This is a genomic window from Caballeronia sp. LZ029 (assembly GCF_031451275.1).
Classification (GTDB): domain Bacteria; phylum Pseudomonadota; class Gammaproteobacteria; order Burkholderiales; family Burkholderiaceae; genus Caballeronia; species Caballeronia jiangsuensis.
In genome coordinates this window covers 461,151-510,766 of the sequence record NZ_JARUXO010000093.1, presented here as the reverse complement: position 1 = coordinate 510,766, position 49,616 = coordinate 461,151, and the positions used below count along the sequence as shown (strand labels likewise).

Genomic DNA, 49,616 nt, shown 5'->3' with positions numbered 1-49,616 from the left:
AATTCAATACTACTTCTTCCCAGATTGGTTGCAGGCCCACAGGCCCGCAACAACAAGTCATGCCTGATGACCATAGCGAGTCGGTACCACCCCTTCCCAGCCCGAACAGGACCGTGAAACGACTCCACGCCGATGATAGTGCGGATCACCCGTGTGAAAGTAGGTAATCGTCAGGCTCCTCATGCTGCAAACAAAAACCCCACCCCGCAAAGGTGGGGTTTTTGCGTTGGGAACGCGATACCCGATGAAGATCTAGCCGCGAAGTTGGCTCAAGCGCCTGATCACACGACCTTGTGAATGGCGGATTGCTGGTAATTCTGGATACCGATCTTGTCGATGAGGCCGATCTGAATCTCCAGCCAGTCGATGTGATCCTCGGTGGCGTCGAGAAGCTCGACCAGGATTTCCCTCGACACGAAGTCCCGCACCGACTCGCAATAGACGATGCCTTCCTTGCATTGCGCTTGAGCCGCCATCTCGAGCTTGAGATCGTTCTGGAGTGCTTCGAGCGTGTGACTGCCGATGGTTAGCGGATGAAGATCCTGCAAATTGGGCATTCCGTCGAGCATGAGGATGCGCTCGATCAGCTTGTCGGCGTGCGTCAACTCATCCATCGACTCGTTGTATTCGTGCGCGCCGAGCTCTTCGAAACCCCAGTGCTTATAGAGGCGCCCGTGAAGAAGATACTGGTGCACGGCCGTCAGCTCGTTCTTCAATTCGGCGTTGAGATAGTCAATCACTTTCGGATCGCCTTGCATACCGTCTCCTGCCTGATCACGTGGCCACACAATCAGGATAGACGCTGAGCGACAACAGGCCCACAACGAGACTCATTTTCATTCGCAGGGCAAATCTGTCAGGAATCGCGCGATAAGCGATAAGCGACCGCATCGCCTTCGACCGAAAGATGGACCTGCTCGTCGATACGCGGCGCACGAAACCCCGGCACGCAGGCGACGACCGTACAGTCTTCCGCATTTTTCAGCCTGAGCGTGACGAGCGCATCGCGGCCATTGAAGCCGACGTCGATCACGACCGCCTCACGCGACGCGGACGACGTTTCCGCAGCGAGGCGAATCTGTTCGGGCCGGATCATCACATCGACCGCGCCTTCATCGACAGGACTCGAAAGCGGCAGCCTGCCGAGCGCGCAGCTCGCGAAATTGCCATCGGCGATGCCGCGCAGCAGCACCGCGTCGCCGACGAATGACGCCAGTTCTCGCGTCGCCGGCCGTCGATAGATCTCCTCCGCAGACGCGTTCTGCACGAGCCTGCCGTTCCAGAGGACGGCGACCTGCTGTCCCAGCGAAAGCGCCTCCGCCTGATCGTGCGTGACGAGCACGGCGGTCGTACCGGTTTGCGCCAGCGCGAGCGCGACGGCTTTGCGCGTCTCGATCCGCAAGGCTGCATCGAGCGAGGAAAACGGTTCGTCGAGCAGGATCAGTCCGGGCGATGGCGCGAGCGCCCGCGCCAGTGCGACGCGTTGCTGCTGCCCGCCGGAAAGCTGTTGCGGCGCGCGCCGCGCATAGTCGAGCGGCAAACCGACGAGGGCCAGCAACTCCGCCACCCGATGCTGCACGCGGCGCTCGCCACGCGGCAGCCCGAACACGATGTTTTCCGCCACCGACAGATGCGGAAACAGCGCGCCTTCCTGCGGCACATACCCGATGCGCCGATGCTCCGTCGGCACGAACGAGCCGGGGCCGTCCACACGACGCCCGTCGATGTCGATGATGCCGCCATCCGCGCGCTCGAAGCCGCACAAGAGGCGCAGCAGCGTTGTCTTGCCGCTCCCGGACGGGCCGAGCAGTGCAAAAAGCGTGCCTCGCGACACAGTGAGATCGACGCCATGCAACACGGAATAGTCATCGAAGGCCTTGCGCAGACCCTGCACGCGAAGTTCGCTCATGGATTGGCTGAATGTCGAGGATCGAGCAGCGCGGAGCGTCCGAGCAACACGAAAAGCAGGCCCGACGCGCAGAACGAGATGAGCGTCAGCAAGGCCGCATAGGGCGCGGCGGCGGCGAATGCGAGTGTCGATGTATCGGACCAGACCTGTGTCGCGAGCGTGTGGGTGTCGAGCGGCGCGAGCAGCAGCGTCGCGTTCAGTTCCGTGACGACGGAGATGAAGACCATCGCCGCCGCCGCGCCGAATCCCGGACCGGCGAGCGGCAGCATCACGCGCAGGAAAGTCTGTGTGACGTCGAGGCCGAGCGAGCGCGCGGTGTCTTCGAGACGCGGTTGCGCCTGCATCAGCGCGGCCCGCACGCTGACGAGCGCAAGCGGCAGAAAGAGAATCGCGTAGGCGGCGATCAGCAGCGTCACGCCTTGATACAGCGGCTGCAACGCACGCACTGCGAGCGACACGATCGCCAGTGCGATCACGAGGCCCGGCACGCCCTGTGCAAGAAAGACGACGCGCTCCATCGCGGTCGCGATACGTCCGGGATAGCGCACGAGCAGCAGCGCGAGCGGAAACGACAACAGCACGGTGACGACCGCCGCGAGCAGGCCGAGGCCGACGGAGGACATCGTCGCATCGAACAACAGTTTCGGCGATACCTCCGCGGGCGTGACGGCCGCCGCGCCCTCCTGCGTGAGCCAGAACGCGATCATGCCGAGCGGCACGCCGAGCGTGACGACGACGAGCGCGGCGAAGCCCCCGACGACCGGCCAGCGCCATCGTCCGAGTTCGTAACGCAGCGCCGCGCGGCGCGCGCCGCGATCGACGCGCTCATAACGCGCGCGTCCGCGCAGCCGGAACTCGAGCGCGAGCACGATCAGACACAGCAGCAACAAAACGCATGCGACGAGCGACGCCCCGCCGCCGTCGAAACTCGTGCGGTACTCCGCGTAGATTTCCGTCGTGAACGTGCGATAACGCAGCATCTGGAACGCACCGAATTCCGACAGCACGCCGAGCGCGACGAGCAGCATGCCGCCGAGCAAAGCGGGCCGCAATTGCGGCAACACCACGCGTGCGAACACGGCCCATCGCCCGCAACCGAGCGACCGCGCGCTTTCCTCCAGTGCGGGATCCATGCTGCGCAAGGCCGCGGCGACGGGCAAATACACGAGCGGAAAATACGCCGACGTAATCACGAGCAACGCACCCGCGAAGTCCTGCAAGTCGAGGCTGATCGATACCCACGCATAACTCGATACGAAGGCGGGCATCGCGAGCGGCGCGGCGGCAAGCATCGCCCAGATGCGTCGTCCGGGCAGACGCGTGCGCTCGATGAACCAGGCCGCCGCCGTGCCGATCACCGCCGATGTGATTGTCGCGCCGAGCGTGATCCACATCGTATTGAGCAGCAACTCGCCGACGAGCGGCCGAAACAGCAACTCGATTGCGTCATCGAGCCCGTTCGCGCTCGCGCGCCAGAACGTGAACGCGAGTGGCGCCAGTACGAGCAGCGCGGCGAGCGATGCGCACGCGAGCAAGATACGCGGCGCTCGCTTCGTCGTCCGAAGGGGCGCGCCATCCGCGGACGGCTCCAGTGCCGCGACCGCTTCGCCCGGCTCGATCAATTCGCTCACCGGTTTCAGATCAGTCCGGCCTGACGCAGGAGCTTGCCTGCCTGACTGTCGTCGCCGAGTTGTTCGAGTGTGAGTGTGGGCGGCTGCAACTGGTCGAACGGTTTGAGCAGCGGATCGGGTGCGACGCCCGCGAGCAGCGGATATTCGTAGCTCACGCGGCTTTTCGCCATCAGCGCCTGCGCGCGTTCGCTGACGAGATACTTGAGAAACTGCTGCGCGCCGTCGACGTTATGGGCGCTCTTCATGATCGCCGCCCCCGACACGTTGACGAGACCGCCGACATCGCCGTTGCCGTAGTGATAGATCGCGCTGCGCGTGGCCTTGTCGCCGAGTTCGGCGTGCAGGCGCGCCCAGTAATAGTTGTTGATGATGCCGGTCGTCACGCCGCCGCGATTGACGGCCGCGACCACGCCTTCGTCGTCGTCGAAAATCTGCGCGTTGGTCTTGAGGCCCTTGAGCCATTGCATCGTCTGTTCCTGACCCTTCAACGCGAGCACCGCGCTCACGAGCGGCAGAAAATCCGCGTCGCTCGGCGCGATGCCGACCTTGCCCTTCCATTCGGGCTTCGCGAGATCGAAGAGCGACGGCGGCAGTTGCGACGGCTGGATCTTGCCCGTGTTGTAGGCGAGCACGCTTTCACGCGCCGTGACGCCGACCCATTGCCCGGTCGGCGAGTTGTAGCGCGCGGGGATGATCGAGAGCGTCGCCCCGTTGACCTTGCCGAGCAGGCCTTTTTCTTCGAGCAACATCAGTTCCGGCGAATTCTCGGTGAAGTACACGTCCGCCGGCGTGTTCGCGCCTTCCGCGACGAGTTGCGCCGCGAGCGCCGGCCCTTCGCCGTTGCGAATCTTCACGCCGATGCCCGTCTGCTGCTCGAAGTCCTTCGCGAGCATGTTCATGACCTGCTCGTGCTGCGCGTTGTACACGACGATCGATGCCGCGTGCGCACTCACCGCGATCGACAGCGTCAACATCACCACTTGCGGCAGTTGCCGCCATATGCCGAACCGAGATTGAGCCATGGAGCCTGTTCCTCTTGACGTTATGTTTTTATGCGCGGGCCGGTGACTGTCTTCAGGCCTCGAACAACTGCGCGCCGATATACGAGCCTTCCTTCGCGCCCGGCGGAACCGCGAAGATCGCGCTGCCGACATGCGTGGTGAACTGATTCATCATGTCGAACTTCGCGAGCTTCGCGTTGATCGGAATGAAGCCCGTGCGCGGGTCCGACTGATGCGCGATGAAGATCAGTCCCGCGTCGTATTCGGTTTCCTGTCGCCACGGCGGCCAGCGTTCGATATAGAAATTGGTGCCGTCGTTGTATGAGTACGAGCGGCGCAGGATCTGCATGCCGCTGTTGCTCTGGTGATTCGACAGCCGCACGTGCGAGTTTTCCGCGATCGTCGGATTGCCGTCCTTGTCGGCGGCGTCGAGATCGACTGCATCGAATTCGTTCTTCTTGCCGATGGGCGCGCCGCTGTATTTGTGGCGACCGAAGACCTGCTCCTGAAAGCCCAGCTCCATCGTGTCCCAGTGCTCCAGCGTGATGCGGATGCGCCGCACCACGGTGTACGTGCCGCCTTTCATCCACGGCGCGTCGGCGCCGTCGGCCCATACGAACTGGCTCATGAGCGGCGGCTGCGCCGTCGCCGGATTGTTGGTGCCGTCCTTGAAGCCCATCAGATTGCGCGGCGTCTGTCCCTTCGGGCCCGACAGAAATCCGGCCTGACCCCAGCGGATCGTCGTCACGTTCGCGACCGTGCCCATGCGCGCGAGTTGCCGCACCGCGTGGAACGCGACCTGCGCGTCGTTCGCGCAGGCCTGGATCATCAGATCGCCGCCGGTCTTCTCGGGGATGAGCTGATCGCCATTGAAGCGCGGCAAGTCCACGAGCGCGCCGGGACGTTTCGATGCGAGACCGAAGCGATCCTTTCCGTCGCTCGTCTTGAAGAGGCTCGGACCGAAGCCGAACGTGATCGTTAGCGCCGATGCGCCGAGTCCCAGCACATCGGCGGAATCGGGCGCGGACTTGTCGTCGGGCGTGTTCAGCGCGGCGGCCGTGTCACCGCGCGTCATGCGCGCCGCGGCGATCGTCCATGCGCGCAGCAACGACACCAGTTCGTCGCGATTGTCGGTCTTCACGTCGAACGCCGCCATGTACGTGTGGCTCTGCTGCGGCGTCACGATGCCCGCCTGATGCGCGCCGTAGAACGGCTCGGTTTGCCGTTGCGCGTCGTCGGCGGGCGTGCGCGTGAGTGCTGCCCGCGCGACGCCCGCGCCCGAAGCGAGTCCCGCCGCCGCGCCCGCTTTCAGAAAACCTCGCCGGCCTGGACGGCGTGGCGTCGATTGATCGTCGTTCATGATGCTGCCTTCCTTCGCGTGCCCCACGCCGCGTTACTTCGCGATGACGAGCGTGTTGACATCGTCCTGCACGTAATAGAACCCGTCGCCTTCCGGCGTCATCGCGATGCCGAACAGGTCGCCGTTGCCCGGAGGGCTTTGCGCCTTGTCGGTGTCGATCCAGCGCGCGTAGAGCTGCTTGCCGCTTTCGGGAATGATTTCGACCACCTGGCCATTGAGCGCGTTGGTCACGAGCAGATGGCCGTTGGGCGCGGTGACCATCGCGAGCGGACGATGCAGCAGGCCGTCGGCGGTCAATTGCCGGCCGACGCCCGCGCTGGTGTCGCGCGTCAGCGGGTCATCGATTTCGTTGATGCGGTTGCCGATCGCATCCGATACATACAGCAGCTTCTTGTCCGCCGAGAGCGCGAGCCCGGTCGGGCCGACGAGGAACACGCCCTTGTCGGCCTGCGCGCCGAAGCCGCTGCCGCCGACGGTGTCCGTCCGGATGACCGGCGGCTGCCCCTCGGGAATGTCGAGATCGAGCCGCAGCACGGTGGCCTGCTTGAACACGGGCGGCTTGCCTTCCGCGCTGCCCACGCCGAAGCCCGCCATGCTGATGAAGAGCGTCGCGCTCGTGCCGTTGTCGTCCACGGCCATGTTGCCCCACGGATCGTTGATGTTCGGGCTCGACCACACCTTCGCGATCTTGCCGCTCGAATCGAGCACGACGAGACAGCCCGCGCCCTTGGTGCCGGTGGTGCCGTCGTTGCTCGGCGTGCTGCCGACGATCACCCAGCCCGACTTGAGCATGGTCATCGCCGTCGAGAGGCCGACGCCGCCCGGGCATTCCTTCAGATCGCGCGGAATCTGCGCGAACAGCGTCATCTCTTTCGTGTCGGGGTGATAGTTGACGATGGTGCTGCCCGTGCCTTGCAGATTGGCCGCGTTGTTGAAGTTATCGATGAGCACATCGCCCTTCTTTATCGTCCCCGCCGACACCGGCGCGACGAAGATCGCATACGGATTCTGGTCGCCGTTATCCGGCACCGTGTTGATGAGCGTCGTGTTACGGTGCAGCGTTTCGAGGAAGCCCTGCGGCTCCGCGTGCGCCGCGCATGGAAGAAGGCTGGCGGCGATGACCGTCGCGAACGCGAGAAGCATGCGTCGCGTCGAAGTGAGTGCTGCGCGCGTGTTTTGAGTGGCCGTCATGATCTGAATGCTTCGCTTGTGTCGTGGAATGTCGCGCGTCGATTTGGGCTTAGAACGTGAGGTTCGCCCGCACGCCGATCACGAAGGTGTTGCGCAGCGGCTGCGTCGGATCGTTCGGATTCTGGCCTGCGCCCGCGTTGAACGTGTATTGCGCGTCGGCCTGCATGGTCCACCACGGCGTCACCTGATAGATGTACGTCGCTTCGACGGTGGTTTCCTGCGTCCTCACGCCATACGGTGAGTTGAGGAAGTTGCGGTAGTCGAGATCGAGATCGTGCACGTGATTGCCGACCTTGATGTAGGTGACCGCGAGGCCCACGCTGTCGTCGTCGCGTCCTTTGAAAGGCGCCTTCATGACGATGCCCGCGTTCGCCGCGAAGCTCACGAGATTGCGATCGCCCGGCGCGCCCATCAGCCGCGTGAACACGCCGATGCTGCGCGGCTCGTCGGGATCGGGACGCCAGATCATCTGATCCGCGACGGCATAGAAGCTGTAATTGCCGTGATGCGATTGCGGCACGCCCGTCGATGCGGGATTCGCCAGCGACAAGCCGGTGTTGTCGAAACGCTGATCGTCGAAGTGGTTGTTGTTGTACCAGACGCCCAGCTTGTAAGTGCCCGGCAGCTTGTTGCTGTTCATGCCGACCATCTCGCCGTCCGACGGCTGATTGATCGCATATTGCAGTTCGCCGATGAAGAGCGTGCCGTTATGCAGATTGAAGTTGGTGCCGTGCAGATTGTCGGTGTTATTGCCGAGCGGATCGCCGTCGAACACGCCCGCGAGCGCGGTGAGCTGCGGCGTGATCTGACCGCGCACGCGCACGCCGAGCGCGGAAAGCGGATAAGCGGGTCCGCCCGAAGGCATGTCGTACGAGGGCAGGGCGGGCCAGCCGAACATCGTGTTGATGAAGGTGGCGGAATACTGGCTCGTGATGAATTCCTGATCGATACTTTGCTGACCGATCTTGATATCGACGCGCTTGTCCAGGAACGACTGCTGATACCACAACTCCCACAGCCGCGTGGTGGCTTCCGCTTCGATTCCGCTCGCCGTGTTCAACGTGCCGAGGTAGCGCGTGCTCAGATTGGTGCCGTGAATCTGCAGCGCGCTGACATTGAACTGGCCGCCGGGCAGGCCGAACGCCTTCTGCGTATCGATGCCTACCGTCGCCGTGGTGAGGCCATCGTATGCGCCGCCGCGGCCGAGACCGCCGCGCACGTTCGCGAGGTACTCGCTCGTTTCGGTCAACTGGAACGTCACGCCGTATTTGCCGAGCCACGGACGCAAGCCGCCCATGTCGCCGAGCATGGTTTCGCGCGTCCAGAAGCCGGTCCAGAAGTTGGACGGCTGCGCCTGAATCTGAAGATCGGCTTCGGGCGCTTCCGGCGCGGCATCGGGACTGGCGGCCGCGAACGCGCTGCCGGCGAACGCGTTCAACATCAGCGCCGTGGCTACGGTCAGGCATCGGGCTGCGGGCATGACGGACCGCGCGGACGCCACACGCCCGGCTCGTCGATGCCGATATGCGGATCGGTCGATTTTCATTGAACTCCTAATTGTTTTTTTATTGTCGATCGCATTGATCAGGAAAATTGAATTAATGCGGCATTGCGACTCGAGTCCTGAATGGCTTGAATCGAATCGTACGTTGGACGTTTATTCTCGTCAATATAAATGAGAATGATTCTCAGGTAGGTTACTTTTACCTATCTTCATATTGCTGAATTGACAGGTTTCGTTGAGCTAAATGGAAGTGGAAGCTAAGTTAGCGTTCTCTTAAAAGAGATCGAAACCAACATCGACTTTCAATTGAGCGATGAGTCACCGCGTAACTTTCATGCCTATAATCCACCGCGAAAGGACCGAGCCGCACAAAAACACGCCCCTGCGAAAAACAACAAGGAGAGCCGTCGTGTCCCGATCCAACCGTACGAGTTTCAACTCCCGTGCGCCCAGCGCGGGCCGACGGCAATTTCTCGGCGCGGCCGGCGCCGGCATGCTGGCGACGATCCTTCCGGGCTGCGGCAGCGATCATTCCGACTCGCAGCCGTATCCCCAAACCGTCGCGATGGGCCAACAAACCATCCAGCAGATGATCGCGGACCCGGCGCAACCGGTCGCCGCAATTTCCGTCGCCATGCTCAAGGGCGGCAACGTGTTCTGGCAGCAGGCGTTCGGGGTATCGTCGGTGCCGAGTCAGACCCAGGCGACGATCCAGACGCGCTTCAACATCGGCTCGGTCAGCAAGCTCTTTGCTGCGCTCGCGGCTGCGATTCTTCAGGATCGCGGACTCATCACGCTCGATACGCCGATCGTCCGATACCTGCCGACGTTCACCATGCTGTCGCCCGAGTACGCGAAGATCACCACGCGTCATCTGCTGTCGCACTCGTCGGGATTGCCCGGCACCAATTCGCGCAACCTCTTCACCTTCGCGCCGGTTCCCGGATACGCGGCCGACACGCAAGCCGAACTCGCGAATACGCATCTGAAGCATCTGCCGGGCGAGCTCGCCGTGTATTGCAACGACGGCTTCACGATGGTCGAGCAGATCGTCCTCGCGATGACCGGGCAGAGCTTTGCGAGCTTCGTCGAAGCGAACATCCTCGCGCCGCTGAAGATGACGAACTCCAGCTATCTCACGGCCGTGCCGAACGGCGGTTCGTTTTCCTATCCGTTCGCGAACGGCACGCAGTACCAGGAGTTCGTCAATGCGTACGCGACCGGCGGACTGAGTTCGACGCCCGGTGACATGATGAATCTCGCGCAGATGATCATCGGTGGCGGCATGTTTCAGGGCCAACGCGTGGTGTCCGCGGCGGGCATCGCCGAAATGGGCACGGACCAGTCGACGGGACTCTTGATCAACCCCTCGCCCGAATGGCACTGGGGTCTCGGCTGGGATTCGGTCCAGCAGCCCGCGCTTCAGGCCGCGGGCATCCTCGGATGGGAAAAGGACGGCGGGACCGCGTTCTATTCGAGCGAATTTTTCGTCGTGCCGCAGGCGCAACTTGCGCTGATGGTGACCGGCAACTCGGGCTACGATGCGCGCAAGCTGGCGGAATCGCTCGTCCTGTCCGCGCTGAAGGAGGACGGCACGATCGCGTCGCTGCCGGCCAAGGTCAGCACGACGGCGCCGCCGGCCGCGTCGGCGCCGGGCATCGCGACTGCCGGCGGCATCTACGGCAACTCCGATTCCCCGCTGCAGGTGATCGCCAATCCCGACGGCAGCCTGCAACTGAACAAGTGGAACGGCCCCACACGCGCGTGGACGCAGGTCGGCACATACCAGTACCGCAGCGACGGATGGTGGTGGAGCAACAGCGATGCCGCGTCCTATCGTTTCACGGTCGTGTCGGGAACCGATGGCGACGGCAACGCGTTCAGCTATCGCTATGTGATGAAGCGCGTCGTGCCGGGCGCGGGCTACGCCTATCTCACGTTGCCGATCGGCCAGCAGCTCGCTCCGCTGGCGCCGCTCGACACCGCGTGGCAGCAGCGCCAGGGCACACAGTGGACCTTGACGAACGATTCGCCGACGGCCGTACCGATCGTCATCCTGGGCAATCCGCCGGCCTACCTCACCACGTTGCCCGAACTGCCGGGCTATGTTCTGTACGGCAACGAAGACCTTCGCTATCAGCTCTTCGTGCCGCTCGCGGACGATCGCGGCGGCATGTCGGTGAAGGTGCCCGGCAACTTCGGCCGCGATCTCTATGAAATCCGTTTCGGGTCGACGAGCGGCACGACATTGACGCTGGGCAGTTCGATCTACGACAAGGCGTGAAGGCGTCCGCATCCACGCGCCGGTTGCCGCCGCTCATGACATGACGTCGTTCCAGAGCCCGGCCAGCACGTCGAGCGCGTCGCCGGTAGCGGCGCGGCTGCCCGCGCCCGGCCGCCACACGGCGACGATGGCGTGGGTGAGGCCGTTGCGGCCCACTTCGGTATCGATTGCCTGAACGCCGGGCCATTTATCGGCGTCGAAGTGCGTCGGCAGAAAGCCCCAGCCGAAAGCGCCCTGAAGCAGGTGGCGCATCATGTCCAGTTCGTTGACGTAGGTGAGCCGGTCCGAAATCTGGAGTTGACGCGCGAACTGTTCGTCGAGCGTTCGATGCATGACGACTTGCGGCTTCGAACTGAGTTCCAGCAGAGTAGTCGGCGAATCGCCCGTGGCGAACAAGTCCGCGCTCGCATAGATGCCCATTTCTATGGCTCCCACGGCGCGCCATTCGAGATCGGCACGCACGCTCTGATTTCGCGCGAGGCTGACCGCAAGCTGCGCCGTGCCCGCGGTAAGCGCCGCCTCGGCTTCTTCGCGCGACCCGCTCCACCCGCTCGTACGAATGCCGAGCGAGGCCAGCCGGTCGATGAGCGCACGCACGAACGCACGCGGTACGAACGGATCGTAGACGACGCCGATCTCATCGGTGATTTCGTTGGGAATGTCTCGTGCTGCGGCGCCGAACGCCTGAGCCTGACGCAGAAGCAGGCGCGCCTGACGCTGCAGACGCCGGCCCTCGGGCGTCAGCGCGAGCGAACGGCCCGCACGCGTGAAGAGCGCGAAGCCCAGATCCGCTTCGAGAAACTCCAGCAACTCGCTGACCGTCGAGCGATCTTTTGCGAGGCGCTCCGCGGCCTTCGTGATGGTGCCGTGCTCGGCGACGCTCGCGAACGCCTCGATCTGCGCGAGCGAATAACTCAATGCACTCATGGCGGCTCCCGTTATGCCTTGCGGGGGATTTTCCCACGGGTCTGGCTTTGCCCCGTCATTCGCCTCGCACGATACTCGGTCCGTCGCTCGAAACCTGTTCAACCCGACCGGACCGCTCATGACATTCAAGCCGCAAGCCACCCTCGGAATCGCCCTCGCAATGTTGGCCTTATCCACCGCCCATGCCGCAAGCTCCGACGGATGCGCCGGTCTCGCGCTCGCGCGTTGTCCTGCGCCGTTCGATGTCACGCTGCCGGACCCGAAACAGATGCTGACGTGGAGCCCGACCGAGCGCGTCATCGGCTTTCGCAACGACTACCGCAACTATGCCGGCGACGTCTTCCATCACGGCGATGCGAAGCCGCTCCAACGCGCCGCGCGGCAATTGACGAACGTGTCCTACGTGATGAATGGCAAGCGATTCACGCTCGATGACTATCTGCGGCATCAGAACGTCGCGGGTCTCCTGGTGCTGAAGGACGGGAAGGTCGCCTACAGATATCTCGCCAGCGGAAACACCGGCAGCACGCTCTGGACATCGCGCTCGGTGGGCAAGTCGGTGGTTTCGACGCTCGTGGGCATCGCGCTGCACGAAGGAAAGCTCAAGTCGCTCGATGAACCCATCACAAACTACGAGCCCGATATGAAGGGCACGGCCTGGGACGGCGTGACCATCCGGCAGTTGATCCAGCACACCTCGGGCGTGGCATGGACCGAAGACTACAAGAACCCCGACTCCGACTTCTCGAAGCTCACGCAATGCGAGGCGCGGCCCGGTACTTACGATTGCGTGCGTACGCTCGTCACTCGCCTGAAGCGCGCGCACGAACCCGGCGAAGTGTGGTCGTATAACTCCGGCGGCGCCTGGCTTCTCGGCGACGTGCTCGAACGCGCGACGGGCATGCCGCTCGCGGCGTATCTCCAACAAACGATATGGAAGCCCTACGGCATGGCGAGCGATGGCGTCTGGCATGCCTACACGCCGGGACAGCACGATGTCGGCGCACATGGCTTCAACGCGACGCTCGACGACTACGGCCGGTTCGGCGAATTCGTACTTGGCGGCGGCCGGCTGCCCGATGGAACGAAGACGCTTCCGGACGGCTGGATCGACGAAGCATCGAACTGGACGCACGCCAAAGGTTCTGTTTCGGCGGGGCATCCAGACGGCCTTTATGGCTACCAGTGGTGGAACAACTCCGAGCCGGCCGGCACCAAGAACGTGAGTCCCGCGCCCGCCGATTCGCTCCGGCATTCGCTATGGGCGCTGGGCATTTTCGGACAGGTGATCATGGTGAACCGTCCGGAACATCTTGTCATCGTGCAATGGTCGACGTGGTCCGAGGCAGAGCCCGCGTTCGATACGTTGCCCCTCGAAGCCTCGGTGTTCTATAGCGCGGTCGCGAAGCGATTACATGCGATGTAATTGGCGCAACGCACGAGCGCTCCTACTCTAGGGCTGTCGCGCTTCCATTCCGGTCGCGCCTTACTGCCAGGAGTTACCATGCTCAACTATCCCGTTCACACGATCGAATCCGCGCCCGCGCAATCGCGTCCCGTGCTCCAGCAATTGCAGCAGACGTTCGGCCTGATCCCGAACGTCGCGGGCACGATGGCCGCATCGCCGGTGCTGATCGACGCTTTCATCGGCGTGTTCCAGCGCGTGCATGCGAGTAGTCTGACCGAGCCGCAGATTCAGACCTTGCTGTTGACGAACGCGGTCGCGAACGCGAGCGAATGGCCGGTCGCGTTTCATACGGCGCTCGCGTTGAAGGAGGGCGTGCATCGCGAAGACGTCGATGCGATCCGTCGAGGCGTCTTGCCCGGCGATGCCAAGTTGGCCGCGCTGTCGGCGTTGGCGCGTGCGTTGATCGGCAAGCGCGGCCGTCTCGACGAGTCGGACCAGCGACGTTTTCTCAAAGCCGGTTTCGATGCCGCGCAGATTCTGGAAGTGATTGCGGTGGTGGCGGCATCGACGATCACGAACTACACCAGCAGCGTGACGCGGCCGCCGCTCGAAACGCAGTTCGAGGCGTTCGCGTGGCATGCGCCGATAGCCTGAGTTTCCCTTCACAATCCGATACCGGAGATCCGATGAACGCCATGCGTCCCGATCCGAATGCTCCGCCGGGCGAACTCGGTGACTTGCTGCGCTACTGGCGCGATGTGCGGGGCATGAGCCAGCTCGGTCTGTCGCTGGAGGCCGGCGTCTCGCAACGTCAGATCAGCTTCATCGAAAGCGGGCGCAGCGTGCCGGGCCGGGAGACGTTGCTGACGCTGGCGCAGACGCTCGACGTGCCGCTGCGTGAACGCAATGCGCTGTTGCTCGCCGCGGGCTATGCGCCGATGTATTCGGAGGCGCCGTGGAACGCGCAGGAGATGCACGGCGTCGTGCGCGCGCTCGAACGCGTCGTTCGCCAGCATGAACCGTTTCCGGCGATCGTGATGGATCGCCACTGGAACGTCCTCATGACCAACGACGCAGCGCCGCGCTTCTTCGGCTGTTTCATCGACATGGCTTCGCGTGAAGGCCCGCGCAACATGCTGCATCTGATCTTCGATCCGCAGGGGATGCGCCCTTTCGTGGTCGATTGGGAAACCGTCTCGCGAAGCCTGCTGCAACGGGTGTATCGGGAATCGGTCGGCCATATGGTCGACGACGGCACCCGGCGTCTGCTCGACGAACTGCTCGCCTATCCCGATGTGCCGCGTGACTGGAACACCCATCATGGGCGATCCGCCGCGCCCACGATGCCGGTCATTCCGATCGGCTTCGTCAGCGAGGGCGCGGTGCTTCGTTATTTCTCGATGGTCACGACCGTGGGCGCACCGCAGAACGTCGCAACGCAGGAGTTGCGTCTGGAATGCATGTTTCCCGCCGATGACGAAACCGAAGCACGCCATCTGCAATTGCTCGACGCGCATTCGAACAGAATCAGCGACTCGCGCCGAGATGCGACCGCCGGGCATCGAGATCCTTGATCGCGGGAAACACCTCGTCGTCCCACGAATCCAGGCCATAGGACCGAACGATCAGATTCTGCGCGACGAAGACCTCGAACATCGGCGTGCCCGGATGCAGGCGCTGCTCTTTTCGATTCTGCTCCGACAGCCAGCGAAGAGGCTGAGGATAATCGTCCGGCGTCTCGTTGCTTGCGATCGATGCGCGCTCGACGATGAAAAGCTGCGCGCCGGGATGCGTGCGCGCCCAGGACTTGAAGTGTCCCTCTCCCGCGAAAGGCCCCATCCAGCGCACGCAATATTTGCAGTCCGGAGCCGAGTGGACGACGAGCGTGATGACGTCGCCTTCGGCTATCGTCGTGCGGCTGACCTTTGCCGGGACAGCACTGTGCGCTTCATTCGGAAGGCGCGCATTCAAGAACACCACGACCAGCGCGGCCAGCAGCGTGGCGAGCACACACTTCACAGCAGCGTTCATGGAGTTGCGCATGATGACCTCGCAAGGCCGATTCGCTGACGTCTATCTCACTCGGCTTCAGTTCGCTTCCCGTCCCGTCGCCATCGACGGCTTTCGCTCTTCGACGCAAACCATCTCTTCGTACAATTCGACGTACGCGTTGATCATCGCATCGTGGCTGAACTTCCTGGCATGCTGGCGCAGCCGATCATGCGCGGATGGATCGTCGAGCAAGGCGCTCGCTTCGTGAATCTTGCCGATCAACGTCTCGGGGCGAGCAACGTCGAACAGGAGATTCGATTGCGGCTCGATGATCTCGGGGATGCCGCCCAGGTTCGACCCCACGACGGGCACGCCGTGTGAGTACGCTTCGAGAACCACGAGCCCGAACGGTTCGTTCCACACGGACGGCACCACGAGAATATCGATACCGCTCAGGAAATCGGAAGGGTCCACCCGGCCGAGGAAAGTGACACGCGGGTCCGCGTATTTCGTCTTGAGGCTTTCGACGTAATCCGCATCGCCAGTACCGCCAACGGCGAGCGTCCAATTGAGCGTCTGGTCCGCGAGCAGTTGTTCGAGAAGGAGTTCGAGACCTTTTTCGGGCAATACGCGCCCGAGCATCCCGAGTTTCAATGGCGCGTTTTCGACTCGCTTCGAATACTGCTTCGCTGCCGAATCCAGGGTCGGCGTATAGCAATTATTGATGATGGTGGTCTTGGCGGCACGCGAGAAAAACCCGCTCTCGATATGCTTCTGCAACACGAAGCCGCTCACGCCGATCGCCGCGTTGACCTGCGCGGACGCGAGCTGCTTGGGCTTTGCGTACAGCGAGCACACGCCGCATTGACTCGGGCAAGGCTTTCCGCCCGTCAGCATGGTCGCCGTGGGGCACAGCAGATAATAGTCATGGATGGTGTGCACGATCGGCACGCCTGCGTTGCTCGCGACGCGCCATGCATCGACGGAAAGACAGGAGAGATTCGCCGTATTGACGATGTCCGGCTTCTCGCGCCTGATGATGTCGGCGAGCTTTCGTGACATGGCCGTGTTGCGCACGTCGATGGCGTGCCATATCAGTTTGGCGACGCGTGAATGCTCGCCGGGAGCATGCGGCCAGTAGAGATTGCTCGATCGAAGACGATAGACCTTTGCGCCGTTGACTTCCTCGCTGCGGTCTTCGCCGACGCCGGTGGCGCAGACTATGCACACCTCCACACCGGCCTTGACCAGTCCTTCGGCAAGGAGTCGCGTCGCAACTTCGGCGCCGCCGACCTCGTCTGGAAAATATAACGTGTTCGCGATCAGTACTTTCACGGCGTATGAAGAAGATGCGGATCGATGCGAGCCGACTGCTTGATGGTCTGGAGGTCTTTGCGCAAGCGACAGCCTGATGAGCGCTTCCCGATGATTCGACGGGTCGTGTGTCCCTTCATGAGTCGCGGCTCCGGTATTCCAGCGTATGGCCAGACGGCTGACAGTTGGCGCCGCGTCATCTCGATCCGGTCGGCAAACGAAAGCAATATTGAATGCGACCGGTCGAAGTGATCAAACTTCCTACGAGCTGTGCGGCCCAGTTTACCCCATCGAAGCTTGAGGCATCGCAGTTTTTCAATTTGCGTGCTTCTGCTTACTTTAGAGATTCCTGATGAATCGATACTCGATCCGGCTAGATGTAAAAACGATATGTGCCTCGACAAAAGTACGTGAGGTTCACGGGCATACGACGCGCGGAATCGCCTGTTCGGTGAGCACGCTTTCATACAGCGCCCGATAAGCATCGACCATCGCATCCACGTTGAAGCGCCCGGCGTATTCGCGCAGACGCTCGTGCACGTCCGGGTCTTCGAGCAGTGCAATCGCTTCATGCAACTTGCCGATGATCGTCGATGGACGCGCCATGTCGAACACCAGATTCGTGCGCGGCTCAATGACCTCGGGAATGCCGCCGGTGTTTGCACCAACGACGGGCACGCCGTGCGAATACGCTTCGACCGTCACGCGCCCGAACGGTTCGTTCCAGATCGATGGCACCACGAGAATATCGATGCCATTGAAGAATTCGTCGGGGTTCACACGGCCGAGATACTCGATGCGCGGATCGTCGTACTTCGCCTTGATCGCACTGAGATAGTCCGCATCGGCGTGGCCGCCGACGGCGAGCGTCCATTGCAGCGTGTCGTCGCCGAGCAGTTGTTCGAGCAGCACTTCCAGCCCTTTCTCTTTCGACACGCGCCCGAGCAGGCCGAGCCGCACCGGGCCACCGCGATAACGGCGCGTGCGTTGCGGCAAGCTCGATTCTTCGTTCGACTCGCAGGCGTTGTAGATGACCGCCGTGCGTGCGGCGCGCGAAAAGTAGCCGCTTTCCAGGTGCTTTTGCAGCACGAAGCGGCTGACGCCCACGGCGGCCGCGACGCGCGCCGACGCGACGCGCTTGGGCTGCGCATACACGGCGCAGACGCCGCACTGCCGCTGGCACGGCTTGTCATGAGAGAACATGATGGCCGTCGGACACATCAGATAATAATCGCGCGCCGTATGCACGATCGGCACGCCGGCATTGCGTGCGAGCCGCCAGATATCGACGGAGAGGCAAGACAGATTGCTGGTGCTGATCACGTCCGGCTTTTCGCGTGCGATGATGCTGGACAGCTTGCGCGACATGATGACGTTATACACATCGATGGCATGCCAGATGAGCTTCGCGACGCGGCCGTGCTTCTCGCGCACATGCGGCCAGTAAAGATTGACCGAACGTAGCCGATACACCTTCACGCCGTTCACGTCGTCGACACGGTCGGCGCCCGTGCCTGTCGCGCAGACCACGCAGACTTCGATGCCCGCCCTGACCAGGCCCTCGGCGAGAAGCCGCGTCGATATCTCGGCGCCTCCGGGTTCATCCGGAAAGTAGAGGGTGTTCGCGATCAGTATCTTCACGACGTCGAAGTCTCCTTGGGAAGGCCTATTCAGAAACACGGCGGTGCGAAGTGCTATCAGGGTGCGCCAGTCGATGACACGACAGAAAACCCTGTGAATCGAGGCATAAAGTTAAATCATCATACTCGACGTGAGATCGCCCGACGTCGTGTTCGATGCATTGAGCGCGCAGCGCCCGGCGACGCAATGTCGTACCGTGCTCATCTCTGCCATGACAGGTACTCGCGCGAGCGTATTTCCGCTGCGGATAGAGAAAGCGTGCACATCGTGAACAGGATCGCAGAGACTGCGCTGCAGAAAACATAACAGTTTGCGCACCATCGTTCAATGCAGTACCGCACAGACATCGCGGGTCCTGCCGTGAGCGTGCGCAGTCTCGAAAGAAACGACTGGAGAGTATGCCGGAGCACGATAGATGCTCGCGCAAAAAGAAAAACGCCGCGGCTCGCGCCGCGGCGTTCGTCCGCTAAGTTACTGCTGCTCGTACCAGGAGTAGGTCGGAAGCGACGGCAACGGCGTGCCGATCTGGAACGTGATGTCTCGCAGCGAAGTCAGCACGATGTTGCGTGGGTCGCCCATGTATCGACGGACATCGCCGTTATCGTTGATATAGACCACGATATTGCCCGTGATACCCGCGACGTTCGTGCTGGACAGCGGCTGTCCCCAGATATCGAAAACCTCGCCGAGCGTGAATGTCTTCACGTTCGGTGTTTCGATATGGATGATGCCGGTGTTGTCATGCGTATGCATCTCGTAGTTGCACTGCGGCAGGATGCCGACGTTCTTCGGGAACGCGAGCCACTGGCCGTCCTTGAAGATGGCGACATGCGAGTGCACGTGGAAGGTTTCGGCCATGCCCGCCGCGCAGATCACGCCATCCACCGGCGCGCCCGTGGCGCCTGTCGCCGTCATGCCGTCCGCCCAGAACGCACTGCCCACGACGCCGCCGAAGGAGAGCGTGGTGACGGTCGATGTGAAGGGCGGCGGATCGGTCCACGTATAGGTGGCGATCTGGGCCGGCGGCGTGCCGACGACCAACGTCACTTCGCCGTGCTGCGGCAGCGCGAGGCTCGCGAGATCGCCGGTGTATTTCGTGAGCGTGCCGCCCGTGTTGACCCAGGCGGTCACCGTGCCGGCGATGCCTGCGACGTTGGTGGTGCTGAGCGGCTGACCCCATACGGCGAAGAATTGACCCAGCGTGTACGTGCCGTTCGAGGTCACGTCCATGCGAATCTTGCCCGACGCATCGACCGTGTGGACCGGATAGACACAGCCCCGCTGCAGGGCCATCGTCGGCGCCACGCTGCCGATGTTCGCCGGCAACGCGAGCTGCTTGCCGTCCTGATAGATCGACAGATGCGCGTAGCTGTACTTGTTACCTGCCACCGTGCAGGTGAGATTGCTGACCGCCTGGCCGGTGCCGCCGGAGGATGTCGAGCCATCGTTCCATTGCGCGGTGCCGAGCGTCGTGCCGTCGACGACGGCGGTCGCTGCGGCGAGAGTAGGTGTGGTGTTCGTCGGCGTTGTCGGCGTCGATGCCGGTGCCGGTGCGCTCGCGCCGGTGTCGCCCGAGTTCGCGGGCGAACTCGAGCCGTTGCTCGCAGTACTGTCACCGCCGCCACCACCGCCGCAAGCGGCAAGCAATGCAAGCGCCGCGACTGAGAGTGCGCCGGCGATCCAGCGCGTATGCATATGTTTCTCTTTGAGCATGTGTCGACTCCGCCCCTTGGATGGATTTCTGAAGGTGCTGCGGGCTGCACTGCGGGCGCATGCGCGATGCATGCGTGGCGTGCATCCGGCATCTGAAGCATCGCGATCCGCTCCGGCGCAAGAAGACGCTTGCCCGTCGAGACGGTATCGATGCGATTGACGCAAGTGTTGACGCCTGTCGCTGCGGCGCGCGGTTGAATGACCGGATGCGTATCGGTCGGCGCACGCCGATGAAGCTCAGCGATTCATCGAAAGAGAGAAACCGGTCCGGCCATCTGATTCGCCGGCAGAGGCAATGTAGCGTCGATGTCTCGTGGTCGCAAGCAAAACTACCGTTGGATACGAGTTCAGATAGCGCGGTTTGTGAGTGTGTGCGGTCGCGCACATACGACGGGTCGCCGCTTCAGCAGAAAATCGAGGTTGTGATCGAAGTGTCGTCCTTCAGCAAACAACGCCTCGATAAACGCGGTACGCTCAAGGCGCAGCCGAAGCATGGGCGGAAGCGATTTCGTCTGACGTGTAAGGAAATTTGGAGGCGAGTGCATGACTCTCTCAAAGGCGCTGATCCACAGCGTAAGGGACTGGTTGCCCGACAACCTGTATTTGAGCATTTATCACCGTCGCAGGATCGGGCGCTTTCCAAAAATGCGCCATCCGACGACATTCAATGAAAAGATTCTGCGGCGCTGTCTCGAACCCGATCCGCGCTTTGGCGACCTTACCGACAAGTTGAAGGTTCGAGAATATGTTGCCGATAAGATCGGCAGCGAGTATCTCGTACCGCTCGTTGCCGAGCCGTCGGATTTCACGCGAGAAGTTTTCGATGCTCTGCCGCCGGCGTTCGTCATGAAGGCGAATCACGGCAGCGGCTTCGTGCATCTCGTCAAGGACAAGAGCACCACGTCGTTCGAAGAACTCGATGCGCTGGCGCAAAGCTGGTTATCGACCGACTTCTATGCGATCGCGCGTGAGCGGCACTACCGCACGATCGAGCGGCGCATCTTCTTCGAGGCGCTTCTTGTCGAACCGGATGGAAAGGTCCCACCCGATCTGAAGCTTCATGTCTTCAACAAGCAATCGGGCGATCCGAAAATCTTCATCCTCGTCATCTCGGACCGCTTCGGCGAATCGCCGCGCGGCGATATATACGACGCTGACTGGAACCGTCTCGACATCTCGATGGGCCACTACAAGCGCAGCGCAACGCCGGCTCCGCGGCCTGAGAAACTGGACGCGCTGCTGTCGGTGGCGCGCACGCTGGCCAGCGATTTCGAATTCGTGCGTGTCGATCTCTACGATTCGAATGACGCAATCTATTTCGGGGAACTGACGTTCACGCCGGGCGCGGGAATGTTTCGGCTGCGGCCGGACCGGGTGGACTACGAGTGGGGCAATCTGATGTGATTGCGGCTGCGAAACGTGGCGTGCGGGGAGCCTATTCGAGCGCCTGCGCGCCACGCCATACGCGGCACTGCTGACGCACGACCTCATGCAATGAATCGTGCGCGCCGTAGATTCGGCGCAGCCACATGGCATCGCTCAAACCGGACGTCACGGTACGCCTGACGATGTCGAGTCCTTCCTCGGCGCCCAACACTTTCGCATGGCTCGCGATCGCGTCGAGCGTCGCAAGAATCTCGCCCCGGATCGTATCGCGCTGCCCGGTATGCGGATTCACGCAGGTGCCGTCGAGTCCGAAGCGGCAGGCCATGAAGCGGTTGGTTCGATACACTTCATAATCGCGCTCGCTGAGGGGCACAGGCTTATCGAGCAGAAGATACCGCGCGAGCGCCTGAATATAAGCGGCAATCGCCGCGGCCCATTCGACACGCAGCGGTGTGTCCATCACGCGTACTTCGATCGTGCCGTAACCGGGGCTCGGACGAATGTCCCAGTAAAAGTCCTTCAGGCTCTTGACGAGGCCCGTGTTGGTCATGCGATCGAAGTACTCTTCGAACGCGGACCAGCTCGTCATGAAAGGCGCTTGCCCTGCCAGCGGAAATGGCGCGACCGAATTGAGCCGCGCGCATTGAAACTGCGTATCGCTGCCCTGCACGAATGGAGAAGAAGCCGCGAGCGCGATGAAGTGCGGGACGTAGCGCGAAAGCGAGTGCAGTAGAACGAGCGCCGAATCGGGATCGGGACAACCTACATGTACGTGCTGGCCGAAGATCGTGAACTGCTGGTACAGCGCTCCGTACAAGCCCATGAGGTATTCCGAGCGCTCGCGCCCGTCGGAGCGTTGGTCGTACCAGTTCTGAAAGAAGTTCGTGCCTCCGCCGCACACGCCGACGTTCAGAAAGTCCGCTGCCCGGACCAGCGTATCGCGCAGCACCTGCAGTTCGCTGCGCGCCTGATCGAAGTCCTTGCAGATGCCGGTCGACAACTCGATCATCCCTTCGGTCGTCTCCGGGTTGATCGCCCCCGCGAAGCTCTCTTCCTTTACGCGATTCAGCAGCTCCGTGGTCGCCTTGGTCAGGTTGTAGTCGTGGGTATTGACGACCTGAACTTCGAGTTCGACGCCAATCGTGAACGGCTCTGATGACGCAAATGGCTGCAGCATGGGATGTCCTGTCGCGCGGAGTCGAAGACCGAGATCGGCGTTTTCATTCTACGCGACTCGGCTCGACTCAATGACGCCTGCGTCACAGACGAGCGTGCGATTCGGCGGCGCCCACGACAGGGAACCAACGCCGGCTCAATCCGGCAATACGTTCGGAACCCCCACGCGGCCTTCCATCAGCACGCGCGCGCTGCGGCTCATGATGGCTTTCTTCACCTGCCACTCGCCGTTCGATTCGACCGCTTCCGCGCCGACCCGCAACGTGCCCGACGGATGCCCGAAGCGCACCGACTGACGCTCGCCGCCGCCCGCCGCGAGATTGACGAGCGTGCCGGGAATCGCCGCCGCCGTGCCGATGGCGACGGCAGCCGTGCCCATCATCGCGTGATGCAGCTTGCCCATCGACATCGCGCGCACGAGCACATCGACATCGTCCGCGCCGATCCGCTTGCCGCTCGATGCGACATAGTCCGCCGGAGCCGCGACGAACGCGATCTTCGGCGTGTGCTGACGCGTGGCGATTTCATCGAGGCTCTTGATGAGCCCCATGCGCAGCGCGCCGTATGCGCGAATGGTTTCGAAGCGCTTCAACGCCGCGTCATCGCTGTTGATCGCGTCCTGAAGCTCGGTGCCCTTGTAGCCGATAGCGTCCGCGTTGACGAAGATCGTCGGAATGCCCGCGTTGATCATCGTCGCCTTGAAGGTGCCGATGCCGGGGACGTCGAGATCGTCGACGAGATTGCCCGTCGGGAACATCGCGCCTCCCGCGCCTTCTTCCTCCGCTGCCGGATCGAGAAATTCGAGCTGCACTTCGGCGGCGGGGAAGGTCACGCCGTCCAGTTCGAAGTCGCCGGTTTCCTGCACCGAGCCGCTCGTCATCGGCACATGCGCGATGATCGTCTTGCCGATATTCGCCTGCCAGATGCGCACAATCGCGACGCCGTTGTCCGGCACGCGCTCCGGATCGACGAGGCCGCCCGCGATCGCGAACGGTCCGACCGCCGCGGAAAGATTGCCGCAGTTGCCGCTCCAGTCGACGAACGGCTTGTCGATGGCGACCTGACCGAAGAGATAATCGACATCATGACCGGGCCGCGTGCTCTTAGAGACGATGACCGTCTTGCTCGTGCTCGACGTCGCGCCGCCCATGCCGTCGATCTGCTTGCCATACGGGTCCGGGCTGCCGATCACGCGCAGGAAGAGCGCATCGCGCGCGGCTCCGGGCACGCGCGCCGCTTCGGGCAAATCGTTCAGGCGAAAGAAAACGCCCTTGCTGGTGCCGCCGCGCATGTAGGTCGCGGCGATCTTGATCTGTGGTGCGTGTGCCATGTGATTCCTTGTGAGAGAGATGGCGTCCGATGTCAGGCCGCCGCCTTCGACGACTCCAGGAAGTCCTGCGCGAAGCGTTGCAGCACGCCGCCGGCTTCGTAGATCGACACTTCTTCCGCCGTGTCGAGGCGGCACGTCACGGGCACCTCGACACGCTCGCCGTTCGCGCGATGAATCACGAGCGTTAGATCCGCGCGCGGCTTGCGCTCGCCGATCACGTCATAGGTCTCGGTGCCGTCGATAGCGAATGTCTGTCGATTCGCGCCCGGCTTGAATTCGAGCGGCAGCACGCCCATGCCGATCAGGTTCGTGCGATGAATGCGCTCGAAGCCTTCCGCGACGATCGCTTCGACGCCCGCGAGCCGCACGCCTTTCGCGGCCCAGTCGCGCGACGAGCCTTGCCCGTAATCCGCGCCCGCGACGATGATGAGCGGCTGCTTGCGCTCCATGTAGGTTTCGATCGCTTCCCACATGCGCGTAACCTTGCCTTCCGGTTCGATGCGAGCGAGCGAGCCCTTCTTCTGCTGACCTTCGACGATCGCCATTTCATTGATGAGCGTCGGATTCGCGAAGGTCGCGCGCTGCGCCGTCAGATGGTCGCCGCGATGCGTCGCGTACGAGTTGAAGTCTTCCTCCGGCAAGCCCATTTTCGTGAGGTATTCGCCGGCCGCGCTGTTCGCGAGGATCGCGTTGGACGGCGAGAGATGGTCCGTCGTGATGTTGTCGCCGAGCACGGCGAGCGGGCGCATTCCCGTGAGCGTGCGTTCACCCGCGAGCGCGCCTTCCCAATACGGCGGGCGGCGAATGTACGTGCTTTGCGCGCGCCAGTCGTAGAGCGGGCTGATGGCTTCGCCGCTCGCCGGGGTCAGCGCAAACATCGGCTCGTAGACCTTTCGGAATTGTTCCGGCTTCACGCTTTGCTTGACGATGGCGTCGATTTCCTCGTCGCTCGGCCAGATGTCCTTCAGATACACGGGCTGGCCTTTCGCGCCGATGCCGAGCGCATCGCGTTCGATGTCGAAGCGGATCGTGCCCGCGATCGCGTACGCGACGACGAGCGGCGGCGACGCGAGAAACGCCTGCTTCGCGTACGGATGAATGCGGCCGTCGAAGTTGCGATTGCCGGAGAGCACGGCGGTCGCGTACAGATCGCGATCGATGATTTCCTGCTGGATCGCGGGATCGAGCGCGCCGGACATGCCGTTGCACGTCGTGCATGCGAACGCGACGATGCCGAAGCCGAGCTGTTCCAGATCCGGCAGCAAACCGGCTTCCTGCAAATACAGTTCGACCGCTTTCGAGCCCGGCGCGAGCGACGATTTCACCCACGGCTTGCGCGTGAGGCCTTGCGCATTCGCATTGCGCGCGAGGAGCGCCGCCGCGATCACGTTGCGCGGATTGCTGGTGTTGGTGCAGCTCGTGATCGCCGCGATGATCACCGCGCCGTCCGGCATCTGCCCCGGCGTGTCTTCCCATTTGCCCGCGATGCCGCGCGCCGCCAGTTCCGAAACGGGCAGGCGCTTGTGCGGATTCGACGGCCCGGCCATGTTGCGCACGACCGCCGACAGATCGAAGCGCAGCACGCGCTCATATTCGGCATGCGTCAGCGAATCGGCCCACAGTCCTGCGGTTTTCGCGTATTGCTCGACGAGGCTCACTTGCTTGTCCTCGCGGCCGGTGAGACGCAAATACTCGATCGTCTGCTCGTCGATGTAGAACATCGCGGCGGTCGCGCCGTATTCGGGCGCCATGTTCGAGATCGTCGCGCGGTCGCCGAGCGTGAGGCTCGAAGCACCTTCGCCATAGAACTCGAGATACGCGCCGACCACTTTTTCCTTGCGCAGGAATTCGGTGAGCGCGAGCACGATATCGGTTGCCGTGATGCCCGGCTGACGCTTGCCGGAAAGCTCGACGCCGACGATATCCGGCAGGCGCATCCACGACGCGCGGCCCAGCATCACGTTTTCGGCTTCGAGGCCGCCCACGCCGATCGCGATCACGCCGAGCGCATCGACGTGCGGCGTGTGGCTGTCGGTGCCGACGAGCGTATCCGGATACGCGATGCCGTCGATCGCATGAATGACCGGCGACATGCGCTCAAGATTGATCTGATGCATGATCCCGTTGCCCGGGGGAATCACATCGACGTTCTTGAACGCCTTCTTGGTCCAGTTGATGAAGTCGAAGCGATCCTCGTTGCGCCGGTCTTCGATGGCGCGGTTCTTCGCGAACGCATCCGGATCGAAGCCGCCGCATTCCACCGCGAGCGAATGATCGACGATGAGCTGCACGGGCACCACGGGATTCACTTTCGCGGGATCGCCGCCCTGGTCCGCGATCGCATCGCGCAGGCCAGCGAGATCGACGAGCGCGGTCTGTCCGAGAATGTCGTGACACACGACGCGCGCCGGGAACCACGGGAAATCGCGCTCCCGCTTCCTTTCGACGAGCTGCATCAGCGATTGTTCGAGCATCGCCGGATCGCAGCGGCGCACGAGATTCTCCGCGAGCACGCGCGAGGTGTAGGGCAGCTTGTCGTATGCGCCCGGCGCGATGGCTTCGACGGCTGCGCGCGCATCGAAGTAATCGAGCGAGGAGCCGGGCAGGGGTTTGCGGTTTGCAGTATTCATCGCGGTGTCTCGGTCATTGCATGGTCTTTCAGATGCCACGCTCGAAGGGTACTGTGGGGAAACCCCTTCGTTTAATAATTCGGTCTATTTTATGCGCCGCTGGCGTTACGGTTCGAGGAGAGATTACGCTCAACTCGCGTATCGGTCATCAACGGCTTTCGCATCGATTGCGGTAAAAAAAGGGCCCGCTGCCGGGTGCGGCAGCGGAGCCCGAAGCCCTCACGTATCTCGCGTATCAACGTCAAGGGGGTTCGATGTGCCTCAGGCGCGCTTCGCCAGCGGGACGAACTCGAGGTTTTCCGGACCGGTGTAATTCGCGCTCGGCCGGATGATCTTGTTGTCGATGCGTTGCTCGATGATGTGCGCGGCCCAACCCGACGTGCGCGAGATCACGAAGAGCGGCGTGAACATGGCCGTGGGCACGCCCATCATGTGATACGACACCGCGCTGAACCAGTCGAGATTGGGGAACATCTTCTTTGCGTCCCACATCACCGTTTCGAGGCGCTCGGCGATATCGAAGAGCTTCGTGTCGCCCGCTTCCTTCGACAGCTTCTTCGCGATTTCCTTGATGACCTTGTTGCGCGGATCGGAGATCGTGTACACCGGATGGCCGAAGCCGATCACGACTTCCTTGTTCTCCACGCGGCGCTTGATGTCGGCTTCGGCCGCATCGGGCGTCTCGTAGCGCGATTGAATGTCGAAGGCCGCTTCGTTCGCGCCGCCGTGCTTCGGGCCGCGCAGCGCGCCGATCGCGCCGGTGATCGCCGAGTACATGTCGGTGCCGGTGCCCGCGATCACGCGCGCCGTGAACGTCGATGCGTTGAATTCGTGCTCGGCGTACAGGTTCAGCGATACGTGCATCGCATCGACCCACGACTTCGACGGCGCCACGCCATGCAGCAGATGCAGGAAGTGTCCGCCGATGGAATCGTCATCGGTTTCGACTTCGATACGCTTGCCGTTATGCGAGTAGTGATACCAGTACAGCAGCATCGAGCCGAGCGAGGCCATCAACTTGTCGGCGATATCCTTCGCGCCCGGCACGTTGTGATCGTCCTTCTCCGGCAGGATGGTGCCGAGCACGGAGACACCGGTGCGCATCACGTCCATCGGATGCGCGGACGCGGGAATCCATTCGAGCGCGGCCTTCAGGTTCGCGGGCAGGCCGCGCAATGCCTTGAGCTTCGTCTTGTACGCCTTCAGTTCGGCCGCATTCGGCAGCTTGCCGTGCACGAGCAGATGCGCGATTTCTTCGAATTCGGAAGTGGTCGCGACATCGAGAATGTCGTAGCCGCGATAGTGCAAGTCATTGCCGGTCTTGCCAACCGTGCACAGCGCGGTATTGCCCGCCGTGACGCCGGACAGCGCGACGGATTTCTTCGGCTTGAATGCGCCTGCGGTGCTGTTGTCTGCTTCGCTCATCGATTTCGTCTCCTTCACAAGGGTTATTTCTTTGCTGCAAAAAGCTGATCGAGCTTGTCTTCGTAGGCGTGATAGCCGAGATACTTGTACAGATCGGCGCGCGTCTGCATCGTTTCGACGGCGGCCTTTTGCGTGCCGTCGCGCTTCACGGTCTCGTAGAAGTTGAGCGCGGCGGCGTTCATCGCGCGATACGCGCCGCAGCAATATAAGGCGATATCGACGTTCGCGTCCTTCAGTTCATCGACGGTGAAGAACGGCGTCGAGCCGAACTCGGTCAGGTTCGCGAGAATCGGCACGCGCACGGCGGCCTTGAAGCGGCGATAGTCGTCGAGCGTCTTCATCGCTTCGGGGAAGATCATGTCGGCGCCCGCTTCCACATACGCGACCGCACGTTCGATCGCCGCGTCGATGCCTTCGGCGCCCGCGGCGTCGGTGCGCGCCATGATGACGAACGACTCGTCGGTGCGCGCATCGACGGCGGCCTTCACGCGATCGACCATTTCGCTCGTCGGCACGACTTCCTTGCCCGGCCGATGACCGCAGCGCTTCTGCCCGACCTGATCCTCGATATGAACGGCAGCCACGCCCGCCTTGATGAACGAACGGATCGTGCGCGCGATGTTGAACGCGCCGCCCCAGCCCGTATCGATATCGACCATCAGCGGCAGCGAGGACGCGTCGGTGATGCGGCGCGCGTCGATGAGCACGTCTTCCATCGTGCTGATGCCGAGGTCGGGCATGCCGAGCGAATTGGCGGCCACGCCGCCGCCCGACAGATAAAGCGCCTTGAAACCGACGGCTTCGGCCATCTTCGCGGCGTACGCGGTGATCGCGCCGACGACCTGAAGCGGGGCTTCGTCGCGGACGGCCTGGCGGAACCGCGCGCCTGCGGTCTGTGCGGACTGAATTTCGGAACTCACGTTTTGTCTCCTGATGAAGTCGGCCCATTAATGCAATTTGCTTGCCAGGGCGTTCTCGTCTCGCAAGTCATTGATTTTGCAGCACAAGGAAAATTTGACCGAACGTAAGTGCTTTCACGGATGAAATCCCGGATTTCGAATCTGAAACCGATGTTGCATACTGGATGCGCCTCATCGTTTCATTCACCGCAGAAGATCATGCAAACGGAAACCGCGTCTCGCCCGCGCATCTGGGCCGTCGGTATCAGCCGGCTCAGGGATTTGTTCATCGATATCGCCGGCGCCTACGCCGATCGCGCCGAACTCGACGTCGTTCCGCTCGGCTACGAGGACGCCGCGAACAGCATCGAAGGCGCGCGCGACGAGCGGCCCGATGTCGTCGTTGCGGGCGGCTCCAACGGCGCTTATCTCAAGAGCCGCGTGTCGGTGCCGGTCGTCGTGATCAGCCCGACCGGCTTCGACGTGATGCACGCGCTCACGAAGGCGCGGCGCGAGGGCGCGAGCGTCGCGCTCGTCACGCACGGCGACACGCCCGCCGAAATACGCCGCTTCCTCGCCGCATACGGCATCGACATGATCTGCGAATCGTATCGCTCGGCGCAGGACGCGGAGAGCCTCGTGCTCGATCTGCGCGATCGCGGCGTCGATGTCGTGGTCGGCCCCGGCCTCGTCGCGGATCTGGCCGCCGACGCGGGCATGAGCTCGGTGTTTCTGTATTCGCGCACGTCCGTCGTCGCGGCGTTCGAGACCGCGCTGGAAGTCGCGCAGGCGATGCGCCGCGAAGTCGCGCGCCGCAATCGGCTCGACAACCTGTTGCAGCATCTTCGCGATGGCGTCGTCGCGGTCGATGCGGGCGGGCGCATCGAAGCGATCAATCGCCGGCTCGCGACCGCGCTCGGCATCGGCGACGCATCGCGCGCGGTCGGCCGGGCGCTGCTCGATGTCGCGCCCGAACTCGACGGCGTGTTGCCCGTCGCCGATGGCGATGTGTTCGGCGCCGTGCGCGGAGTGAGCTACGCGATCCATCGCGGACCGCTGGCAAGCGATGGCGCAGCGGGCGGCACGATCTTCACGTTCCAGGAATCGCGTGCGGTCGAGCGTCTCGACCGGACCCTGCGATCGCGGCAGGGCGCGCAGGAATTCGTCGCGCGCTATCGGCTGGAGGACGTCGTCGGCGAGTCGGAATCGATCGAGCGCGTGAGAGCGCTCGTGCGCCGCTACGCGAAGTCCGATGCCACCGTGCTGATTCTCGGCGAAAGCGGCACCGGCAAGGAAATGGTCGCGCAGAGCATGCATCGCCTGAGCCGCCGCAAGGACTTTCCGTTCGTCGCGATGAACTGCGGCGCGTTCCCCGAAGCGCTGCTCGAAAGCGAGCTGTTCGGCTACGAGGAAGGCGCGTTCACGGGCGCGCGCAAGGGCGGCAAGGCCGGGTTGATCGAAGCGGCGCATCGCGGAACCTTGTTTCTCGACGAGATCGGCGAGATGCCGCCTTCGCTGCAAAGCCGCCTGCTGCGCGTGCTGCAGGAAAGAGAAGTGATACGCCTCGGATCGACGGAGCCGACGCGTGTCGATATCCGCGTGATCGCCGCGACACATCGCACGCTCGCGGAAGGCGTCGCGGATGGATCGTTTCGGGCCGACCTGTTTTATCGAATCAATATCCTGAGCGTCGCGGTGCCGCCGTTGCGCGCGCGATCCAGCGACATCCTGCCGCTCGCGACGGAACTGCTGATGCAGGCCGCGAGACGCGACAAGGCGCTTGCGCAACGCGTGCCCGGCCGCGACGACGCAGAGCGCCTGCTCGCGCCGCTGGAACAGGCGCTGCGTGCTTATCCGTGGCCCGGCAATGTGCGCGAATTGCAGAACATCGTCGAGCGCATTGCCGTGGAGATTCCGGACATGGACATCGACAAGGAACAACCGCTTGCGTTGACCCTCGACGACCTGCTGGCGATCGCGCCCGAGTTGTCCGAACTCAGGACCGAGGCGAGCGCGGATCTGTCGCTACGTGACCTGAGCCGTTCGGTGGAAGCCGATCAGGTCCGTGCGACGCTTGCCGCGTTCGGCGGCGATCGGGACGCCGTCTGCAAGGCGCTCGGCATCAGCAAGACGACCTTGTGGCGAAGGCTCAACGCGAAGCGTTGAAGTCCCGGCGAGCGGCGACGGCCTGCTCGCCGAATTGCAGCGCCGCGAGCTGCGCGTAGAGCGGCGAGCTTCGCAGCAACTCGGCGTGCCGGCCTTGCGCGACGATGCGCCCCTGGTCCATCACGACGATCCGGTCCGCCTGCTGGACAGTCGCCAGCCGATGCGCGATGACGAGCGTGGTGCGGTTCTGCGCGGCGTTGTCCAGCGCCGTTTGCACGAGTCGTTCGCTCGCTGCATCGAGCGCGCTGGTGGCTTCGTCGAGCAACAGAATGGGTGGATCGCGGAGGATCGCCCGCGCGATCGCGATGCGCTGACGCTGCCCGCCCGAGAGCCTCACGCCGCGCTCGCCGAGAAACGTGTCGTAGCCCTGCGGAAGCTGTTCGATGAAACCCGCGGCGGCGGCCATGCCGGCGGCGTGTCGCACCTGCGCGAGCGTCGCGTCGGGCATGCCGTAGCGGATGTTGTCGAATACGCTTCCGGAGAAGATCACCGAGTCCTGCAACACGACGCCGACCGTGCGGCGCAACGTGCCGAACGACATGTGCCGTGTCGCGACGCCGTTGATCGAAATGCTTCCGGACTGCGGATCATAGAAGCGCAGCAGCAACTGGAACAGCGTGGTCTTGCCCGCTCCCGATGGCCCGACGAGCGCGACATGCTCGCCCGGTCCGACATGGAGCGAGAATCCGGTCAGCGTCGCGATGCCTTCGCGGGAAGGATAGGAAAAGCTCACATCGTCGAAGCGGATGCCTTCGCCGGCGGCCGGCATCGGCGTGGTCGTTGCGGCCTCGGTGACGGGCGAGCGCGCGGCCAGAAGCTGCATGAGACGTTCGGTTGCGCCGGCGGCGCGCTGCAGATCGCCCCATACCTCGGCGAGCGCGCCGACGGCGCCCGCCGTGAACACCGCATACAGGATGAACTGCGACAACTGGCCCGCCGTCATCTGTTTCGCCAGCACGGCCTGCGCGCCGAGCCAGAGCACGAAGACGACGGCGGCGAACACGAACACGATGACCACGGCCGTCAACCCTGCGCGAGCGCGGATTCGCGTAAGCGCCGTCTCGAAGGCGGATTCCACCGCCGTGCCGAAGCGCTTCGCCTCGAACGCTTCCTGCGTGTACGACTGCACCGTCGGCATGGCGTTGAGCACTTCGCCCGCCAGCGCGCTCGCGGTCGCGACCTTGTCCTGGCTCGCGCGCGAAAGCCGCCGCACGCGCCGTCCGAAGAAGACGATAGGCGCGATCACCACGATCAGCACGGCGATGATGTAGCCGGACAGCACGGGGCTCGTCGCCACCAGCATCGCGATGCCGCCGACCGTCAGCAAGGCGTTGCGCAATCCCAGCGACAGGCTGGTGCCCACGACCGTCTGGATCAGCGTCGTGTCGGTGGTGAGGCGCGAGAGGACTTCGCCCGTCTGTGTCGTCTCGAAGAACTGCGGGCTCATTCGCATGATGTGATCGTAGACCGCGCTCCGCATGTCGGCCGTCACGCGCTCGCCCAGCCACGATACCCAGTAGAAGCGCAATGCCGTCGCGCCCGCGAGCACGAGCGAGACGACGAAAAGCGCGATGAAATAGCGGTCGATATGCGTCCGGTCGCCGCTCGCGAATCCGCGATCGATCAGGTATCTGAAAGCCATCGGCAGCGCCAGCGTCGCGCACGCGGACGTCACGAGCGCCAGGAACGCGAGCGCCCAGCGCCCGGCATAAGGCCGCAGAAAGGGAGCGAGGGAGAAGAGCAGGCCGACGCGCGGCAAGCGAGCTGCTGCAGATGACATGGAATCCTGGCGTAGTGGAGAGCGGTCGATGACATCGAGCGTCGCAAGCCAGTTTATCTTCTTGCGCGCGCGCTTCCATCTGCAAACACGAGCGTTCGTTCGATTCGAGCCTTTCTTTCCGATCCGCGCAATCGCGAAGCGACGGCATTGGGAAAATCGTCCGCACATCCTAAGATCAGAGACAGTGACTTTGAGGGCGGGCCCGAATGGCCGCGTCATGACGTTCCGGAACGCATCGTCCCGTACCGCGCAAAGCATGTCGAGGGTCCCAACGATGAACAAGAAACCGACCGGTTCAAGGCGACTGCTTCTTGCCGTCGCGTTCTGTCTCGCCACGTGCCATGCAGCGATCGCATTTTCCGCGGAGATTTCCGGCGCGGGCTCCACATTCGTCTATCCGCTATTGCTGAAATGGGCGGACACCTACCACACGAAAACCGGTCAGCGCGTCGCCTACCAGCCTACCGGCTCAGGAAACGGCGTCCGCCAGATCAAGGCGGCGAGAGTGACTTTCGGGGCATCGGACATGCCGCTCGCGCCCGACGAACTGCGCGCGGCGGGACTGGCCCAGTTCCCTGTCGTGATCGGCGGCGTGGTGCCCGTCGTCAATCTTCCCGGCGTAGGTCCGGGGCAGATTCGTCTGACCGGGCCGCTGCTCGCCGACATCTACCTCGGCAAGATCGTCAACTGGAATGATCCGGCCATCGTCGCGCTCAATCCGAATGTCAGTGTTCCGAATCTAAAGATCGTCGTCGTGCATCGGAACGAGAGTTCGGGCACCACCTTCAACTGGGTCAGCTTCCTTTCGCAGAGCAGCGCCGCCTGGAAAAGCGGCGTGGGCGCGGGCACGACGGTCAAATGGCCGACCGGCGTTGGCGCGGCCGGCAACGACGGCGTCGCGATGTACATCAAGAACGTGGAAGGCTCGATCGGATATGTCGAACTGACTTACGCGCTGCAACGGAATCTGGCCTTCACCGCCGTGCAGAACAGAAGCGGAGCCTTCGTGGAACCGTCGCGGGCGAGCTTCAGCGCAGCCGCCGCTGCCGCCGACTGGACTCAGCAGCCGGACTTCTATCAGATCGTGACGGACGCGCCCGGAGAGAACGCATGGCCGATCGCCGGCGTGGTGTTCGTGCTCGTGCCGCGAGAGGCGAAGGACCCGGCTGCGCTGAAAGCCGCGCTCGCGTTTTTCAGATGGGCGCTCAACGAAGGACAGGCCGACGCCGATGCCGAGCACTACGTCTCCTTGCCACCGGTTCTCGTCAGGCAGATCGAGGCTTACTGGGACGAGAACATCAAGTAAGCGCCGCGCGATCACGACCGTTACAGCAACGACTTTCCCTGAGCGAGAATCTTGTCGCAAACCTGCTTCGTGAGTTGTTCCTTCAGACCGCCGCCGCTCAGATCGACCTGCTTGCCGTTACCGCTATCGAGGATTCCCTTCGCGCCGCTGGTGTATCCGCTGTCGCTCGAAGCCGAACCGCCGAGCTTGCTCATGAGCCCGTCCTTGACCGACGATGCGCCGCCTCCGAGGTAGTTGTTCTTGATGCAGTATTCGAGCACGCCCGCGACATTGCTCGTGCTGCCGGAACTCAGCGAGTCCAGCGACATGCCGCTGCTCAATCCGCCGAGACTGCCGAGCGCGCCGCCCCCGCTGCTTTTGCCCTGATCGAGAAGGTTGCCGAGCTGGGCGTGTGTCAGCGGGATGTAAAGCAAGGACGTGGCCAGAATCGCACGGATCCAGAAGTGACGTTTGCACGAAATCATGGTGCCTCCGTTTTTGTGAGCTTTAACTATAGTTCTTCTGAAGGAAGCGATCAGCGGGCGTGTCAGGTCATGGCGGAAGCCCGCGCTCAGCCCCACGTGTCGATGACGCGGCTGTCGTCGCGTGCGCCGAGGCCCGCGTCCGCTGCGGCGTGATAGCGGGCATTGGCGACGGACAGCAGCGGAACGTCGGCGCCGCACGCCCGCGCGGCCGCGACCACGAGATCGCTGTCCTTCACGAAGATGTCGATGGCGCTCGTCACCGTCACGTCGGCGGCTTGCAACATGCGCGGCCCGCGATCGGACAGCATCCACGAACCGGCCGCGCCTGTTTCGACCAGATCGAGCACGGCGGCGGGATCGAGACCGAGCGAGCGCGCCAGATTCAGCGCCTCCGCCGCAGCGACGATATGCACCGAGCACAAATGCTGGTTCACGAGCTTGATCGCCTGTCCGTCGCCGAGCTTCGTGCCTGTGATGCGCACGGTGCCCATCGCGTCGAGCACGGGGCGCGCGTCGTCGATGTCGCGTTGCGCGCCTGCCGCGAAGATCACGAGTTCGCCGCGCTTCGCGCGCGCGGTGCCGCCCGTCACGGGTGCGTCGATCACTCGCGCGCCCGCCGCCGCCAGCCGTTCGCCCTCTCGACGCACGGCGTCCGGGCCGACCGTCGACATGATCACCCACGTCTGACCGGCAAGGTTCGCGCCGACGCCATCGACGAGCGATGCCAGTTGCCGCGGCGTCGCCACCATCGCGACGACGACGCTGGCGGCTGGCGCATCCGCGAAGCCATCGACGGCGGCGAGGCCGCTTTCCTGCGCGAGCCCGCGCGCGCGGCTCGACAGATCGACGCCCGTCACGGCATGGCCCGTCGTCTTGATCCGCTGCGCCATCGGCAAACCGATCGCGCCGAGGCCGATGAAGGTCACGTTCATGGCTGCCCTTTAGCGCACGACATTGACCGGCGCGCCCGCCACGAATGCCGCGATGTTGTCGATCAACTGATCCGCGAGCGTCTGCTGCGCTTCATCCGATGCCCACGCGACGTGCGGCGTCACGATCACGTTCGGCCGGCCCGCGACGCGCATCAGCGGATTGCCGGGCGCGGGCGGCTCGGTCGCGAGCACATCGAAGCCCGCGCCGCTGATCCAGCCTTCATCGAGCGCCTCGACGAGCGCGGCTTCGTCCACGAGTCCGCCGCGCGCCGTGTTGATGATGAGCGGCTTCTTCTTCATCGCGCGAAATTCGACCGTCGACAGCATGCCGCGCGTATGCGGCGTGAGCGGGCTGTGAATGGTGATGACGTCGCTCGTCGCGAGCATTTCGTCCCACGGCGTGTAGAGCGGGCCGAGTCCCTCGCGTCCCTTGTGCGCGGCGAAGATCGGCCGCATGCCGAACACGCGGGCGATTTCCGCGACGCGCTGCCCGAGCACGCCTTCGCCGATGATGCCGAGCGTCGCGCCGCCCAGATCGCGAATCGGATGATTGAAAAAGCAGAACTGCCCGGCCTTCTGCCATTCGCCTTCGAGGACATCATCGCGATAGGCGACCAGATTGCGCCGCAGTGCGAGCATCAGCGCGAACGTATGCTCGGGCACGGTGTTCACCGCATAGCCGCGAATGTTCGAGACGACGATGCCGCACCGCTCGCACGCGCTCTTGTCGATGCAATCGGTGCCCGTCGCGGCCACCGCGATGAGCCTGAGCTCCGGCAACTGGTCGAGCACCTCCGCCGTGAGCGCGACCTTGTTGGTGATCGCGATGCTCGCGCCCGCGAGACGCGCCACCACTTCATCGGGCGCGGTGCGCTCGAATTCGACGAGCTCGTGCTCGAACGCGGGCCGCTTCAGGCGGATCTGCGGCGCGAGCGTCTCGCGGTCCAGAAAAACGATCTTCTGCATGCTCTTTCCTTGCTGTTCAGGATTCAAAGATGCCGCTTCACTTCTTCGACGATATGGCGCGGCGTGATGCCGAAATGTTCGTAGAGCGCCTCGGCCGGCCCCGAAGCGCCGAAGCCCTTCATGCCGACGAAGCCGCCGCGCTCGCCGATGTAGCGGTCCCAGCCGAAGCGCACCGCCGCTTCCACCACGACACGCACGGTGTCCGCGCCGAGCACGCTCGAGCGATACGCCGCATCCTCATCGTCGAAGCGTTCGCAACAGGGCATCGACACGACCGCCGTCGCGATGCCCGCCGCCTGCAACTGCTCGCGCGCCGCGAGCGCCAGCGCGACCTCCGAGCCGGTCGCGATGAGCGTCACGCGCCGCACGCCGCCTTTGGCCTCGGCGAGCACGTAGCCGCCGCGCGCCGAGCGGTTGTCGTCCTCGTGCTTCGTACGCACGATCGGCAGCGCCTGGCGCGCGAACACCATCGTGCTCGGGCCGCTCTTGCGCTCGTAGGCGAGCATCCAGCATTCGGCGGCCTCGACGGCATCGGCGGGACGGAACACGTGCATGTTCGGCATCGCGCGCAGGGACGCGAGAATCTCGACGGGCTGATGCGTCGGTCCATTCTTGGCGACGCCGATCGAGTCGTGGCTGAAGACGAACTTCACCGGCAGGCCCATGAGCGCGGCCATGCGCATCGCGGGGCGTTCGTAATCGGAGAAGGCGAGATAGGTGACGGTGAGCGGAATCACGCCGCCGTGCGCGGCCATGCCGTTCGCCATCGCGCCCATCACGTGTTCGCGCACGCCGCAATGGACGTAAGCGCCGCCGCGATCTTCGACCGTGAATGCGCGCAGGCTGCGCTTGTGGCTCGTCGGCGCTTCGAGATCGGCGCAACCTACCATGCGTTCGGGCAGCACGTTCGCGAGGAGATCGTTGATCTCGGCGGAGATCATGATGCCGCCCGGCGCTTCGTCGCGCGTTCCGGCATCGCGCTTGTAGGTTTCCAGCGTGTGCCGCCATCCTTCGGGCAATTCGCCGGCCTGGATGCGGTCGAACTCCGCGCGCGCAGGTGCGGGCAACGAAGCGACACGCTCGCGCCATGCGCGATATTCGTCTTCGCTGCGCCGTCCCGCTTCGCGCCATTCGTGGAGTACGTCGTCGGGAATCTCGAAGGGCGCATGCGGCCAGTTCATCGCGTTGCGCGCGGCGTCGGCGTCCTTGTCGAAGAGACGTCCGCTGTGTCCGCCGCGCTGACCTTGCAGACGCGCGATGCCGCGTGCGATCGTCGTGCGGCACGCGAGCATCGACGGACGCGGATCGGCTTTCGCTTGCGCCAGCGCATCCGACACGGCTTCGAGATCGTGCCCGTCCACTTCGATCACATGCCAGCCCGCGACGCGAAAACGCTCGCTGACGTTCTCACTGATCGAGAGCGTGGTGCTGCCGTCGTCGGTGATGCGGTTGTCGTCCCAGCACAGAATCAGCTTGCCGAGCTTCAGATGCCCGGCGAGCGAGATCATTTCCTGTCCGACGCCCTCTTGCAGACAGCCATCGCCGACGAACGCATACGTGTAATGATCGACGACGCCCGCGCCGAACTTCGCGTTGAGATACGCCTCGGCCACCGCCATGCCGAACGCGTTCGCGATGCCCTGCCCGAGCGGGCCGGTCGTCACCTCGATGCCCGAGGCCGTGTCGAATTCCGGATGGCCTTCGCAATGCGAGCCCATTTCGCGGAACGTCCGGATCTGGTCGATGCCGAAGTTCGCATAACCCGTGAGATGCAAGAGCGCATAGAGCAGCATCGAGCCGTGGCCGTTCGAGAGCACGAAACGGTCGCGGTCGGGCCATTGCGGATCGGCGGGATTGAACTTCATGTGCCGCGTGAACAGCGCCGTGGCGATTTCCGCCATGCCGAGCGGCACGCCCTGATGACCTTCGCCCGCGCGCACGATGGCGTCGATGGCAAGAAAGCGAATGGCGTTCGACAGCTTGTGCGTGTCGATGGAAGACATGACTTCTCCTGGCCGCTCCATCGAAGGAGCGGCATCACTGAGCGTTGAACGGAATTTATTTCAGGAAGCCCGTGGAAATCCACGGAATGGCGGCGACGAAAATCAGCCCGACGATCAGGGCCGCGATATAGCCGACGATCGGCTTCATGCCTTCATCCGGATGGATGCGGCTCACCGCGCAGGCCGAGTAATAGCCGACGCCGAACGGCGGCGCGAACAGGCCCACGCCCATCGAGAGGATCACGACCATCGCGTAGTGCACGTCGTTGATGCCCATCTGGCGCGCGATCGGGAACATCAGCGGGCCGAACAGCACGATCGCGGGAATGCCTTCCAGCACGCTGCCGAGCACGATGAACACGAGTATCGACGCCGCCATGAACATCCATGTGCCGCCGGGCAGCGCGCCCATCGTGCGCGCGAGCTGGCCCGAGAAGCCCGATTGCGTGAGCGCCCATGCCATGCTCGTCGCCGCGCCGATGATCAGCAGGATCGCGCCGGAGAGCGCGGCGGTATCGATCAGCATCGGCTTCAGGCGGCCCCATTCGAAGCGGCGATAGATCAGGAGACCCGCGATCACCGCGTAGCCGATGCCGATGGTCGATACTTCCGTCGCCGTGGCGATGCCTTCGACCACGGCCGCGCGAATCACGAAGGGCAGCGCGAGCGCGGGCAGGGCGATCGCGAGCTTGCGCACGATCTCCTTGCGAGTCGCGCGCTTCACGCCGGAGAGATCGTCGCTGCGATAACGCCACCAGACGACCGTGCACAAGGTCACCGCGAGCACGATGCCGGGCAGCATGCCGCCCGTGAAGAGCGCCGAGATCGACACGCCCGTCACCGAGCCGAGCGTGATGAGCACGAGACTCGGCGGGATGGTTTCGGTCTGCGCGCCCGTGGCCGCGAGCAGCGCGACGAGATCGCCCGGCTTCGCGCCGCGCGCCTTCATCTCGGGAAACAGCACGGGCGCGACCGCCGCCATATCGGCCGCTTTCGAGCCGGAGATGCCCGACACCAGATACATCGCGCCGACGAGCACGTACGACAGGCCGCCGCGCACGTGACCGAGCATGCTGGCGAGGAACGCGATCATCGCGTTGGCCATGCCTGTCATCTCGATCAGCTGGCCGAGGAACACGAAAAGCGGCACGGAAAGCAGGATCAGATGCGACATGCCTTCGTCCATGCGCCCGACGACCACGACGAGCGGCGTGCTCGTGGTGAGCGCGAGATAGCCGAAGGTCGCGAGACCGAACGAGAACGCGATGGGCACGCCCGAGAGCACGCACAGCGCAACGAGGCCGACGAAGAAGATCAGCAGGTTGAGATTGCCGAGGCCTTTGAGCAGCGGACTCGCCGCATAGAACGCGACGGCGACCGCGGCCACGAGCGCGAGCGCGCCGATGGTGAGCTTCCAGTTCCCCACGCGCACGAGCCGCAGGCACGCGACGAGCAGCATCAGGCCCGCGCCGATCGGCAAAGCGGCGGCGCGCCACGAGTTGGCGATATCGAGCGCGGGCGTCGTGATGAACGCTTCGTCCTGCGCGAAGTCCACCGCCGGTCCGATCACCATCAGCAGGAACGCGAGCGGCGCGGCGATCGCGATGACATCGAGAAACGCGCGCACGCCCGGCGAGGCCATGCCGACCAGCGCCGTCATGCGCATGTGCTCGCCGCGCCGCAGCGCCACGACCGCGCCCAGCATCGCGAGCCACAGGAACAGCATCGACGCGAGTTCGTCGGACCAGACGAGCGGCGTGTGCAGCGCATAGCGGCTCGTCACGCCGGCGAACAGCACCACGATCTCGGCCAGGACCAGCAGCGCGGCGGGAATCTCCACGCAGTGGCCGAGCCAGGTGTCGAGAAACGCGGCGACGCGGTGTGGCGCCGGATGCGGAAGCGGGATCGTGTGCATGGCTTTCATACCAGTTTTCCGGTGTACTTTTCGAGCGTGCCCCAGCCTTGATCGCCGTACTTCGCTTTCCAGTCGCTATAGAAGCTGGTCTTCTTGAGCGCGCCGCGGAAGGCTTCGCGGTCCACATCCACGATGTTGATGCCTTTGCCCTTCAACTGATCGCGCAACGAGCCGTTGAGCTGCGCGATGTCCGCGCGTTGCAGCATGCCGGCGGCGTCGAATTCGCGCGTGACGATGGCGCGCATGTCGGCGGGCAGCGCCTGCCACGCGCGACGATTGCCGAGAATCCAGTACGCGTCCCACACATGCGAGGTCAGGCTGATGGACTTCTGCACTTCGTAGAGCTTGGCCGTCGCGATGATCGGCAGCGGATTCTCCTGGCCTTCCACCACGCCGGTTTGCAGCGCCGAATAAAGCTCGTTGAAGTTGATGGGCGCCGGGCCCGCGTCGAGCGACTTGAAGAGCGAGGTGAGCATCGGCGCTTGCGGCACGCGAATCTTGAAGCCCTTCAGATCGGCGGGCGTCTTCACGACGCGCGTGGACGAGCTGATCTGGCGAAAGCCGTTGTCCCACGGTTTCGACACCGCGAGAATGCCGGACTTCTCGACCTGCGAGCGGACATAGCCGCCGAGATCGCCGTCCATCGCTTTCCAGACGTGGTCGTAATCGGGGAACGCGAAACCCGTGTTGACGATGCCCGCGGCGGGCGTGAGCGTCGCGAGAATCGACGAGGCGAGATTGAAGAACTCGACGCCGCCGCTGCGCACCTGCGAGAGCAGGTCCGTGTCGGAGCCGAGCTGGTTCGCCGGGAACAGCTTGATGTCGAGCTTGCCGCCGGTGGCTTCGCGAATCTTGTCGCAGGCCTGCTGCGCGCGGATGTTCACCGGATGCGTCGGGTCCTGGCCCGTCGCGAGCTTGTACGAGAAGTCCGCCGCCGACGCTTTGCGCGTCGTGAGGCTCCAGAGCGGCGCGGCTGCGGCGATGGTGGCGCCCGTCTTCAGGAACGTGCGCCTGTCGATGCCGCTTTTGATCGAGCGGGTGGTCATGATGTGCTCCTCCAAACCTGGTTATGGCGATCGGTTTTGTCTGCGTGGAGCACGCGCTCTCGACGGCGCGTGTCTCCGATATTGCGTCAGCCGTGGATCAGCATGCCTCCGTTCACATCGATCACGGCGCCGGTGATGTAGGACGAAATCGGCGACGCGAGGAACAGGAATGCGCCGGCCACATCGTCCGGTCCGCCGAGACGGTTGAGCGGAATGCCGGCGAGAATCTCGACGCGCTTTTCATCGCTGATCTTGCCCGCGTTGATGTCGGTCTGGATCAGGCCGGGCGTCACGCAGTTCACGCGGATGCCGTCGTTGCCGAGCTCGCGCGCCATCGCCTTGGCGAGACCGAGCACGCCCGCCTTGGCCGCGGAATAGTGCGGGCCGCCGAGAATGCCGCCGCCGCGCTGCGCCGATACCGACGACATGCAGCCGATCGAGCCGCCGCCCTGACGTTTCATCTGCGGCACGACCGCCTGCGACAGATACAGCACGCCGCGCAGATTCACGTCGAGGACGCGGTCCCAGCTTTGCGCGTCGATGTCGAGCAGCTTCACGGCCTGCGTGATGCCCGCATTGTTGATGAGCACGTCGATGACGCCGAAATCCGCGATGACTTGCTGCACGGCTTTATCGCAGGCGGCGCGGTCGGTGACGTTGCACGCATAGCCGCGATGCTCCGGTCCGATGCCGCTGGCGGCTTCGCGCGCGGCGGCTTCGTCGAGATCGAGAATGGCGACTTTCGCGCCGTGCTTCGCGAACATGCGGGCCGTCGCCATGCCGATTCCTCGCGGCGATGCCGCTCCGGAAATGACGGCGACCTTGCCTTCGAGAAGACGCGACTCTGACATGATGGTGTGCTCCTGATCGATGATGAAGTTGTTCGGAACGAGTGATGACGGCTCAGCCGAGCCAGCCTTTGATGGTGTTGCACATCGCTTCGGTGGAAATGCCGTAGCGATCGTGAAGCGTCGGCAATGCGCCGGCGTCGAGAAAGGCGTCGGGCAGCGCGATCTGGCGGAACGCGGGCGTCACGCCCGCGCCGAGCAGCGTGCGCGCGACCGCTTCGCCGAGGCCGCCGATCACGCTATGGTTCTCCGCGACGACGACCATGCGGCCGGTGCGCTTCGCCTCGCGCAGAATGGTGGCGGTGTCGAGCGGCTTGATGGTCGGCACGTGCAGCACGGCGACATCGACGTTGTCCTGTTCGAGCGCTTTCGCGGCTTCGAGCGAGCGCATGGTCATGATCCCGGAGGACACCAGCAACACGTCGGCGCCGTCGCGCAGCAACTTGGCTTTGCCAAGCTCGAAGCGATAGCCGTATTCGTCGAGCACGGCGGGCACGTTGCCGCGCAGAAGGCGCGCATACACCGGCCCTTTGTGTGCGGCGATGGCGGGCACCATCTGCTCGATATCGAGCGCATCGCACGGATCGATCACGGTCATGTTCGGCATCGCGCGCATCAATGCGAGGTCTTCGGCGGCCTGATGGCTCGGGCCGTAACCGGTTGTCAAACCGGGCAGCGCGGCGACGATCTTCACGTCGAGATTGTCTTCAGCGATCGTCTGATGGATGAAGTCATAAGCGCGGCGCGTCGCGAACACGGCATAGGTCGTGACGAACGGCAGCGCGCCTTCATGCGCCATGCCCGCCGCCGCGCCCATCAACAGTTGCTCGGCCATGCCCATCTGGTAATAGCGCTCGGGAAACTCCTTCCCGAAGATATGCAGGTCGGTGTACTTGCCGAGGTCGGCTGTCATGCCGACGACATTCGCGTTGCTGCGCGCAAGCTCCGCGAGCGCGTGGCCGAACGGCGCGGAACGTGTGACCTGTCCTTCGCCCGCGATGGACGCGATCATCGCCGAAGTCTTCAGGCGCGGCTTCTTCGCTACGGTGCTCATGCGTTTCTCCCGGCTTCCAGTGCTTCGAGCGCGAGTTGCCACTCGTGCGGATCGACGCGAATGAAGTGATTCTTCTCTCGCTCTTCGAGGAACGGCACGCCAGAGCCCATCTTCGTATCGCACACGATGATGCGCGGCTTCGCATCCTTCAAATTGCGTGCGTTGTCGAAGGCTTGCTTCACGGCGTCGATATCGTTGCCGTCGATGCGTTGCACGTACCAGCCGAACGCTTCGAGCTTCTCGACGAGCGGCTCGAACGCCATGATCTGCGTCGAGGGGCCATCGGCTTGCTGATTGTTCACATCGACCATCGCGATGAGGTTGTCGAGCTTCCAGTGCGCGGCGGACATGAGGCCTTCCCAGACGGAACCTTCGTCGAGTTCGCCATCGGAAAAGAGCGTATAGACGAAGGACTTCGAGCCCTTGCGCTTGAGACCGAGACAACGGCCGACTGCAATCGTGAGTCCTTGCCCGAGCGATCCGCCCGACATCTCCATGCCTGGGGTGTAGCTCGCCATGCCGGACATCGGCAGACGGCTGTCGTCGCTGCCGTAGGTTTCGAGTTCGTCCTGCGGCAGGATGCCCGCTTCGAAAAGCGCGGCGTACAGCGCGATCGCATAGTGGCCGTTCGAGAGCAGGAAGCGGTCGCGCTCTTCCCAGTCGGGGTCTTCGGGGCGATAGTTCATCGCGCCGAAGTAAGCGACGGCCAGCACGTCGGCGATATCGAGCGCCTGGCCGATATAGCCCTGGCCCTGCACTTCACCCATGAGTAGCGCGTTGCGGCGGATGCGATGAGCATGTTCCGCGAGCTGCGTGATGCTCGTGTTCACGGCGATGTCTCCTTGTTTGCTTTTGTCGGATGCGCCTGCGATCCGGGTATTCCCTTGTTTGGTGCGTCAGGCCCGTATATGAAGCGTATTCGCTTGATGACACGCGCTCAAACGAATTAAAGTGGCTGATCGTTGAACTCAATTCATGCGATCACTGCAATGCAACATCGAGTCACGCTCAAGTCCATACAGGCTTTCGAGGCCGCGGCGAGGCTTTCGTCCTTCTCGCTTGCTGCGGACGAGCTTTTCGTGACGCCTTCGGCAGTCAGTCATCAGATCAAATTGCTGGAGGAGCAATTGAGCGTGCGGCTCTTTCATCGCATGCACCGGACGGTGATCCTGACCGACAGCGGACGGCGTTATGCGGAGGAGATCGGCGCCGCGTTCGCGCGCATCGACAAGGCGACGCGCGATATCGGACGCGTCGCCAAGAGCGATATCCTCACGCTGCATTCGACGCCGAGCTTCGCTACGCAATGGCTGATGCCGCGGCTCGCGCGCTTTTCGGCGCTGCATCCGGATATCGACTTGCGGCTGAATGCATCGAACGATCCGGTGGATTTGGCGCGCGAGGCGGTGGATATCGATTTGCGTTATGGCGCGCGCCGCTTGCAGCCTGCGGGAACGATGGTGCTCGATCTGCCCACCGAAACGATCGTGCCGCTGTGCTCGCCGACGCTGCTCGAAGGCGAGCATCCGATACGCACGGTCGCGGACCTGCGGCATCACACGCTCATTCACAGCGAAGGGTGTCTGGTCGGCTGGCGCGACTTCATGCGGCTGCATCGCAAGACGCCGATCGATATCTCACGCGGACCGCGTTTCGATCGCTCGTTCATGGCGATCAGCGCGGCGACGGATGGCGGCGGCGTGTGTCTGGAGAGCTTACTTCTGGTGCAGCGCGAGCTGGAGACGGGACGGCTCGTCGCGCCGTTCGGCTTCGACGGACTCAAGGTCAATGGCTATACGCTCAATCTGCTCAAGTCGTGCGCGGACTTGCCGAAGGTGCGCAGTTTTCAGGACTGGTTGTTCGAGGAGCTGGACCGGTCGTGAAGAAGCGTCGGCGTGATCGCATTGCTTTCTGAGACTTCGGGCTTCACTCGCTATTGCCCGATGTATCATCCGTCATGTCACTTGCGCCGACTGACTATGCCCGAGCACCTTACACACAGGATCGAGGCGAGAGCGGGAGCTACCGGGTTCCTCTTCGTTGTCGCGTATGCGGCGCTTTCGTTGACAGCGATAGCGCTCGTCGGCGCCTATGGCTGGGACGATGGCGCCATCACCGTAGCCTATGCGCGCACACTCGGACGTCACGGGTTGTTTGCATTGACGCCCGCTTCGGTGTCGGCCGAAGGCACGTCGAGCTTGCTCATGACGGCGATGCTGGCGATGGGCCAGTGGCTGCTTCAGCCAGGCTTTCTCGAAGCGATCAGAACGGCGCAATTACTCTCCTTCATCGCACTCAGCGCCACCTTGGTGCTCGTGTGGCGCGCACTTCAACCGTTCCTGCCGAGCCCGACGCATCGCCTCATCGTCGTGAGCTTGCTGGGGCTGCTGCCGGCCTGTCAGGCCGAGATCGTCAACGGCATGGAAATGACGATCTTCGCGTTGCTGCTGTTTGCGTTCGTGCTCTGCTGGCGCGCGCAATCGACGTTCGCTTATGCCCTGTTGCCGCTTCTGTTGCTGGTCCGTTTCGAGGCGGTGTTCTATCTCGGTCTCGCGCTCGGCTGGATGGTCGTGTTTTACCCGCACGATCGTCCGCGTGCCCTTCGAATGTGCGCGTGGCTCATGCTTTGTTTTCTGCTGCTGACGATCTGGAGGTATTGGGTCTTCGGAGCGCTTGTGCCGAATACCATTCTCGCCAAGCTTCAGGTGCCCTACAGTAAAAAAGGCTGGGACGGCGTAGTGGAGAAGCTGCGCGGGCTGAAGGATTTTCTCTTCGTGAACGCTGCGTTTCTGGCTGGCATGTATATGAGCCGGAAGCGCGTTCAAGAGCGCCGTCTGGATCCGATGCCCGTACTGCTGATATGCGCCTTTGGCGTGTTCGCACTGATATCGGGAAGAAACTGGGGTTACACGGGGCGGATGTTCGTGGCGGTGCTGCCCGTGTTCGTCCTTGCGCTCGCGGAACGTTTCGCACATATGCGTGAGCCACGTGTATTGCGCGGACTATTGCTGTGTCTGTGCGGAAGCTTCCTGGTCAACCTTGCGGTGCTGCGCGAAAACGTCGACACGATCATCCTCGGTGCGGCGATGCGTGGCGTACTGCCGTCCGCGTTGAATGCCGCAGAAGGCGAGGCCCGAAAGCGAGTATGGCGCGATTCCCCCGGCGACTGGCGCGGTGTCACGCCACAGAACTACGCGATGACGGGTGCGTCGGTCGATCGTCTGCGCGAGCATCTGGGGCAATCGACGCTCAAGTTCATGACGCCGGACGTCGGTGGCGCCGCATTGTGCTGCGAACATCTGGACATTCTGGATTCGGGGCTCTTGACCAACCCTTCGCTGGCGCGTCGCGGGTATGCAGGGCTTGCTGAGTATCTGAACAGGGAACGCCCGGAAGTCATCGAAACGCATGGCGTATGGAGCCGCGATAGCGGCATATACTCGGTCGCCGAATTCGAGGCGAACTATCTGCCGGCGGTATACGACGGGACGCTTCTCTGGTTACGTCATGATGTCCTGCAGCGCCTGGTGGCTCGCGGACTGGCCGCCGATCCTGTTCGGCTGGACAGGCTGCCCGATATTCGTTATCTGGGAGACAGTCGCGACGTTTCGCAACTGACGCGATTTTCCGCTGTGACAGTGCTCGGCCGATGAACCGGCAGTCTCCCGGATTCGCGTGAATGGTGAGTAAGAAACCGCATGGACGAAAAGCCTCGTTTGCTCGATACTGTGCCCTCTCCAAAGGGCTGGGAGATTCAGATGCGCGCGTACGTCTCGCTGCCTGTTCTGGCTTTACCGATTCTTCTCGCCGCCTGCAACACGCCGCCCATTCCACCGGGAAAGTCGGTTGACATACCGACGGCGCTCCAGAATGTTCTGGACGGCGTGTGCAACTTCAAGAAAGCTCAGGCCGAACACGGGCAGAACTACGGCGTTGCGATCGATTCGATCACCGTGGAACTCGACCTGACCGTCGATGGCGCTCAAACCCCGCCCGTCTCCGTCGCGCCCGATATCAAGTTCATCCCGACCGTCAGTTACGGGCACATCATCACGGCGAATACGGGAAGCAGGCTGCTCGTGTCCCTGAAGAACGTCGATGGCGCGAAGGGCGCCGACATGAAGTGTCCATCGTCCGCGCCTGCGCCTGCGCCGAAATGAGCGTCGCCTCGACGCACTCCATCACACGAGCTTGCGTGCCAATCGGCGCATGCCGTCGAAGATGGCCTCGGCGACGTCCATCGGGAAGTCGCCGGGAAGACGCGCGGCCACTTCGTCGATGACCGCGGGCGTGCGCGCGCCGAGATCGTCGATCATCGATTCGACTTCGGGGACGGCGAGCCCGACGCGCCGCCCCTGCGCGATCCAGTGCCGGCGCTGGATTTCGCCGATCAGATAGTGGACGTTCTTGCCGCGCACGGCCATGGCGAGCCGCACGCGTCGCGCGGCGAACTTGTCGGGCCCGCGGCCGATGAGCGGATGCGCCGAAAGCACGTCGTAGAGCGGCGTCGATTCGTACTGGTTGCCCGGCAGATGCGCGATGCTGAAGTTCTTCGCGTGGCCATCGGTGGCGGCGAGGAGCCAGAAGATCATCTGCGTCAGGAAAAAGTGGCGGCGATCCTGCGTGGCGTGCTTCGATCCGGAGAGCACGTCCATGATGCGCTCGATGCCCGGGCCGCCGTCCGATTCGTACTTGTGCAACGCGGGCGTGCCGGTGGCCTGACACATGTCTTCCTGCGGCAGGCGCAGAATCCACGACTTGTCGCTCGACAGGCGGCGATCGAAGCGCTCGACGACCAGCACCTTCTGATCCGCAAACTGATCCATTTCGCAGCGCGCGATGGGCAGGCCATACGCGGCGACGATCTTCGAGCAGAGCCATTCGTTCTCGACCGACGTGCGCATGTCGGCGCGCATGTTGCCGACGAGGCCGAGCGGCAGCTTGAAGATATGCGTGGTCGGGGTGCTGCCTTCCGGCAGAAGCCAGCGCCTGCCGTGACGCAGGAGCGCGGTCTTTTCCTGCGCGCCGGCGATGGACAGGCGAAGGTCGTCGACCGCTTCGTGCTGGCCGAGCTGCGGCGCGGTTGTCGTCTCGCGCAACAGACGCGCGATCTGCGCTTCGGTGAGCGCGCGGCCCTTGATGCTTTCGAGATCGGCGGGCTCTTCGCCGGGCGGCAGCATCTGAATGGCGCCGACGCAATCGCGCCCCAATTGCGCGAGCAACTCGAACGGCGTCGTGCCGCCGGTGCGAAAGCGCGTGGCGATGCGGCGGCGGATCGGCTCGCTGTCGGGCAGGAGGTTGTCGAAGAAATCCGTGACGACCTGCCCGCGCCACGGCTGATTGCCCGGCGTAAAGGGCAGCGACAGCGACAGCGGACGGCCCTGCGTATCGGCGATCCAGTCTTCGCGATAGACGAGCCGTTCGCCGCCGGCGCCGTTTTCCCAGTATCCGACGGGCAGGCCGTTCATCCACAGGTCGAGCCGTCCTGTTTGCGTGCGGCGCGCCATGATTACCAGTTCTCCCGCTTTTTCGTGGCGTCAGTCGGCCGCGATGCGCGGCGAGCGCGCGCTGCCGTCGCTTTCGCGGCGACGGGCGGCGGGTCGGCGGGCGGGGATTCGCTTCGGGTGAGCGCGAGTTCGACATCGAGCACGCGCAGGACCTTGAACAGCCGCTCGACGCTCACGGCCGCGGGATTGGCTTCGAGTTGCGCGTAAGTCTGCTGCGTGACGCCCAGACGCTCCGCGACCGCCGCTTGCGTCAGGCCCGCGGCCTTGCGGAAGCCGAGCAGGATCGGCCTGAGCTGGCCGAGTGTTTTCAGGGAATAGTCCACCGCGCGCTCCTACAGGTTTTAAGCTGTAAATTCATTTTACAGCTTATGGACTGTTTATGCACGAAACAGTCCATCGACTGTAAATGCAATATACAGCTTATCGACTGTAGGAGCTTTGCGCGACGCTATCCGCGCGACACGATGGTATGACGCAACTCCTGATAGCTGCGCAATCCGGCAACCCCGAGTTCACGGCCGATGCCGCTCAAACCGAGTCCGCCCCAGCACACTTGCGGGAAGATCAGTTGCGGTGTGTTGATCCAGACGAGGCCCGCACGCAGCGCATTGCGATAGCGGCGTGCGGCGTCGTCATCGCGCGTGACGACCGTCGCCACGAGTCCATAGCGCGTGTCGTTGGCGAGCGCGATGGCTTCGTCGTCGGTTCGGAACGATTTCACGCACGCGACCGGCCCGAACACTTCCTCCGTCCACAACACGTTGGCCGTATCCGGTTCCGCGACAACGACGGGCGCCATGAAAAAGCCTTCCGCGCAGGCACCGTCGAGCGCGCCGCTGAACGCGATCTTCGCGCCGTCGGCCACGCCTTGTTCGAGCAGCGCTTGCACGCGCGCGCGCTGCGCAGCG

The 49,616-nt window shown here is 63.5% G+C and carries 40 protein-coding genes and 1 rRNA gene (1 of these 41 only partly in view); 11 read left to right on the top strand and 30 right to left on the bottom strand.

Features of this window, described 5'->3' with window-relative positions; genetic code table 11:
- The first annotated feature begins 62 nt into the window (after nucleotides 1-62).
- Nucleotides 63-176, top strand: a 5S ribosomal RNA gene (rrf, locus tag QCE73_RS36345).
- A gap of 105 nt (nucleotides 177-281) precedes the next feature.
- Here the strand turns inward: rrf and bfr are convergent.
- The 7 genes from bfr to QCE73_RS36310 form a co-directional block, all read right to left on the bottom strand.
- A complete protein-coding gene (gene bfr / locus QCE73_RS36340) occupies nucleotides 282-758 on the bottom strand; it encodes a bacterioferritin (protein ID WP_309885672.1) in 477 nt (158 codons plus the stop codon).
- 98 nt (nucleotides 759-856) lie between these two features.
- Nucleotides 857-1,909: an ABC transporter ATP-binding protein gene (locus QCE73_RS36335; RefSeq protein WP_309885671.1), complete on the bottom strand. Its 1,053-nt coding sequence runs from the start codon at nucleotides 1,907-1,909 to the stop codon at nucleotides 857-859.
- Nucleotides 1,906-3,531, bottom strand: coding sequence for an ABC transporter permease (locus QCE73_RS36330; RefSeq protein WP_404989863.1), 1,626 nt, complete (start codon nucleotides 3,529-3,531; stop codon nucleotides 1,906-1,908). The genes QCE73_RS36335 and QCE73_RS36330 overlap by 4 nt, the downstream gene beginning before the upstream one ends.
- 14 nt (nucleotides 3,532-3,545) lie before the next feature.
- Nucleotides 3,546-4,562: an iron ABC transporter substrate-binding protein gene (locus QCE73_RS36325; protein WP_404989860.1), complete on the bottom strand. Its 1,017-nt coding sequence runs from the start codon at nucleotides 4,560-4,562 to the stop codon at nucleotides 3,546-3,548.
- 52 nt (nucleotides 4,563-4,614) lie between these two features.
- Nucleotides 4,615-5,901, bottom strand: coding sequence for an iron uptake transporter deferrochelatase/peroxidase subunit (efeB, locus tag QCE73_RS36320; RefSeq protein WP_309885670.1), 1,287 nt, complete (start codon nucleotides 5,899-5,901; stop codon nucleotides 4,615-4,617).
- Between the two features lie 33 nt (nucleotides 5,902-5,934).
- The gene (locus QCE73_RS36315; RefSeq protein ID WP_309885692.1) at nucleotides 5,935-7,044 is read right to left on the bottom strand and encodes a hypothetical protein; all 1,110 of its coding nucleotides are present in this window, start codon (nucleotides 7,042-7,044) and stop codon (nucleotides 5,935-5,937) included.
- Nucleotides 7,045-7,141: 97 nt separating this feature from the next.
- Nucleotides 7,142-8,572, bottom strand: coding sequence for a carbohydrate porin (locus tag QCE73_RS36310; protein WP_309885669.1), 1,431 nt, complete (start codon nucleotides 8,570-8,572; stop codon nucleotides 7,142-7,144).
- Nucleotides 8,573-9,089: 517 nt separating this feature from the next.
- Between QCE73_RS36310 and QCE73_RS36305 the strand changes: the two genes are divergently transcribed.
- Nucleotides 9,090-10,880, top strand: a complete 1,791-nt coding sequence (locus QCE73_RS36305) for a serine hydrolase domain-containing protein (protein ID WP_309885691.1) — start codon at nucleotides 9,090-9,092, stop codon at nucleotides 10,878-10,880.
- Between the two features lie 33 nt (nucleotides 10,881-10,913).
- Here the strand turns inward: QCE73_RS36305 and QCE73_RS36300 are convergent, their stop codons facing one another.
- Nucleotides 10,914-11,807: a LysR family transcriptional regulator gene (locus tag QCE73_RS36300; protein ID WP_309885668.1), complete on the bottom strand. Its 894-nt coding sequence runs from the start codon at nucleotides 11,805-11,807 to the stop codon at nucleotides 10,914-10,916.
- A 160-nt stretch (nucleotides 11,808-11,967) separates the two neighbouring features.
- Here QCE73_RS36300 and QCE73_RS36295 point away from each other — a divergent pair, with 160 nt between their 5' ends.
- The 3 genes from QCE73_RS36295 to QCE73_RS36285 all read left to right on the top strand — a co-directional run bounded on the left by QCE73_RS36295 (nucleotide 11,968) and on the right by QCE73_RS36285 (nucleotide 14,789).
- Nucleotides 11,968-13,233 carry a serine hydrolase gene (locus QCE73_RS36295; RefSeq protein WP_309885667.1) on the top strand — a complete coding sequence of 422 codons (1,266 nt, stop codon included), beginning with the start codon at nucleotides 11,968-11,970 and terminating at the stop codon, nucleotides 13,231-13,233.
- Nucleotides 13,234-13,311: 78 nt separating this feature from the next.
- Nucleotides 13,312-13,869, top strand: coding sequence for a carboxymuconolactone decarboxylase family protein (locus tag QCE73_RS36290; RefSeq protein WP_309885666.1), 558 nt, complete (start codon nucleotides 13,312-13,314; stop codon nucleotides 13,867-13,869).
- Nucleotides 13,870-13,901: 32 nt separating this feature from the next.
- Nucleotides 13,902-14,789 (top strand): helix-turn-helix transcriptional regulator, encoded by an 888-nt coding sequence (locus QCE73_RS36285; protein WP_309885665.1) that lies wholly within the window; start codon nucleotides 13,902-13,904, stop codon nucleotides 14,787-14,789.
- Here the strand turns inward: QCE73_RS36285 and QCE73_RS36280 are convergent.
- The 4 genes from QCE73_RS36280 to QCE73_RS36265 all read right to left on the bottom strand — a co-directional run bounded on the left by QCE73_RS36280 (nucleotide 14,743) and on the right by QCE73_RS36265 (nucleotide 19,875).
- Nucleotides 14,743-15,258, bottom strand: coding sequence for a hypothetical protein (locus QCE73_RS36280; protein ID WP_309885664.1), 516 nt, complete (start codon nucleotides 15,256-15,258; stop codon nucleotides 14,743-14,745). The genes QCE73_RS36285 and QCE73_RS36280 overlap by 47 nt on opposite strands.
- A 45-nt stretch (nucleotides 15,259-15,303) precedes the next feature.
- Nucleotides 15,304-16,542: a glycosyltransferase family 4 protein gene (locus QCE73_RS36275; RefSeq protein WP_309885663.1), complete on the bottom strand. Its 1,239-nt coding sequence runs from the start codon at nucleotides 16,540-16,542 to the stop codon at nucleotides 15,304-15,306.
- Nucleotides 16,543-16,938: 396 nt separating this feature from the next.
- Entirely contained in the window at nucleotides 16,939-18,162 is a 1,224-nt protein-coding gene (locus QCE73_RS36270) for a glycosyltransferase family 4 protein (protein ID WP_309885662.1), read from the bottom strand.
- 471 nt (nucleotides 18,163-18,633) lie between these two features.
- Entirely contained in the window at nucleotides 18,634-19,875 is a 1,242-nt protein-coding gene (locus tag QCE73_RS36265; RefSeq protein WP_309885661.1) for a hypothetical protein, read from the bottom strand.
- A 543-nt stretch (nucleotides 19,876-20,418) separates the two neighbouring features.
- Here QCE73_RS36265 and QCE73_RS36260 point away from each other — a divergent pair.
- The gene (locus QCE73_RS36260; protein WP_309885660.1) at nucleotides 20,419-21,279 is read left to right on the top strand and encodes an ATP-grasp fold amidoligase family protein; all 861 of its coding nucleotides are present in this window, start codon (nucleotides 20,419-20,421) and stop codon (nucleotides 21,277-21,279) included.
- A 31-nt stretch (nucleotides 21,280-21,310) separates the two neighbouring features.
- On the opposite strand, the gene QCE73_RS36255 is transcribed toward QCE73_RS36260, so the two are convergent.
- From QCE73_RS36255 to prpB, 5 genes are all read right to left on the bottom strand, one after another.
- A complete protein-coding gene (locus tag QCE73_RS36255; protein ID WP_309885659.1) occupies nucleotides 21,311-22,438 on the bottom strand; it encodes a YbdK family carboxylate-amine ligase in 1,128 nt (375 codons plus the stop codon).
- Between the two features lie 135 nt (nucleotides 22,439-22,573).
- Nucleotides 22,574-23,767 carry a 2-methylaconitate cis-trans isomerase PrpF gene (gene prpF, locus QCE73_RS36250; protein WP_309885658.1) on the bottom strand — a complete coding sequence of 398 codons (1,194 nt, stop codon included), beginning with the start codon at nucleotides 23,765-23,767 and terminating at the stop codon, nucleotides 22,574-22,576.
- A 32-nt stretch (nucleotides 23,768-23,799) separates the two neighbouring features.
- A complete protein-coding gene (gene acnD, locus QCE73_RS36245; protein ID WP_309885657.1) occupies nucleotides 23,800-26,397 on the bottom strand; it encodes a Fe/S-dependent 2-methylisocitrate dehydratase AcnD in 2,598 nt (865 codons plus the stop codon).
- A 261-nt stretch (nucleotides 26,398-26,658) separates the two neighbouring features.
- Nucleotides 26,659-27,822, bottom strand: a complete 1,164-nt coding sequence (prpC, locus tag QCE73_RS36240; RefSeq protein WP_309885656.1) for a 2-methylcitrate synthase — start codon at nucleotides 27,820-27,822, stop codon at nucleotides 26,659-26,661.
- Between the two features lie 23 nt (nucleotides 27,823-27,845).
- Nucleotides 27,846-28,742, bottom strand: coding sequence for a methylisocitrate lyase (gene prpB / locus QCE73_RS36235; protein WP_309885655.1), 897 nt, complete (start codon nucleotides 28,740-28,742; stop codon nucleotides 27,846-27,848).
- Between the two features lie 198 nt (nucleotides 28,743-28,940).
- Between prpB and prpR the strand changes: the two genes are divergently transcribed.
- A complete protein-coding gene (prpR, locus tag QCE73_RS36230) occupies nucleotides 28,941-30,887 on the top strand; it encodes a propionate catabolism operon regulatory protein PrpR (protein WP_309885654.1) in 1,947 nt (648 codons plus the stop codon).
- Here the strand turns inward: prpR and QCE73_RS36225 are convergent.
- Nucleotides 30,871-32,667 (bottom strand): ABC transporter transmembrane domain-containing protein, encoded by a 1,797-nt coding sequence (locus QCE73_RS36225; protein WP_309885653.1) that lies wholly within the window; start codon nucleotides 32,665-32,667, stop codon nucleotides 30,871-30,873. The two genes, prpR and QCE73_RS36225, sit on opposite strands and share 17 nt — an antisense overlap.
- Nucleotides 32,668-32,941: 274 nt before the next feature.
- Here QCE73_RS36225 and pstS point away from each other — a divergent pair, with 274 nt between their 5' ends.
- Complete coding sequence (gene pstS / locus QCE73_RS36220; protein WP_051627215.1) at nucleotides 32,942-33,973, top strand: phosphate ABC transporter substrate-binding protein PstS; 1,032 nt, start codon at nucleotides 32,942-32,944, stop codon at nucleotides 33,971-33,973.
- Between the two features lie 20 nt (nucleotides 33,974-33,993).
- Here the strand turns inward: pstS and QCE73_RS36215 are convergent, their stop codons facing one another.
- The 9 genes from QCE73_RS36215 to QCE73_RS36175 form a co-directional block, all read right to left on the bottom strand.
- Nucleotides 33,994-34,437 (bottom strand): DUF2501 domain-containing protein, encoded by a 444-nt coding sequence (locus tag QCE73_RS36215; protein ID WP_309885652.1) that lies wholly within the window; start codon nucleotides 34,435-34,437, stop codon nucleotides 33,994-33,996.
- A gap of 86 nt (nucleotides 34,438-34,523) precedes the next feature.
- On the bottom strand, nucleotides 34,524-35,369 hold the full coding sequence (locus QCE73_RS36210) for an NAD(P)-dependent oxidoreductase (protein ID WP_309885651.1): 846 nt from the start codon (nucleotides 35,367-35,369) through the stop codon (nucleotides 34,524-34,526).
- 9 nt (nucleotides 35,370-35,378) lie between these two features.
- The gene (locus QCE73_RS36205; protein WP_309885650.1) at nucleotides 35,379-36,335 is read right to left on the bottom strand and encodes a D-2-hydroxyacid dehydrogenase; all 957 of its coding nucleotides are present in this window, start codon (nucleotides 36,333-36,335) and stop codon (nucleotides 35,379-35,381) included.
- A gap of 23 nt (nucleotides 36,336-36,358) precedes the next feature.
- Nucleotides 36,359-38,338, bottom strand: a complete 1,980-nt coding sequence (tkt, locus tag QCE73_RS36200) for a transketolase (RefSeq protein ID WP_309885649.1) — start codon at nucleotides 38,336-38,338, stop codon at nucleotides 36,359-36,361.
- 55 nt (nucleotides 38,339-38,393) lie between these two features.
- Nucleotides 38,394-40,253: a TRAP transporter large permease subunit gene (locus tag QCE73_RS36195; RefSeq protein ID WP_035509581.1), complete on the bottom strand. Its 1,860-nt coding sequence runs from the start codon at nucleotides 40,251-40,253 to the stop codon at nucleotides 38,394-38,396.
- 5 nt (nucleotides 40,254-40,258) lie between these two features.
- The gene (locus QCE73_RS36190; protein WP_035509515.1) at nucleotides 40,259-41,299 is read right to left on the bottom strand and encodes a TRAP transporter substrate-binding protein; all 1,041 of its coding nucleotides are present in this window, start codon (nucleotides 41,297-41,299) and stop codon (nucleotides 40,259-40,261) included.
- A gap of 86 nt (nucleotides 41,300-41,385) precedes the next feature.
- Nucleotides 41,386-42,150: an SDR family NAD(P)-dependent oxidoreductase gene (locus tag QCE73_RS36185; protein WP_035509512.1), complete on the bottom strand. Its 765-nt coding sequence runs from the start codon at nucleotides 42,148-42,150 to the stop codon at nucleotides 41,386-41,388.
- 52 nt (nucleotides 42,151-42,202) lie between these two features.
- Nucleotides 42,203-43,201, bottom strand: coding sequence for a transketolase family protein (locus QCE73_RS36180; RefSeq protein WP_035509509.1), 999 nt, complete (start codon nucleotides 43,199-43,201; stop codon nucleotides 42,203-42,205).
- A complete protein-coding gene (locus tag QCE73_RS36175; RefSeq protein ID WP_222946356.1) occupies nucleotides 43,198-43,968 on the bottom strand; it encodes a transketolase in 771 nt (256 codons plus the stop codon). Before QCE73_RS36175 ends, QCE73_RS36180 begins: the two co-directional genes overlap by 4 nt.
- 222 nt (nucleotides 43,969-44,190) lie before the next feature.
- Here QCE73_RS36175 and gcvA point away from each other — a divergent pair, with 222 nt between their 5' ends.
- The 3 genes from gcvA to QCE73_RS36160 all read left to right on the top strand — a co-directional run bounded on the left by gcvA (nucleotide 44,191) and on the right by QCE73_RS36160 (nucleotide 47,361).
- Nucleotides 44,191-45,084 carry a transcriptional regulator GcvA gene (gene gcvA, locus QCE73_RS36170; protein ID WP_035504926.1) on the top strand — a complete coding sequence of 298 codons (894 nt, stop codon included), beginning with the start codon at nucleotides 44,191-44,193 and terminating at the stop codon, nucleotides 45,082-45,084.
- Between the two features lie 12 nt (nucleotides 45,085-45,096).
- A complete protein-coding gene (locus QCE73_RS36165) occupies nucleotides 45,097-46,854 on the top strand; it encodes a hypothetical protein (protein WP_309885648.1) in 1,758 nt (585 codons plus the stop codon).
- 105 nt (nucleotides 46,855-46,959) lie between these two features.
- Nucleotides 46,960-47,361, top strand: coding sequence for a hypothetical protein (locus QCE73_RS36160; protein WP_309885690.1), 402 nt, complete (start codon nucleotides 46,960-46,962; stop codon nucleotides 47,359-47,361).
- A gap of 21 nt (nucleotides 47,362-47,382) precedes the next feature.
- Here QCE73_RS36160 and QCE73_RS36155 read toward each other — a convergent pair whose 3' ends face one another.
- From QCE73_RS36155 to QCE73_RS36145, 3 genes are all read right to left on the bottom strand, one after another.
- Nucleotides 47,383-48,711, bottom strand: a complete 1,329-nt coding sequence (locus tag QCE73_RS36155) for a type II toxin-antitoxin system HipA family toxin (RefSeq protein WP_309885689.1) — start codon at nucleotides 48,709-48,711, stop codon at nucleotides 47,383-47,385.
- Nucleotides 48,711-49,031, bottom strand: a complete 321-nt coding sequence (locus QCE73_RS36150) for a helix-turn-helix transcriptional regulator (protein WP_309885647.1) — start codon at nucleotides 49,029-49,031, stop codon at nucleotides 48,711-48,713. Before QCE73_RS36150 ends, QCE73_RS36155 begins: the two co-directional genes overlap by 1 nt.
- Nucleotides 49,032-49,156: 125 nt before the next feature.
- A protein-coding gene (locus tag QCE73_RS36145) for an aldehyde dehydrogenase family protein (protein WP_309885646.1) crosses the window boundary here: on the bottom strand, nucleotides 49,157-49,616 show its end. The gene runs 1,025 nt beyond the window's last position; 460 of the gene's 1,485 nt are visible here — the last part of the coding sequence; its start codon lies off the right edge, out of view; its stop codon occupies nucleotides 49,157-49,159.

What these genes read in the sequence shown, in the direction of transcription:
- QCE73_RS36175 (WP_222946356.1), bottom strand. Translation starts at nt 43,968, where the DNA reads ATGGGTGAAGTGCAGGGCCAGGGCTATATCGGCCAGGCGCTCGATATC.
- QCE73_RS36255 (WP_309885659.1), bottom strand. Translation starts at nt 22,438, where the DNA reads ATGCTGCAGCCATTTGCGTCATCAGAGCCGTTCACGATTGGCGTCGAA.
- QCE73_RS36335 (WP_309885671.1), bottom strand. Translation starts at nt 1,909, where the DNA reads ATGAGCGAACTTCGCGTGCAGGGTCTGCGCAAGGCCTTCGATGACTAT.
- QCE73_RS36310 (WP_309885669.1), bottom strand. Translation starts at nt 8,572, where the DNA reads ATGCCCGCAGCCCGATGCCTGACCGTAGCCACGGCGCTGATGTTGAAC.
- QCE73_RS36265 (WP_309885661.1), bottom strand. Translation starts at nt 19,875, where the DNA reads ATGCTCAAAGAGAAACATATGCATACGCGCTGGATCGCCGGCGCACTC.
- QCE73_RS36185 (WP_035509512.1), bottom strand. Translation starts at nt 42,150, where the DNA reads ATGTCAGAGTCGCGTCTTCTCGAAGGCAAGGTCGCCGTCATTTCCGGA.
- pstS (WP_051627215.1), top strand. Translation starts at nt 32,942, where the DNA reads ATGAACAAGAAACCGACCGGTTCAAGGCGACTGCTTCTTGCCGTCGCG.
- QCE73_RS36290 (WP_309885666.1), top strand. Translation starts at nt 13,312, where the DNA reads ATGCTCAACTATCCCGTTCACACGATCGAATCCGCGCCCGCGCAATCG.
- QCE73_RS36190 (WP_035509515.1), bottom strand. Translation starts at nt 41,299, where the DNA reads ATGACCACCCGCTCGATCAAAAGCGGCATCGACAGGCGCACGTTCCTG.
- prpF (WP_309885658.1), bottom strand. Translation starts at nt 23,767, where the DNA reads ATGGCACACGCACCACAGATCAAGATCGCCGCGACCTACATGCGCGGC.
- QCE73_RS36285 (WP_309885665.1), top strand. Translation starts at nt 13,902, where the DNA reads ATGAACGCCATGCGTCCCGATCCGAATGCTCCGCCGGGCGAACTCGGT.
- QCE73_RS36195 (WP_035509581.1), bottom strand. Translation starts at nt 40,253, where the DNA reads ATGCACACGATCCCGCTTCCGCATCCGGCGCCACACCGCGTCGCCGCG.
- QCE73_RS36205 (WP_309885650.1), bottom strand. Translation starts at nt 36,335, where the DNA reads ATGCAGAAGATCGTTTTTCTGGACCGCGAGACGCTCGCGCCGCAGATC.
- QCE73_RS36325 (WP_404989860.1), bottom strand. Translation starts at nt 4,562, where the DNA reads ATGGCTCAATCTCGGTTCGGCATATGGCGGCAACTGCCGCAAGTGGTG.
- QCE73_RS36295 (WP_309885667.1), top strand. Translation starts at nt 11,968, where the DNA reads ATGTTGGCCTTATCCACCGCCCATGCCGCAAGCTCCGACGGATGCGCC.
- gcvA (WP_035504926.1), top strand. Translation starts at nt 44,191, where the DNA reads ATGCAACATCGAGTCACGCTCAAGTCCATACAGGCTTTCGAGGCCGCG.
- QCE73_RS36225 (WP_309885653.1), bottom strand. Translation starts at nt 32,667, where the DNA reads ATGTCATCTGCAGCAGCTCGCTTGCCGCGCGTCGGCCTGCTCTTCTCC.
- bfr (WP_309885672.1), bottom strand. Translation starts at nt 758, where the DNA reads ATGCAAGGCGATCCGAAAGTGATTGACTATCTCAACGCCGAATTGAAG.
- prpC (WP_309885656.1), bottom strand. Translation starts at nt 27,822, where the DNA reads ATGAGCGAAGCAGACAACAGCACCGCAGGCGCATTCAAGCCGAAGAAA.
- QCE73_RS36315 (WP_309885692.1), bottom strand. Translation starts at nt 7,044, where the DNA reads ATGCTTCTCGCGTTCGCGACGGTCATCGCCGCCAGCCTTCTTCCATGC.
- efeB (WP_309885670.1), bottom strand. Translation starts at nt 5,901, where the DNA reads ATGAACGACGATCAATCGACGCCACGCCGTCCAGGCCGGCGAGGTTTT.
- QCE73_RS36210 (WP_309885651.1), bottom strand. Translation starts at nt 35,369, where the DNA reads ATGAACGTGACCTTCATCGGCCTCGGCGCGATCGGTTTGCCGATGGCG.
- QCE73_RS36260 (WP_309885660.1), top strand. Translation starts at nt 20,419, where the DNA reads ATGACTCTCTCAAAGGCGCTGATCCACAGCGTAAGGGACTGGTTGCCC.
- QCE73_RS36300 (WP_309885668.1), bottom strand. Translation starts at nt 11,807, where the DNA reads ATGAGTGCATTGAGTTATTCGCTCGCGCAGATCGAGGCGTTCGCGAGC.
- QCE73_RS36160 (WP_309885690.1), top strand. Translation starts at nt 46,960, where the DNA reads ATGCGCGCGTACGTCTCGCTGCCTGTTCTGGCTTTACCGATTCTTCTC.
- QCE73_RS36305 (WP_309885691.1), top strand. Translation starts at nt 9,090, where the DNA reads ATGCTGGCGACGATCCTTCCGGGCTGCGGCAGCGATCATTCCGACTCG.
- prpR (WP_309885654.1), top strand. Translation starts at nt 28,941, where the DNA reads ATGCAAACGGAAACCGCGTCTCGCCCGCGCATCTGGGCCGTCGGTATC.
- QCE73_RS36280 (WP_309885664.1), bottom strand. Translation starts at nt 15,258, where the DNA reads ATGCGCAACTCCATGAACGCTGCTGTGAAGTGTGTGCTCGCCACGCTG.
- QCE73_RS36215 (WP_309885652.1), bottom strand. Translation starts at nt 34,437, where the DNA reads ATGATTTCGTGCAAACGTCACTTCTGGATCCGTGCGATTCTGGCCACG.
- tkt (WP_309885649.1), bottom strand. Translation starts at nt 38,338, where the DNA reads ATGTCTTCCATCGACACGCACAAGCTGTCGAACGCCATTCGCTTTCTT.
- acnD (WP_309885657.1), bottom strand. Translation starts at nt 26,397, where the DNA reads ATGAATACTGCAAACCGCAAACCCCTGCCCGGCTCCTCGCTCGATTAC.
- QCE73_RS36180 (WP_035509509.1), bottom strand. Translation starts at nt 43,201, where the DNA reads ATGAGCACCGTAGCGAAGAAGCCGCGCCTGAAGACTTCGGCGATGATC.